Genomic DNA, 57,671 nt, shown 5'->3' with positions numbered 1-57,671 from the left:
ACACGTCGTTTGCATGATGTAGCACAAGATATGATCGTTATTGATCAAGATTGTGGAACATTGCGCGGTATTTACACAACTGCGTTGAAAGATAACGACGATGTAGTTGAGCCATTATTTGATCGTATCTTAGGACGTACACCATTGAATGATGTTGTTCATCCGGAAACGAATGAAGTAATCGTTGCTGCAAATGCAGATATTACCGAAGAAATTGCGGAGGAAATCGAAGCAGCTGGTATCGAAGGTGTTGAAATACGCTCTGTATTGACTTGTGAAGCTAAACGCGGAGTTTGTGCTAGCTGTTACGGTCGTAACTTGGCGTCTGGTAAACGTGTTCAGATGGGTGAAGCAGTTGGTGTAATCGCTGCACAATCTATCGGTGAGCCGGGTACACAGTTGACACTTCGTACATTCCACGTGGGTGGTACGGCATCGAACATTGCGGCAGAATCTTCTGTAATCGCGAAGTACGATGGTGTTGTTGAGTTTGAAAACTTACGTACTGTAGAAAAAGAAGGTGATGATGGTAAATTTGACGTAGTATTGGGTCGTTCCGGTGAGATTAAAATCTTGGGCGCCGATCGTCGTGTACTTTACCAACAAGTTATCCCTTACGGATCGAACCTATTCGTAAAAGAAGGAGCAACAGTTGAAAAAGGCCAGAAATTGGTTGACTGGGATCCATATAACGCGGTAATTATCTCTGAATTTGCCGGTAAAGTAGAATTTGATGCAATCATCGAAGGTGTAACCTTCCGTGAAGAATCAGATGAGCAAACTGGTCACAAAGAGAAAGTAATTATCGAAACACGTGATAAAACGAAAAACCCGACTATCAAGATTCTTGATGTAAAAGGTGAGGTAATTCGTTCATACAACATTCCTGTTGGAGCTCACGTTTCGGTATCTAACGGACAGAAGGTAAAAGACGGTGCGATCTTGGTGAAGATTCCTCGTTCTACAGGAAAAACCCGAGATATTACGGGTGGTCTTCCTCGTGTAACGGAACTTTTCGAAGCGCGTAACCCATCTAACCCAGCTGTTGTAACAGAAATCGACGGTGTAGTAACATTAGGTGGTGTGAAACGTGGTAACCGTGAGGTTTCTATCGAATCACGTGATGGCCAAGTGAAGAAATATTTAGTACCACTTTCGAAACACATTTTGGTACAGGATAATGACTTCATCAAAGCAGGTATGCCACTTTCTGATGGTCAGATTTCTCCTGGAGATATCTTATCTATCAAAGGTCCATCTGCTGTACAAGAATACATTGTGAATGGTATCCAAGAGGTTTACCGTCTGCAAGGTGTAAAAATCAACGATAAGCATTTCGAGACGATTGTACACCAAATGATGCAGAAAGTGAACATCGAAGATCCGGGAGATACACGTTTCTTAGAAAAAGAAGCAGTGAGCAAATGGGATTTCATGGAAGAAAACGATTCATTATACGACAAGAAAGTTGTAGTTGAAGCGGGAGATTCTAAAACCCTTCGTCCGGGTCAGATTGTAACTATGCGTAACTTGCGTGAGGAGAACTCAAGCTTGAAACGTCAAGATTTGAAATTGGTGGAAGTGCGCGACGCTATCCCAGCAACTTCTAGTCCATTGTTACAAGGTATCACACGTGCATCGTTAGGTACGAAATCGTTTATCTCAGCAGCTTCCTTCCAGGAAACTACTAAGGTGTTGAACGAGGCCGCAATCGCAGGTAAACGCGATGATTTGTTAGGATTGAAAGAAAACGTAATCGTTGGTCACTTGATTCCTTCAGGTACAGGATTGCGCCAATACAGCAACATCATCGTTGGCTCTCGCGAAGAATACGATCAGCTATTAGCATCTAAAGAAGAAGATTAATCTTCTTCTTTAGTATCGTAATTATAAATTATAAAGCCCGTGAAGTTATTTCACGGGCTTTTTTGATACCGCTATTTGTAAGTTGAAAATCAATATTTCTAAATGTTATTATATTGTTATAACTTTATTTTTAACTTCGTTATAATTTATTATGTTTAAGGAATCGCTATGATAACTAAAATTAGAAAAATAGGAAATTCGTCGGGGGTTGTGATCTCTAAGTCAATTTTGGAAGCTAATGATATGAAGGATGCTATGGAAGTGAAAATTACTTCAGATCGCGGAAAAATTGTCATCGAAAAAATCGCTAAACCTAGAGCAGACTGGAGTCAAAAATTTTTAGCATCCAATTCGGAGGAGCAGGCATTTTTTCCAGAAGATATGTCAAATAAATTTGATGAGGAGGAATGGACTTGGGAGTAAAACGTTTTGAAGTATATTATGTCGATTTGAACCCTACGGTCGGACGCGAAATCAATAAGAAAAGACCCTGCGTTATCATAAGTCCCGATGAAATAAACGACGCATTACAGACCACCATCATTGTTCCACTTACTACTACGATTCGAAACTATCCGTCAAGGATTACCTGTAAGGTTAAAGGTAAAATCGCACAAGTTTGCTTAGATCAGATTCGAGCGGTCGATCAAATTCGATTGCTTAATAGAATTGCTGTTTTAGATCCAGTTGTGCAAACCGAAGTTTGTGATTGTCTCATCGAGATGTTCGAATTGTAGTAGCATCACATTTCCTAATTTGATTCTAAGAGGAAGCTTCGAAATTTGTAACAAAATCGGCAATAGGAAATCCCAAAAAACGAAAATATCTATCTCCCCACCAAACTCATCAATAGCTTTACACGATCCGCTAACCAATCGTAATTCTCATTCGAGGCATCCTCCGGCTTGGCGAATAACTTTGATCCTAAACCAACGGAAAATACACCAGCATCGAACCAGTTCGCAATATTCGCTTCCTCAACCTCTACACCGCCTGTGGGCATAAACTTCAACGCAGGGAATAACGGCTTGATGCTTTTTACGAATTTTGGTCCTAAACTATCGCCGGGAAACAATTTCACCAACGAAGCACCTAATGTTTCTGCTAGCGCAATCTCTGTCGGCGTCATACATCCTGGAATCCAATCAATACCTTTCGCCAACGTTTCGTCTGCTATCGCAGGAACAACAATCGGACTCACGATAAACTCTGCTCCCAAACCCACAAATTGCTTCGCTTGTTCGGCTGTTTTGATCGTTCCGATACCTAATGCCAAATCAGGGTAGTGGGAGCGCTTGTGCGCTAATAGTGCTTCGAAATTTTCCACGGCTTTTGAGCCACGGGCTACGAACTCAAAAACACGAATTCCACCTTTGTAACAGGCATCTAAAACCTGTAAACAAGTTGCAGCATCATCGTGATAATACACCGGAATGGCCGGGTGTTGTTGTATAAGCGTTAATAAATTATTCATTGGTCATTCGACTTATTCTTCTGTTAAAATTTTCCGTTTCCAAAATCGCCTTCTACAAATAGCTTTTGAAAGCCTGCGCCTGTAGCGATATTGATAATTAATTGAGCGTCCATGTGCTGCTTTAGCGCATGGATATATCCAGCCATGAAGGCGTCGCCACTTCCAATCCGATCTACCACATCTTCGGTTTCGTAAATGGCAGATAGCGTATCGATATCTCGACGGTGGTAGGTGCCGTAAAATAGATTGTGCTTTGGGTTGTCCATGAACCGAAATGTGTAAGCAACGTGTTGCACGTTTGGAAAGGAAGCAAATACTGCTTTTGCCGATTCTTTCGCCTCGCTATAGTATCTTTCCGAGGACGTTTGACGATCCAAATCATTGCTGACTGGCGTACCCAGCATTTTATTAGCCGCCCAAATATTGCCCATTAGTACATCACAATAAGCCACCAACTTTGGCATCACGTCAATCGGCTCCTGCCCGTATTGCCACAGCTTGCTTCGGTAATTTAAATCTACGGAAATGGTGATATTTCTTTTCTTCGCTTCGGCCAAAATGGGCTCTATCAATTCCGCAATATGCTCGTTCAGCGCTGGTGACAATGCCGTCCAGTGAAACCAATCGATATCGGCGAAAAGTTCATCGAAATCAATATCTTCGATGGCGAACTGACTGAAGCTAGAATATTTACGATCGTAAATCACTTCGCCTTGGCTCAGCCCGTTTGCAGATAGCAAGAGATAGCTACCGATGCGATCGCCAAACGTCATGCTTTTCTCGGTATCGACACCTAAAAGAGCCATTTCGTTTTTGATCTCCGAACTCAAAGCATTATCGGGAAATGCGCTACAATAAGCCACCGGAGTGCCCATTTGCGCCAATCCTGCCGCCACGTTAGCTTCGGATCCGCCGGGATAAACTTTCAACTGATTATGGCCTTTTCCTAATAATTGGCCGCCTGAGGCAGATTGCAGGCGGAGTAGAATTTCTCCAAAGCAAAGCACTTTATTCATAATAACCTAATGTACATTTTCTTTTTCATAGCTATCGAATATCTCCCGATAATTTCTCGCAAACGTTAGCGTAAGTAATTCTTTTAGGTGCGGACTTATTTTGATATAATTGGAACATTATAAACGCTAAGTAAACCAAATGAGCATATTGAATAAGTTTTCCCTGCGGGGTAAAGTTATTGTTGTAACCGGAGCGACAGGCATTCTCGGTAAAAGTTTTGTGATCGCGTTGGCGGAAGCTGGTGCGAGAGTAGCCATCGTAGGTAGAAATGCGGAGCGCGCAGCGGAGCGATTGGCTTCGATCGAATCGTTAGGCGGTGAAGCGATGGTAGTTGTCGCAGATGTGCTTAATGAAGAATCGATGAAAGATGCGCGCGATCTTATTTTGTCTAAATGGGGGAGCATCGATGGTTTAATAAACGCTGCCGGAGGTAACATTCCGGGAGCGACCATCGGTCCAGACCAAGATATATTTGCTTCAAACGTACAAGATACATTGAAAGCGATTGAATTAAATTTGTTTGGTACGATCGTGCCAACACACGTTTTCGGGAAAGTGATGGCCGATCAAGGTTCGGGAAGCATTATTAACATTGCCTCGCTATCATCCAGCCAAGCTATTACCCGCGTATTGGGATACACCGTAGCAAAAAATGGTGTGGTTGGTTTTACCAAATGGATGGCGTCTGAGTTGGCATTGCGATATGGCGATAAGCTGCGGGTAAATGCCATTGCGCCTGGTGTTTTCCTGACGGAACAAAACAGAACCTTATTGACGAATCCCGACGGCTCCTACACGGAAAGAGCACAGAAATTTGTCTGTGGCACGCCGTTTTCCCGATTAGGCGATCCGGAGGAACTTTGTGGAACTTTAGTGTACCTACTTAGCGATGCTGCGGCGTTTGTGAACGGGGAAACGGTTTATGTGGATGGTGGATTTAATGCTTGGTCGGGAGTCTAAAAATAAATAATTATGCAAAAATTTGAACAAACATGGCGATGGTATGGGCCGCAGGATCCCGTCAGCCTACAAGATGTGAAGCAAGCTGGAGCATCTGGCATTGTGACCGCGTTACACCATATTCCACATGGAGAAGTTTGGCCGATTGAGGATATTCAGGATAGAAAAAATATTATTGAATCCGCAGGATTAGTTTGGTCGGTCGTGGAAAGTGTTCCTGTGCATGAGGCGATCAAAACGCGAGCCGAAGATGCGGCGAAATACATTGACAACTATAAGCAGAGCTTACGTAACTTGGCACAATGCGGCATTAAGATCATCACTTATAATTTTATGCCTGTGCTAGATTGGACACGTACCAAATTAGATTTGGAAATGCCAAATGGCGCAAAAGCTTTATACTTCAATTGGATTGATCTAGCTGCGTTTGATTTGTTCGTGCTAAAACGCGAAGGCGGCGAGCAAGATTATCCGAAGGAAGTGGTAGAAGAAGCAAAAGCACGATTTGCTACATTCGGCGAAGCAGATATTCAGGAATTGAACCGTGTGATCTTAATGGGCATTCCAAGTGAAAAGGACATCACATTGGAAGATTTGCAGCGAAGCTTAATTACATATAGCTCGATTGGCAAGGCTGGTTTGCTGGATAATTTGCTTTGGTTTCTTCGAGAAATACAACCAATTTGTGAGGAATACGACGTGAAAATGGCGATTCATCCAGATGATCCACCGTATCCAATTTTAGGCTTACCGCGTATTGCTTCGGGCTTGGAAGATTATAAAAATATTATCGAAGGTGTGGATGCGAACTTCAACGGGGTTTGTTTTTGTACCGGTTCGTTGGGCGCAGGGCAGAAGAATGATGTTCCCGCTATTGCAGAAGCGATCAAACACCGTGTACATTTTGCGCATTTCAGAAATGTAAAAAAGGATACGATCGGCAATTTTTTTGAAGCTGATCATTTAGACGGTGATGTGGAGATGGCGCGTGTGCTTGATATTTTTATTGAGGAAAACCAGAAGCGCGATCAACCCATCCCATACCGTCCCGATCACGGACATCAAATGCTTGATGATCTTCATAAGCAAACAAATCCCGGGTATTCAGCGATTGGCCGATTACGTGGATTGGCGGAATTGCGCGGTTTGGAGGTTGGATTGATCTATTCAAAAACTACTTAAATCGGCCAGCCCTAAAGCCAAAATAAACCCTAAAAGATGATCAATAAACCAAAAGGAAACTACAGATGGGTAATATGTGCGTTGCTCTTTTTTGCAACGACCATAAACTATTTGGATAGGCAGGTATTGTCGCTGACGTGGAAAGATTTCATTGCTCCGGAATTTCACTGGACAAACAATGATTACGGGAATATTACGGCATTATTCTCCATTTTCTATGCGATAAGCATGTTGGTAGCTGGCCGTTTCGTAGATCTGATGGGTACGAAAAAAGGTTTTCTTTGGGCAATTGGTATTTGGTCAGTAGGTGCGATTTTGCATGCATTCTGTGGTATCGCAACATCCGGAATCGTAGCAGGAGAATGGTTTGTAGGATTCGAAGGCGCGAAAGAAGCCATTGCGCGGGTGCACGATTTCTCGCGCGTAGTGAACGTCAGCGTAGTGCTTTTTATCTTTTCTAGATTTGTGCTGGCGGTCGGGGAAGCCGGGAATTTTCCAGCGGCGATCAAAACGACAGCAGAGTACTTTCCGAAGAAAGATCGTGCGCTATCGACAAGTATTTTCAATGCTGGAACAACAGTTGGCGCATTAGCGGCACCCTTGACTATTCCTTATATCGCGGAACTTCTCGGATGGGAAATGTCGTTTATTGTGATCGGTGCGCTAGGTTTTATTTGGATGGGATTTTGGACGTTCATGTACGATCGTCCGGAAGTACATCCTAAAGTGAGTGCTGAAGAATTAGCTTACATTCAGCAAGACAATGTGCTCACCATTGATCAGGAAGAATCATTGCCGTTGGTCGAAGATGAAGCCATTTTAGAACAGAAAGTGACGATTACCAAATGTTTGACTTATCGTCAAACGTGGGCATTTGCGTTAGGTAAATTTATGACCGACGGCGTTTGGTGGTTTCTGTTATTTTGGATGCCAGCATATTTGAGCGCTGTTTACGGCATTAAATCTTCTGATTTCATCGGACAAATTGCTTTGTTCGTGTTGTATAGCATTACGATGCTGTCCATTATTGGCGGTTGGTTGCCGACTTATTTCGTAGAGAAGAAAGGACTGAACCCCTACGCTGGGCGCATGCGTGCTATGCTGATTTTTGCGTTTTTTCCGTTGGTGGTATTGTTTGCGCAGCCCTTGGGACATATTACCTTTTGGATTCCAATCATTCTAATTGGTATCGCAGCAGCAGCTCATCAATCTTGGTCGGCCAATTTATATTCTGTAGTCGGCGATATGTTTCCGAAGAAGGCGATTGCTACCGTGATTGGTATTGGCGGTTTAGCGGGTGGAATTGGCGCTTTTTTGATTAATAAATTATCAGGCGTGCTGTTCGATTACGCGGAGCGAAATTGGAGTGAAGTTAATGGTCAATCTTTGCTAGTAGCTTACCCACAATTCCAAGATTTGGAAAGTGAAAAGATTTTATTGGAACAGAGCGGCGTGGCTAACGTCGAAGAATTTTTGAAGCAATTGTCGGCTACTGGGGACGTGGTAACTAATGGAATCAATACAGGCTATATCATAATTTTCTCCTTTTGCGGCGTGGCCTATTTGGCTGCTTGGGTGGTGATGAAATTGCTAGTTCCTAAGATGAAGCAGGTAGAACTTTAGTTGATTTTCGCAATGCCATAATTGGAGCCAACGTTGTGATAGTCGGGTTAAGTTGATTCCTGTTTTTGCACTTAATCAGTTCAATCAATTTTTCGATACCCAATCGTCCCATTTCAATCGCTGGCTGAACAACGGTTGACAAGGATGGGTTCATCGCTTCTGCAGCTTCTGTGTTGGAGAAGCCAATCACGGCCACTTGATTAGGCACCTCTATTCCAAGGTCAGCTAAAACGGCCAAAGCAGTTACGGTCAACACATCCGTATTGCCCAGTAAACCGATTTTATCTGGCATCATCTGCAGTTTTTCTTTTAGAATTTGGCGTAGCTCATCGGCCATTTCTTGTTTCGATTGTTGGTAGTCGATTTCGACGATGTATTCTGATCGAAAGGGAATGTAATTTGCCAACAATGCTTTTTGATAGCCGGAAGTTCGCTTCTGCGTAACGCCCAAACCTTTGCCATTCAATACCAGTATATCACGTCGGCCGGAAGCGATCAAGTGCTCCGTCGCATCAAAAGCACCGCGCTCATTGTCCACGCCAATTTTATGTGTTTCTACGTCAAAATCAATGCGATCAATTAAAACGATCGGAACTTCTTCATTGATAGCGCGTAGGAAAGTCGGATCGCTATTTGCCGAAGGCGAAATGATAATTCCGTCGATCCGTTGGTCAATCAGCGAATGCAATAAATCTCGTTCGATTTCTTGATCTTCTCGACTTTGAATGAAAATAAGTTTGTAATCGTTTGCGTAAGCTGCTTGATGAGCGCCTTCCAATATTTGAGATTGAAACGGATTAGCTAGGTAGGGAATAATGACAGCGACCGTATTTGTCCTTCCGGTTTTTAAGCTTTTGCCAAACATATTAGGTCGATAACCCTCTTGTTTAGCTAGTTTCCGTACTTTTATCTTGGTCTCTTCGCTGATCTCATGACTATCATTAAGCGCTTTGGAAACCGAAGAAACCGATATGCCGAGCATCTTCGCCAACTGCTTTAACGTTATATTTGCCATGAGATAGAGTCTTCAGGATTAAGTTTACTTAACGCAAATCAACCATTTCAAAACCTTTATATTGATTTCTTTGAAATGTAAATGTGCTTTTCGGAATGCTTTGATTAACGTAAAGCGCTGTCACTGTATAAGTAAATTTTGATCCTGCTTTGTCATATACGCTGATATCGTGAATGTGATTATTCTTGTTAATTCGGATCTTCACTTTCGCGTAGCTCGACGATTGTTCAGTCGGCATAAGCTCAATGGATTTCAAGGATTGAGCACCCACACGCTCATCTGCCAGCGCCTTATAGCTATAGCCTTTGCGATAAAAACTAAATAAATTTTCTGGGCCGAGCGTTTCTGCGCTGTTATCTACTTCCGAAATTTGCACTTCCTTGTCGTCAGGTAAAATCGACCATACCGATTTTCCATCGCTGATAATTTCCTGCGCATCTAATTTGATTCGATATTGATTTCCGCCTTTGTCCAACTTTAATGATCCTGCATCCGCATAAGATTGCCCGTCAGTTTGTGTAGCTTCAAACTTAAAATCGGCCATAATTGTACGATAGCTATCATATTTCTTCGATACCTGATCCAACGTTGCTTTCGCTGCCGCATCTTTATTTTGCGCCGTCGCAGTGTAATTTACTAGTACAAAAACGAGTACCCATCCCAAAATCTTTCCTACGTTCTTCATTAACCGTTTCTTAAAGTTTCTAAATACTGCTCCAGCGAATATTCATCCGGATAGAGCACCTCACGCGCCTTGCTGCCTTCGAATGCGCCAACAATGCCGGCCGCTTCCAATTGATCAATAATTCGCCCAGCACGGTTGTAACCTAGTTTTAGCTTTCGCTGAATTAGTGAGGTTGATCCTTGCTGATGCATCACGATCAAACGTGCCGCATCTTCAAACAATGCATCCCGATCGGATAAATCAAAATCCGCTAAGCTGCTGCCTTCTCCGTTTTCATCCACATATTCTGGCAGCAAATGCGCCGATGGATAACCACGTTGCTCGCCGATGAAATCGGAAACCTGATCTACCTCCGGTGTGTCCACAAAAGCACACTGTATACGAATCAAATCGCTTCCTGTTGCTAACAACATATCACCTCGACCGATCAACTGATCAGCACCTCCGGAGTCCAAAATCGTTCTGGAATCCACTTTCGAAAGCACCCGAAACGCTAAACGTGCCGGGAAGTTTGCCTTGATCGTACCGGTGATGATGTTCACGGAAGGACGTTGAGTAGCTATCACTAAGTGAATACCGACCGCTCTGGCTAATTGCGCCAAACGCGCAATCGGTGTTTCCACTTCCTTACCTGCCGTCATCATCAAATCTGCAAACTCATCGACAATAAGTACGATGAATGGTAAGAATCGATGTCCCTCCTCAGGGTTTAATCGGCGGTTGATAAATTTGTGGTTATATTCTTTTAGGTTACGAACGTGTGCATTTTTCAATAGATCATAACGTTGATCCATTTCAATACATAATGAATTCAGGGTGTTGATTACCTTTTTCGTGTCCGTGATGATCGCATCATCCTCGCCCGGAAGTTTCGCCAAGAAATGGCGCTCGATCTTTTTAAACAACGACAACTCGACTTTCTTCGGATCGACCAAAACGAATTTTAGTTCTGCGGGATGACGTTTGTATAATAACGAAGTTAAGATCGCGTTGATACCAACGGATTTACCCTGCCCGGTCGCTCCGGCTACCAACAAGTGCGGCATTTTCGCTAAATCGGCAATGTAAACCTCGTTGGAAATCGTTTTACCTAATGCAATCGGCAAATCCATGTCCGTTTTTTGGAACTTTTCGGTGGCAATTACCGAACGCATAGAAACCATTTCCGGATTGCTATTTGGCACCTCAATACCAATCGTTCCTTTACCCGGCATCGGCGCAATAATACGAATCCCCAATGCGGCCAAACTTAACGCAATATCATCTTCCAAATTCTTGATTCGAGAAATACGAACGCCAGGTTTTGGGATGATTTCGTACAAGGTTACCGTCGGACCGATGGTTGCCTTGATATGTTCGATTTCGATACTGTAGTTACGCAGCGTATCTACAATCTTGTTTTTATTTGCTTCGAGTTCCTGCTGATTGATCGTAATTTTTCCGGAACCGTAATCTTTTAGTAAATCCAACGGTGGATGCTGATAACCGGATAAATCCAATTTCGGATCGTATTCCCCAAATTGCGCCACTAAATCATTTGCGCTGACAGCCTTCTCCTCCTTAACGGCTTCCACTTTCAACGCTAACGCGTCATCCTCGGTTTCTTCTTCGACTACTTCCTTGGATTCAGCTGTGGGCTCAACCGTTAGTGCAATCGCATCGCTGGATGCTGTGGCGGCAGCAGCTGTCGTTGTTGGTTCTGGCTCCGTGGCATTCACTAAATCAAAAGAAATACTGTTTTCATCCGCTGTAGGACGCATCGTGTTTGCACGTGGTTCCTCGTTCGTGGAAGCCGGAACAAGTTCTTTCTTCTCGAAAGCTTCCTCGGGAAGTATTTCTTCATTGCGCGGTCTCACTTGTTGCAGGCGTTCGCGCGGCTCAATGCGATTGTTATTAAAACTATTGCTTCCAGCAGGACGCGTTTCCGAAGAATCTTGATCGTCGGTTTCCAAATCATCATCCTCATCATAAAGTTGTTCTGCGCGTTGGCTACGGAACGAAATTTTTAAATCAAAGTTGTAAATGAGGATTAAAGCGGCCAAAAGCACAAAAAGTAGTATACCGCCAACGCCTGCTGTTCCGATCTGGAGTTTTAAAATCTGGTTCGTCCAATAACCAAATTTACCTTCTAAAATATGTGGGCTATCGGTTATGAAATCCTGTAGAAAACCCAATGTTAAGGATACAAAAACAATAGCGATGGCTGAGTACAACGTCGTTCTCCAAACCGGCAAGATGGCACGCAAATACAGCATACGATAACCGATCGTAAAGAGTATTAGAATGAATAGGAAAGATGCGACACCAAACCATTCAAAAATGAATTGATTCGCTAATAGTGCGCCGAACTTGCCCAGTTTATTTTCAATGACAGGAATCTCTAGATTCTCATCCATCAATTCTTCCGAACTATTAAAAAGCGTATTCCACCCGCCGTTCGTTACGTAAATATAACTTTGGTCGGCTTTCCAAGTAAATAGATAGGAGACAAACGCTACCGCAAATAACCCAGAGGTAATTAATAGAAAAAGACCGATTACCTTCATGACCTTTTGTTGGCCTTCGGTGAAATCTATTTTCCGAAACGATTTTTTTGGAGTTTGGGTGGAAGTTGTCGCGCTTTTTGCTCGTCGCGTTCCCACCGTATTGTTATTGCCACTTTTAAATGTATTTCCTCTTGCCATGTAAACGACACTTTATGCCTTCTACAAACTTACTAAAAATAGACAAGACTACCGTTTGACGAAGGACTCGAAATTGTATATTGTAGCACGAACTGCATAGCTTTCGTTTGCTTGTTGACTCGGTATCAGATCGAGTAGCTTAATGAAATATGGTCATGAAAAATTGGTTGTCCTTTTTGGTACTATTTAGCGGAATACTTTTCTCTTGTTCTAATGATGATTTGTTGTCGAACAATCAGCAAGATTTTGATCCGAATGGCATGGCTGTATTGGCGGTTTTCAATGGCGTTTTGGGATCCGATCAGATGGATGTTTTGCTGAACGGCGAGCGACAAAATAGCGGAACGGAAAATTTCCGTTATGGAGAAGTGCTGCGCCATCGCACGGTGTATCCGGGCAAACGAAAATTGCAAGTAAGCTGGCGAACAGGAAATCAAACCATTAAGCCGCCTGCGCTTGATGTGGATTTGTTGGCAGGTAAAAATTATTCTTTATTTCTAACGGCTGGAAATCCGATTACGCTTTCTTTGGTGGAGGATGATTTGTTGTTGCCAAAAGATGGACAATTCAAGTTGCGGTTTGCGAATACAGCGCCAAATGGATCAGCCGTTTCTTTAGGAACTAACGATGATATCAGTCGATTTTTTTCTGCGGTGGAAATCGGGAAAATGTCGACTTTTTCAACTTTTGAGATGGGAGAATTTGCCTTGCAGTTTAGCGGTTCGGGAAAAAGCCGAGCAAGTAAAACTTTTGATTTTAAACCTGTCAACCGTGGTGTTTACACCATTTGGCTGACAGGAAATTTGAATGCGTCTGAACAATCAAACGCCATATTTTCGGTAATTAAACATCCTTAGTTAGTCGTTCACGACAATAAGGTAGTAATTCTTTTTACCGCGTTGTGCGATTAAATATTTGTTGTCAATCAGTTGAGCGGAAGAAACGGATAATTCAATATCTATCATCTTTTCGCGATTGATCGAAACGCCACCACCTTGTAGCATTTTACGCGCTTCTCCTTTTGAAGGGAAAACCTGCGTATTCACCGCTAGCAAATCCAAAATGTTGATGCCATTTTCTAAATCCTGACGATTTAAATCGTACTGCGGAAGTCCTTCGAAAACTTCACGAACTTCTGTTTCGCTCAGCGACGAAAGGAAATCCAACGAGCCATTGTTGAACAAGAAATCCGATGTTTTAATAGCTGTTTGGTACGCTTCTTCCGAGTGCGTTCTAATGGTAATATCTTGCGCCAATGCTTTTTGAACAACGCGTAAATGCGGCGCTTGCTCATGTTCCGCGATGATTGCGTCGATTTCTTCTTTCGTTTTCAACGTAAAGATTTTAATCCAGCTTTTTGCATCATCGTCGGTCGCATTCAACCAAAACTGGTAGAATTTGTAAGGCGACGTTTTCTTCGCATCCAACCAAACTGCTCCAGATTCGGTCTTGCCGAACTTTTGTCCGTCCGATTTTTTGATCAATTGCGTGGTAAGTGCATACGCCGTTCCTTGATCCTGACGTCTGATCATTTCGCTTCCCGTCACAATGTTTCCCCACTGATCCGAACCGCCCATTTGGATTTTGCAGTTATGGTGCTTCCACAAATAGTAGAAATCGTAACCTTGAATCAACTGGTAAGTGAATTCCGTAAAAGAAAGACCGCTTTCTCCGTCCAAACGCTTCTTTACGGAATCTTTGGACATCATGTAATTGACCGTGATCAATTTTCCAACATCACGAATGAATTCCAAAAAGCCGAAATCTTTAAACCAATCGTAGTTGTTGACCATTTTGGCATCGGTTTCGCCTTCGCCAAATGTCATGAACTTCGCTAATTGTGTTTTCAGGCTATTTAAGTTGTGCTGCAACGTCGCTTCGTCGAGCAGATTGCGTTCCGCCGATTTGAAAGAAGGATCACCAATCATGCCGGTAGCACCACCAACCAATGCAACAGGTTTGTGTCCCGCGCTTTGGAAATGGATTAATGTCATGATTTGTGTCAAATGCCCAACGTGCAACGAATCTCCTGTTGGATCGAAACCGATATATCCGGCAACTTTCTCTTTATTCAACAAATCCTCGGTGCCCGGCATTATATCTTGAAGCATGCCTCTCCAGCGCAATTCTTCTACAAAATTCATATGTATATCATTTGTCTTTTAAAGGTCCTATGGAATGTCCAGATATTCATGCGTGATTGTATTCGGCAATCATGGACATTGCATATTCGAAACGTTTATTAAGATTGCAAAGATAAAACTTAAAGCGTATCTTACCATTATTTAATTCGGTAACACAAATCATAAATCCGTGAACTTTCTTTCCCACTTTTATTTCGAGCGTTATGCATCTGAGTCGGCTCGGGTGGTGGGGTGTTTACTGCCGGATTTATTGAAGAATGCCGACAAAGAATATGTCTTTCATCCGAATCGTTTCGAAGAACAGATTTTTGTGCATCCGATGATGGTGGAAATATACCAAGGTTGGTATCGCCACGTGGAAGTCGATAAAGTTTTTCACAGCAGCCCATTTTTTTTGGAACACAACCACGAGTTGAGAAAGCAACTTGATCCCATTGTTTCGCATTTGCCAATTCGAGCATCCTTTCTCGGGCACATCTCGCTTGAGCTGTTGTTAGATCATTTATTGATCGAGTACAAAATGGTTAATGTGAATCGTTTTTACGAACATTTAGAACATGTCAATCGGTCGATTTTGAAACGGTTTTTAGAAATTATTGGTTTGCAAGATACGACCAAGTTCTTCCATTTCTACGATCAGTTTTTGAGTTGGAAATACGTGCATGAGTATGCCGATTTATCTCGGCTTTCAGTTCCGCTGTTCAATATCTGCAAGCGTGTTTGGCACTTTGATGTGGAAACTCCGGATCATTTAGCGTTGACGGAAGCATTACGAAGCTACACGGAGAATCATCTTCCGGATTTTCGAGACATATTCAAATTCGTCAATGATCGATTAACCATAGGTCAATAATTTGATCGCTCCAATTATCTGGCACGCAGTACCCAAGTTACCTCTTCGTAGTGACCAGAGTCAGTTATTGTCTGTGTTAAGCTCAGTTCTCGCTTGCGGAGAGCATATCGAAATCCACTAATATTTCCGTTGAAATCAAGATATAGAGAATCACCACTGGTTCTGAAAATGCCGGGCCCATTGTGGCTATCTACGGATTGATCGGCATGAAACTTATAAAATCGCTGATAATCGTCATCATCATAAGAATAGGAAGATCTTTTTGGAGAGCTATTCGGATCGCCCGGGTTTTCGTTATAAACACGATCTTGTCGTTGGAAGTCCCAACGTCGATATAATGCATCCACATCGGTGTCATTCTTTTCGCAGGCGAGAACGATTAGTGGGAGGAGGATGTAGAATGTACGAGGAAGTTTCATGAACCGTTTTATGTATTAAACTCCGTTTTTGTTAAGTTTGTTGTTTAAGTAAGCTAAACAACCTCGAAATCATTTTAAAAAAGAACGTTTTATGCCGATCAAATTTAAAAAACCGAACACCGTATTTCTTTGGCTTGCTGTAGGATATAATCTCGCCATGATCGTCGATGCAGCTATGGAAGAAAAATGGGCTAGAATGACCTTGTCGATAGTCGCTTCAATTGGATTCGGGTATCTGGTTTATCGCGCGGAACAAGAACGTCGGGCGAGGAATTCTTAGCCAGTAAAACTACATTAGCTAAGGCGTCTGTCATGCAATGTATCTTGCTGTATTTCGGACTTCGCTGAATTTTATTCCTGATTTAACCGATAATTTTTAGACATTTGTAGTCGATTGAAGATAATTAAAAGCAACTTCTTTAAGCTGACTAACACATTGTTCTATGAGTAAAAACAAGCTTTTCCGTAAGAAAAGTATTGATCAAATTCTGCTTGACTCCCAAAAAGGTGGTTCCGGTTTGGCTCGCGTGCTTGGCGTGCGCGATTTAGTTTCATTAGGAATCGCTGCGATCGTTGGTGCCGGAATATTTAGTACCATCGGTTTGGCGAGTTACAATGGTGGTCCTGCTATTTCTTTATTGTTTCTTTTCGTTGCATTCGCCTGCGTTTTTACCGCTTTATCCTACGCTCAATTTGCGAGTGCAGTTCCGGTTTCTGGAAGTGCTTATACGTATGCTTATGTGTCGTTCGGGGAGTTATTTGCATGGATCATTGGTTGGGCGCTCGTGCTGGAATATGCCGTTTCTAATATGGTGGTGGCTATTTCCTGGTCGCAATATTTTGTTTCCATGCTCGAAGGATTTGGACTCATAGTTCCCAAATGGCTGACGATGGCGCCGGCTTACGCGCTGGATGCTTATGAAAAAATGCAGTTAGTAGGAATCGATAATTTGGAAGGAATTGAGCGTGTTGCTTTGCAAGCTTACGAAACAGCTCCGCGAATCGGAGGGATTCCAATTATTTTCGACTTGCCTGCCGGATTGATAACCGCATTTGTTACTTGGTTGGTTTATATCGGGATCAAAGAATCACGACGTGCCAGCAATTTTATGGTGATGGTTAAGATCGGTGTGATTCTAGCTGTTATATTCGGAGGAATTTTCTTCGTGAAGCCTGAGAATTGGTCGCCATTCGCGCCTAACGGGATGGAAGGCGTGTTAAGCGGCGTCGCTGCCGTGTTCTTCGCATTTATTGGGTTTGATTCTATTTCTACAACAGCTGAAGAAAGTAAAAATCCGCAGCGCGATTTGCCCAGAGCGATGATTTATTGCCTACTAATTTGCGCTGTGTTGTACGTATGTATCACGTTGGTGCTTACGGGAATGGTAAATTATAGTGCATTGAATGTGAAAGATCCCTTGGCATACGTATTTTCCTATGTAGGTTTCGATCACATGGCAGGCATTGTGTCTGTTACTTCTGTAATCGCCATTACCAGCGCATTGTTGGTTTTCCAGTTGGCACAACCACGTATTTGGATGACGATGAGCCGCGATGGCTTATTGTGGAAGAAGTTTGCAACCATTCATCCGAAATACAAGACACCATCTTTTGCCACGATAGTCACTGGATTAGTGGTAGCCGTTCCGGCATTATTTTTCAAGATGGATTTCTTTGTAGACTTAACCAGCGTAGGCACATTCTTCGCATTTATCATGGTTTGTGGTGGCGTTTTGTATATGGATCATGCCGGATTGTCGTCTAAGGCGAAGTTCCGTGTGCCGTATATCAATGGTAAATACATCGTGGGAATAGGCTTTTTTGTCGGCTTATTTTTGGTATACAAATACGGTGCGCCGTTAGTTGCCCTTTCGAATGGAGAAGTTGGAAACGCACTATTGCACAATTCGCTTATTTTCATCTTTTGGGCAACATGGTTCGTTTTAAGTATTATGAGTTTTCGGTTTAATTTTTCTTTGTTGCCGGTGATCGGAATTCTGATTAATCTGTACCTGATGAGCGAACTAGGAGCAAGTAATTGGATCATATTCGTCATTTGGTTATTAATCGGTTTAGCGGTTTACTTCGCATACGGATATCGACACTCTAAATTAAATAATTCGCCAATTGAAGATCCGACGGAAGCGCCGTAAAAAGCTTATTCAAGTGCTTTAAACGCAGTTTTTGTCATTGCCAACGTAAAGTGTCGTTAAAAATTGTTAACGACCTTAAAAAAAGTCCAATCTACTGAACAAAATGTCACTTTAAAAGTTATCTTTGTATAGAAGTAGGTTGGATTTTCTACATGCTTCTAAAGGTAACCGAAGGTTTTATGAAATTTTATTCGAACAAGGCATAATGAAAATGAGGTTAAAGTACATGCGAACATGGCTTTACATGAGTGCTATTGCACTGATGACCTCCATTCATACGTCTTACGCGTCCGAAACCTTCTCCTTCCATTCTTCGTCTGATACATCACTAAGTTCGCTTTCTAATCATCAACTCGCATTTGTTGCAACACGTGCGCAAAAACCGCAAACTTCGGCGATTTTGGAGATAAACGATAAGGCGATTACTAATGTGAAGGTGTTTTTTAATCCCGTTGCGGAGCAAGTTGCGGTTTCTTTCAAACTTTCTAAACTGAGCCATGTTTCTATCCGAGTAATGGATGCATTAGGGAATGAAGTCATGGGTTTGATGAACGGTGAGTTGGACGGTGGTGTGCAAAGCTTAAGCTTTGATACGAACGGTAAACTTGCTGCAGGATTTTATTTCGTGCGCGTAACATGTGGTTCGGAAACAATCATCAAACGTATCTCCATACGATAACTCAAAATAACACATACAGCCCCTTTTTAACCTTCCAACAATCTGTACAGAAACTATTTTCTGTAAGAGCGCTGTGCAAAATTATACGCATAGCTCCGGAAAATTATGATATTTTTGTAATTGAAAAACAGCAGATATTGATATAATTGTTTTATGAAGAGACAATCTAAAAACAGCAAGCTTACCGCTGACGATATAAAAAGATACACCAGCCTTTTTTGGAAGGCAATTATCGGATTCGTTCTTTTTGCGATCTTATTTATGGTTAGCGTTCGTATCGGTGTCTTTGGTCGCCTTCCTTCTTTCGAAGATTTGGAGAATCCAAACAGTAACCTCGCGTCGGAAATTATTACCGAAGATAACAAGGTTTTAGGTACGTATTACGTGCACAATCGATCGAATGTCAAGTTTAGCGAGCTTTCGCCAGCTTTGGTACATGCGTTAGTGTCTACAGAAGATAAGCGATTCTACCAACATTCTGGGATTGATTATTCACGCACAATTAGCGTCATTTTCCACACATTAGCCGGAAGTAAACAGGGGGGAAGTACAATTACGCAGCAGTTGGCATTGAATCTTTTCTCAGAACGCAGGGAGAAAAACTTCCTGAAACGCGTAATGCAGAAATTTCAGGAATGGATTACCGCTGTTCGCCTCGAGCGTAACTACACGAAAGACGAAATCATCATGATGTATTTCAATACGGTAGATTTCGGTGCTTATAACACATTTGGTATTAAATCGGCAGCTCGCACATATTTCAATACTACACCCGATCAATTGACTGCACCTCAGGCCGCATTATTAGTTGGAATGCTGAAAGGTCCGGGTATTTATTCTCCGGTAAGATATCCGGAAAATGCTATCAACAGAAGAAACTTGGTAATGCATAATATGGTAGAGCAAGGTTTCTTAAGTCGAAATGATTACGAAGATTTCAAAAAGGAACCATTGGATTTGCAATTGCGTATTTCCAGCTATTCGGAAGGAATCGGGCCATATTTTAGGGCGGTATTGAAAGAACAAATTCGTCAAGAATTCAAACGCTTATCGATCACCAAGCCGGACGGTACGCCGTACGATTTGGATCGTGATGGTTTGCGCGTTTACACGCCAATTAACTATCAGATGCAGCAATATGCAGAAGAAGCACAGAAGGAGTGGATGAGCAAATTGCAAAGCGAGTTTAGCAAGGAATGGCGCCGCCGCGATGCATTTAAGGGGGAGAATGCCAAGATTTTGGCGCGTGGTATGAAGCGCTCCGATCGTTACCGTATGCTGAAGGACGAAGGCTTGTCGGAAAGCGACATTGCGAAAGAATTTGAAAAGCCAGTGCCTATGACTTTGTTTTCATGGAGTGGAAATTTGGATACGGTAATGACGCCTTTGGATTCCATTCGTTACACAAAGTTGATTTTGCGTAATGCGATGATGTCTATGGAACCGAAAACTGGACATATTAAAGCTTGGGTAGGAGGTATCAACTTCGAACATTTTAAGTATGACCAAGTAAAATTAGGTACACGTCAGGTTGGTTCGACGGCTAAACCATTTGTATATGCTTGCGCCATCGATAATGGATATACACCGTGCAATACCATTCCAAATCGTCAGCAGAATATTGGTGGTTGGAGCCCGCGCGGAGAGATCCGTGGAGGAGATCCGATAACATTGAAAAATGCGGTTAAGTTTTCGCAGAATCAGGCTTCCGCTTATTTGATTAACGAAATCGGTGCGGATAACGTAGCTTCGTTTACGCGCAAAATGGGAGTTACTTCGGATATACCAAATAATTTATCTATCGCATTAGGATCTTATGATGCGTCGATTTTCGACATGGTGGGTGCATACTCTGCCTTTGTGAACCATGGAACTTGGGTGGAGCCAACGATGATACTTCGTGTCGAGGATAAGAATGGTGCGCCAATTTATGAGAAAGCACCGAAAGTGGTGAAAGCAATTAACAGCGAAACCGCTTATGCGATGGTCGATATTTTGAAAGGCGTTGTCGATGGTGGTACCGGTAGTCGTTTACGTTGGGATCCGGATTTTGGAGGTTTGAAAAACCCAATTGGCGGTAAAACGGGTACAACGAATAATAACGCGGATGCTTGGTTTATGGGAATTACACCGGAATTGGTAACAGGTGTTTGGACAGGTGCGGAAGATCGTGGAATTAGTTTCAGTAGTACAGCGTTGGGACAAGGTGCACGTTCAGCGATGCCGGTCTTTGGAAAGTTTATGCGTAAGGTCTATGCCGATAAAGCACTTAATTATTCGCAAGAAGATTTTCCATTGCCGCCAGGCGGAATCACGCGGTTCGAAATCGATTGTGCTCGACATACAGAGTTCTTTGGAGTTCCCGAAGAAACACCATTGCAGGACGATCGATTAGGGTTTTAGGGAGGTGAAGTGTTTGATTATAAGCAGGAATTAACGCGTATACCGCATAAGCCGGGTGTTTATCAATATTTTGATAAAGAGGAACAGCTTATTTATGTGGGGAAAGCCAAAGATCTGCGCAATCGGGTTGGTTCGTACTTCAATAGTCCGCATCAGCTCAATGGCAAAACCCGCGTACTTGTCCGAAAAATAAATCGGATTGCATTTACTATCGTAGATACAGAAATTGATGCTTGGTTGTTGGAAAATAGCCTGATCAAGAAGCATCAGCCTCGCTATAATGTCATGCTCAAGGATGATAAAACATATCCTTGGATTGTCATTAAGCAAGAGCGTTTCCCGCGTATTTATTGGACCCGACGCTACATCAAAGATGGCTCACGCTACTACGGCCCGTATGCGTCGGTCGGCATGATGCATATTGTTCTGGACACAATTCGCGAATTATTTCCGTTACGGACATGCAATCTCAATCTTTCCAAAGAAAATGTCGAGAAAGGGAAGTTCAAAGTTTGCTTAGAATACCAAATAGGAAACTGTAAAGGTCCGTGCGAAGATTATCAATCCGAAGAATCCTACAATCAAAATTTAGCGAATATCAAAGATATTCTAAATGGAAAGATCGGGATTGTAAACAGTCGATTGAAAGAGCAGATGCAGGACGCTGTAGCCCAAATGGATTTTGAGTTGGCGCACAACCTAAAATTGAAGCTCGACAAACTAGGTAATTATCAAAGTAAATCAACGGTTGTGAGTTCATCCATCACGAATGTGGATGTGTTTAGCATAGCTTCGGAAGATAGTTATGCCTTCGTTAACTTTCTGAAAATCGTGAACGGGGTAATTATTCAGACCCAAACGCTGGAAATGAAAAAGCGATTGGATGAGTCGGATGAGGAACTTTTGGCATTGGCTATCCCAGAAATTCGTTCGAGATTTAAAAGCGTTTCTCGCGAAATTATTGTGCCGTTTGAGTTGGATATTCAGGAAGATGAACATTTTCATTTCTTAGTTCCGAAAGCCGGCGATAAGCGAAAGTTGCTGGATTTATCCCTAAAAAATGTCGCTTATTTCAAAAAGGAGCGATTGAATCAATATGAAAAGCTTAATCCGGAATTGAAAACCGAACGTATTCTTTCGCAGATGCAAAAGGATTTGCGTATGAATGTGCTGCCACAACATATTGAATGTTTCGATAACTCCAATATTCAGGGAAATTATCCCGTTTCGGCGATCGTGGTTTTCAAAGACGCGAAGCCTTCCAAGAAAGATTATCGACATTTCAACGTGAAAACGGTAGAAGGTCCGAATGATTTTGCCACCATGGAAGAGGCGGTGTTTCGTCGTTACCGACGGTTGTTGGACGAAGACCAGCCGCTGCCACAATTGATTATTATCGATGGCGGTAAAGGGCAATTAGGAGCTGCTTTGAGAAGCCTGCGTTTACTCGGGATTGATAAGCAATTAACCGTGATTGGTATTGCTAAGCGTTTGGAGGAATTGTATTATCCCGGTGATCAATATCCATTGTATCTAGATAAGAAATCTGAAACGTTGAAGATTATTCAGCATCTGCGAGATGAAGCGCACCGTTTCGGTATAACCTTTCACCGCAATCAACGCAGTCGGAAAACGTTTGTATCCGAATTGGAAAACATTCCGGGCATTGGAAAAACAACAGTTGAAAAGCTGTTGAAAACGTTTAAGTCCGCCAAGAAAACGCGCGAAGCAAGTGATGAAGAGCTTTCTCAATTGCTCAACAAAAAACAGTTGTTGGCTTTTCGAAATTACTTCGCGGAAGCAGAAAATTAGTGATGAAATTTTTGTCTTTGCGAGCCCGAGGAACGAGTGGTGAAGCAATCTCAAAGAAACTTCTTCACAAATCAACCGCTTAATCTACAAAAATCCCAGCTCAAGCTTAGCTTCTTCGGACATCATGTCCCTATTCCAAGGTGGATCGAAAGTTAATTCTACTACTGCGTTTTCCACGCCATCGACATCGGCTACTTTACGTTGCACTTCGTCCATAATATCGCCTGCAACCGGACATCCTGGAGCTGTTAGCGTCATTACAATCTTTGCCGTTTTATCTTCTTTGGTAATAATCTCATACACCAAACCCAAATCCACAATATTTGCGGGTTTCAATTCCGGATCATAGATCGTTTCCAAAACTTCGCGGATGCGAGGCGCTATGCCCAGAGCATCCATGATAATGATTTGATTCATATCTAAATGATGTGTTTTTTAATGGTCATCTGAAATATTTATATAATATCTCATAATCCAAATTTACGCATTTGTGGAAGAAACTTGATCATATACGTGTTGTAATATGGTCATGATATGCTGTTCGCTGTAATGCTCAAGCGCAAAAGTTTTCGCTTTTTTAGCTATTGCGGAGCGATGGGTCGATGAGTCATTTTCCATTTGATCGAGCGCTGCGACAATGGATGAAGCTTGAGTCGGATCAAATGTGTAGCCCGTTTCGTTATCGATGATCACATCTGCAATCGCGCCGAGTTTACTTGCGACGATCGGTGTCCTCACCATCATAGCTTCAATAACGGTCAACGGCGCTCCACCTTCGTAGCAAAGAGAAGGGACGATCAGCGCTTTGCATCCACGCATTTCTTGGTAAACCTCTTCTTTTGTCAAGGAACCCAAATAAGCAAAGTTTGTGTTTTGACTTACTAAACGATCAACATCCTGTTGCAATGGTCCGGCGCCCGCAATTTTCAAGGTATGTGAGGTATTTGCCAAAGCTTGCATCAGTTCCAAAATTCCTTTTTCGGCAGAAAGACGACCGACGTACAAAAAATCATCCGATCGTTCTGTAACAGGTTCATCAAACGCTTGAATCTTGACAAAATTTGGCTTTACAAGTATTTTATCGGGATTTATTTCCAAGGAACTGCTTTCAATCAGGTGTTTTGAGAAATCCGCTAAAACTAAATATCGACTCACATATTGCCACGTGCCCAGCTTCCGATGCAACCAATAACTGATTGCCGTCCAAGCAGTTTTAAATAAGGAATTATCCAACACTTTCTGTCGAATAGCATACCAAGGAAAGCTAGCTTTTATGCTTTTCGTGAAAAGTTGTCCGCGGTGAAATAAGGTTGCCGAAGGACAAAGTAAACGGAAATTATGAAGCGACATGACCACCGGAATACCTGCATTTTTTGCAATTCGGATCAATATTGGGCCGCAAGCATATTGCGTATTGTGGATATGAATAATATCCGGCCGGAAAGTACGAATATGCTTTTTTAGCTTGTTAGCTGCGAAAATATTCCAAGGCGACCAAAGAAATTGCCATGCTCCGCGCCAACCTTTTTTATTCCGGAACGTTAAAGTTTGCACATCATACCCGCGGATTTCGGACAAAGCAGTAGATTCCTGTTGGAAAACAACATCTTCTCCGCCAGCATCCTGGTAATAGTTATGAACGATGAGTATACGCATGGCGATAGTCAAAAGTACTTATTTTTGTATATTCGTCATATTTTCTTTCGCATGCTAACACAATCGACATACAGCAATCAAATTTCTGCCGCTATTGAGCAAGCTCAATTTCCGCTCAACCCTCCAAAACTATACGATCCGATTCGTTATATTCTTGGTTTATCCGGGAAACGTGTTCGTCCGCTACTGGTCATGTTAGGTGCAGATTTGTTTGCATGTGCTGATATGGAATCGACCATTCCGGCTGCCTTAGCTGTAGAATATTTCCATAACTTTTCACTAATTCACGACGATATTATGGATGAAGCACCGCTTCGTCGAGGTTCGATGACCGTTCATAAGAAATGGAGTGAAAACGTGGCGATTCTTTCCGGAGATGCTTTGCTAGTAAAAGCCTATGAGGAAATTGCTCGATGCGCGCCAACGAAAATTCCAGCTTTGCTCCGGGTATTTAACAAAATGGCTTTGGAAGTTTGCGAAGGTCAGCAGATCGATATGGATTTTGAAACGCAGGAGCAAGTGAATCAAGAAGCGTATATCGCCATGATCCGGGCAAAGACCTCGGTCTTGCTAGGTGGAGCATTGCAAATGGGAGCGATATTGGCGGATGCTACCTCGGAGGAGCAAAAGCTAATTTATGATTTTGGTGTTAATCTCGGTATTGCATTTCAGTTACAAGATGATATTTTGGATGTTTACGGGAATCCAGAAAATTTCGGTAAACAAGTCGGCGGAGACATTCTGTGCGATAAGAAGACCATTTTACGTTTGCATTTGCAACAATTGGCGAACAATGCCGACCGAGAATTATTATCAAGTTTGATCGAAGAGAAAAATGCTGATCGCAAAATTCAGATAACCAAAGAATTGTATGCGAAGTATGGCGTTCGCGAGATTGCTGATAACTTAAAAGTGCATTATTCGGACGAAGCTTATAAATCTTTGGAAGCCATTTCGGTGGCGGATACCCAAAAGGCAGCTTTGTTGAATTTGGCGAAAAATCTGATGGTTCGGACCTATTAATGTATTAGGATTAGTGTAAATAATTACCTAATTTGTCTACTTGACGGCCAGCGTGTCGATTGTTTTAATACTATGGAGCAAATTAAAGTTACCGTATTTCAGGCATACCTATTTTGGGAAAACGTAGAAAAGAATTTACAGAATTTGTCCTTACGTTTGTCGGCTTTACGGGAAAAGACGGATTTAATCATTCTGCCAGAAATGTTCAATACGGGATTTACGATGAACGTGGAACAATGCGCTGAGACGATGTCCGGACCGACGATGCATTGGATGTTTGATCTTTCCAAGAAGTTCGACTGTGTGGTCGCAGGTTCGTTGATTATTGAGGAGGAAGGGAAGTATTTCAATCGTTTCGTTTGGATGTCGCCTGATGGCACATTTGTGCATTACGACAAGCGCCATTTATTTGGCATGGCCAAAGAGGATGAATTATTCTCGCCAGGAACATCACGCGTTGTGCTAAACATTAAAGGATGGCGAATTTGTCCGATGGTTTGTTATGATTTGCGTTTCCCGGTTTGGTCACGTAACGAAAATAACGCTTACGATTTATTGGTTTACACCGCGAATTGGCCTGATAAGCGTTCTGCACATTGGCGAGCTTTGATTCCGGCACGCGCCATAGAAAATCAAGCTTTTGTTATTGGCGTGAACCGCGTTGGTCACGATGGTAATGAAGTGTATTACTCGGGCGGTTCAATGTGTATTTCTCCTGCTGGCGATGTGGTTTACTACAAGCCGGAAGATGAGGATCTTTACACGTTTACTTTGAACCCGAAGGATCTTATTGAAACGCGCGAAAAGTTACCTTTCTTAAAAGATCAGGATAAGTTTACGATCCTGTAGCATCTCAATCTTGCGATTGATTTGAGATAGAAAATAAATTGATTTCTAGTATTTGTAAGGGCGCTCTAGAATAGCCGCTTGGATAATTGCTTCGCGTAAATCAAATTTCGTTTGGTTTCCGGACGTTTCCAACTCATCTTCAACAGCCACGACCTCAATTTTTCTGTCCAACAAACGTTGTTCACGTTGCTTGCGTGCACGCGTAACCTCATTAGGTTCACGATTTGTAAGTGCATTTTCTTCTATAATCGTCGTCGCTGGCCGACGATCAGATAGTTTTGTTGGTTGCGGTCTGCCCAACTTTCTATCGTAAGAAGGTGCTGGTTTTGATACAGTTGGTTGAGCAACGCGGCGTTTCGCAGATTGTGCATCCGAACGATTCGGTTTTGGAATCACAACCGTGGCAGGAGAAGGCTTTCTATTGGGCATTCCGTGTTGCCTTTTACGTACTTTCTCCATTTCTTCTTGATAGTTCGTGTAGATCTTGTAGATCAAACCACCAACAACGAGTAATACAGGTATGATACTTTCCATGTTGTTCGTTTGCTTTTAAGTCAGCCGATTCATAAATGATAATTGATTTGCTGATAGCTTAAATATACGAAAAATCATCTGATTCCAAGATGCAAAAAATAACCCCCTGCATTCTTCCGAATACAAGGGGTCGCTTTGTTTGTGTTTGTTGTTTTCTTTATTCAAAAATCTCCGGCTCGAATCCGCTACGATTATTGACCAATTTGCCGGTATTGCGGAAATAGATTTCCTGAAAGCTTAATGTTGTTTGATTGTCGACCTTGCGAAAGAACTTATCGGCGCTAACGTCTTCCAATGTTTTGAAACCACAGGCTTCCATAATTTCAACAGTAGCGCGCAATGTGTTGCGATGAAACTGACCCACACGAACATATTTGTCTTCCACATCCAAACCTTTGTACAAGTGCGGACGTTGCGTGGCAACACCTACCGGACAAACATCCTCGTTACATTTCAATGCTTGGATGCATCCTAACGCAAACATCATTCCGCGAGCGCTGTAACAAGCATCCGCGCCTAAGGCAACCGCTTTAAGAATGTCGAATCCGGTGACAATACGACTGGAAACAATCAGTTTGATGTGTTTTTTCAATCCAAAACGGATTAATGTTGTCGTGATAAATGCGAGGGCATCGTATAATGGCATCCCCAAGTTGTCTGTGAACTCCAAAGGCGCAGCTCCCGTTCCACCTTCAGAACCGTCGATTGAAATGAAGTCGGGAAAAATCTGCGTTTGTTGCATCGCATGGCAGATGTCGATAAATTCTTGTTTATCACCCACACAAAGTTTGAAACCAACCGGCTTGCCATCCGAAAGATCGCGCAATTGCTGTACGAATTCCATCAAACCTTCTGCTGTAGAAAACGCGTTATGTGCTGGTGGCGACATTACATCTGTTCCCGGCACGACGTGACGAATTGCGGCTACTTCCGGCGTATTTTTAGCTGCCGGTAAAATACCACCATGCCCCGGTTTCGCACCTTGAGATAATTTAACCTCAATCATTTTGACATAAGGCTTGGTCGCTTTCTCACGGAAAAGATCTGCGCTGAATTTTCCTAGATCATCGCGACAGCCGAAATAACCTGTTCCAATTTGCCAAATCAAATCGCCACCATTAATGTGGTACTGACTGATTCCTCCTTCTCCTGTATTATGTGCAAAGTTTTGCAACGCAGCTCCTTTGTTCAACGCAGTGATCGCTGTTCGGCTCAACGCGCCATAACTCATCGCCGAGATGTTGTAAACGCTTAAGCTATAAGGTTGTTTGCATTGAAAATTCCCAACCATCGTGCGTAAATCGTGATCCTCAATATGAACCGGAAATACGGAATGCGCAGCCCATTCGTTGCCAATGGTTTGTGGATCGGTTTGCATACCAAAAGCAACCGTTTCACGTTCGTTTTTCGCCCTTTGATAAACAATTGAACGCTGTCTACGATTAAACGGGCGACCATCTGTATCGGATTCCCAAAAATATTGGCGAAGTTCCGGACGGATGGATTCGAATACATAGCGAAAATAACCCACTAGCGGATAGTTCCTTAATATAGCGTGGCTCGTTTGGAAACTATGATACAATGCTATAATTAATAATGGAACCGGAATAATTAACAACCAAAACCAACTGTGGGTGAAAATAAGACCGAACGAAAGAATGATCAAATTAATGATGATAATCGTTCCTAAGATTAAATTTCTGACACGCATAATTACGTATAAGTTTATGAAATTGTATTTATCTCTACTCGCATGGTGACGTTTTCTGCTTACTGCATCAAATCACCAATGCACATGCAAAATTAGAAAGTTCACATAGCATTTTGAAGAAAAATATGTTCCGCCGAAAGTTTTATTCGTTTGGTAACAAACGGGATTTAAATCTCGCTTTTAATAATAAAATCAGAGATTATTTGGTAAATCGATTGCCAATCAGGCAGTTGTTTAAGATAGTTCAAATGCTTTTCCATCGTTTCTGAATCATTTCTCTTCGCCGGACCGGTCTGAACGGATTTTGGATCGTGTTGCTGCACCTTTTTTGCCGTTTCGGCAATGATCGGACGGATCAAGTTAACAGGTAGATTTTGCTTGGCAAGTAGCTCGAAAGCAATGCGATACATAGCATTGGAAAAGTTGTTCGCGAAAACAGCGGACAAATGCAGAGCAAGCCTTTGCTCGCTATTTGCCTGAAAGGATTTCGGTGCTAAAGGTTGCATCAGTGCCAACAATTTTTGGTAGTTAGCTTCTTGGTTGGCTTCGATCGCGAAAGGAATTTCCGACAAATCGGCCTCAACATGTTTGGAAAGGCTTTGTGGCGGATAAATAACGCCATAATGCGCAAAGCGATCCAGCAAGGCCACCGATGTAGCGCCGGAAGTGTGAACAACAATGCCTGATAAGGATTTTGGCAATGCTTCCACCACCGCAGAAATCGCCTGATCGCTAACCGCCAATACATATAGATCAGCGTCCGTTTTTAAGGCAGAAAGATCATCAATCCGTTCCGATTCGACGTCCTTCGCCAATATTTCGGCGTTCTCGCGGTTTCGACTGTAAACTTGCGCGATGCGATGACCGGCTCCATAAAAAGCTTTACCCAAATGATGGGCGATATTTCCGCTTCCTATGATTGTGATTTGCATAGTTAAGCGGCGCGAAGCGAACGATTATCTTTCCAACGACGATAGATTGCCATTAAGAATCCGATCGTCATCACGATCGTTCCACACCAAAAGAAATTGATGTATGGGAATTTGATCGCTTTAAATACCACCCATTTTTTCTCCGGCAACGGTTTTTGATAAACCATAATCTCCAACTTATCCGCTTGCGGTTTAATATTTGAGAAACGGAAACGCAAACCTTGTTCATTCACATCTTTATGGAAATCGAATGCGTTTCCATCTTTGATCAAGAACAATGGTTCTGCTTTAAATCCTTTGCCGTCGGATGCGACTACGCGAATTTGCAATCCAAACACAATATCATTTTCACCTTTTGGAATATTCTCGATCTTCGCATCTCGATTGATATTCTCGATGATGAAAAATCCATTTCTATAACGCAGCGTATCACCCAGATTTACTTCGTAGGTAGCTGGTTCATCGTAATCTTCGAAGCCTGATTTTTCTTCACCTTGCTTTACCTCGTTATTGAAAGTTTCCGATGCAGCCGCGGTGATTAGCGTATAAATGTCGTGGGTTATATGATGTTTCGTGGACGGTGTTCCTACTAAACCGCCCATTTGCGGGTTGTTCTGGGCGAATGGCATAAACATAAATTCATCCTTTACTTTTCCGGTTTCTTCATCAATATTTTCATATTTGATCTTGTAGAAAACGTTTGGTGCCGAAATACTGTCTCCAATGTACGTCAAGCGATAATCGCCCATCTGCACTGGTTCATCTTGTGTCAGGAATAGATTTTCGCCCGGTTTTTCAATTTGGTCAAAACCTGCAACAGCAATATATCCGCTGTTGTTTAAGGAAATCACCTCGCTGGTAGCCGCGGCAACTAAGGCGCCAATCAGCAGTAATCCGAATCCGATATGAGAAACCGCTGAACCAGCCAAACGCCATTTACCTTTAAAACTATCCCACAATACTCTACCATTGGCAATGATACAGAAAACAGCGCCGAAAGTGATCAAAATGTACATCACGTTTGTGTACACTTTCGTGATATAAATGATTGCTGCTGATAATAGCAATGTAATTCCCAACATCAGCAAAGTGGTAAACCAAAATTTCTTGGAATCGCTGCGTTTGTATTTTAAGAATTGCGTAAATCCGGTAACCAACATAATGACTACCGCAAAAGCTCCTTGCCATTTGTTGTAATGTGGAATTGGATCGATCGGAGGAGCGACTTTGGTACCGAAAATAGCATTGAATACTGGAATGGAAGTCGTTGCAATAATCTGAATACAAGCTACAGTAAGCACCAATGCGCCAATGAATAACCAAAATTCACGCGAATAAATATCTTCTTCTTTTTGCGTGGTAGGTAGTTCTTTTCTTCTCCAGATAAGTAATCCAACCATCACAGCAAAGAATACCGCATTGAAAATGATCAACTGTCCGGACATGCCTAAACTCGTGAATGAGTGCACGGAAGTTTCTCCCAAAATACCGCTTCGCGTTAAATACGATGCATAAATCACCAGCACAAAGCTGATTAATGCCAAGAAGGTAGCAGTAAAGTAAGCGTGGCCAGAATTTTTAAACGCAATCATCACGTGCACCGCCGCGATCAAAGTAAACCAAGGGATAATCGAAACATTTTCCACAGGATCCCAAGCCCAGAATCCACCAAAATTTAATGCTTCATAAGCCCAAAATGAACCCATAATAATTCCGGCTCCCAAGATCATCACCGCAAAAAGTGCCCACGGTAATCCCGGAGCTATCCATGCTGCATATCGACGTTGCCATAATCCAGCGCCCGCGAATGCGAATGGAACGATCATGGAAGCAAAGCCTAAAAATAAGGTAGGAGGGTGGATTACCATCCAATAGTTTTGTAACAGCGGGTTCAATCCACGGCCATCCTGAATCATTGACAGGTAATTCGGATCGCTAAGGATTGGCCAATTCATCGCATCGCGCAATAGAATAAACGGCGAACTACCAATGCGTGTACCCAAAACTTCAACACCAATCAACATGGACGCAAGAAATGCCTGACAAAGCATAACAAAGGTCATGACCGGGCTTTCCCAAGATTTTGCCGTAGCTATTAAAACCACGCTAAGCACACATTGCCAAAACATCCAAAGCGAAAAACTGCCTTCTTGACCTTCCCAAAAAGAGGAGATGATGTAATGTGTCGGTAACGATTTCGATGAGTGCGCGTATGCGTAATGGTATTCGAAAAGGTGGTTGTAGATGACGTAAAATAAGATTGACCCGATGATAACAACGGAAATCATATTTACCCAAAAACCAATGCGAGCGATAGTTTTCCAAGAAGTTATTTCAGGCTGTTTGGCAGCGAAAAAGTAGGCAACACTCGAAAGTAAGGCCGCGCCGAAAGCTAAAATAACGAAGAATTGGCCGATCTGACCCGGCAGTAAGTTTTCACCAATATAATTGATATCCATATATGCAGATTGCGCGCGAGCGAATTATTGTATTTTGTTGTTGTATGCAGATTTTACTTCTGTAACTTCCATTTGATCCTGATTGTACTTTGAAGGACATTTCATCAGGATTTTCGATGCATGAAATACACCGCCTTGCATTTTTCCGGTCAAAACAATTTGTTCTGAACGCTCGATGTCTTGTGGCTTAGCACCATTGAAAATGACCTCGCACTCCGTACTATCGTTATCGTACATGAAGAAAGAGAAACGATTGGCATCCTTCACTGGATCATAATCCAAATCTTTTTGCTTGTTTAAAACGCCAACAACATACAGTTCCGTCTGTTTTTCCTTTGCTTCCGTAAAGGTAGAATAGGTGCTGGAATCTGTATAGATGACTAAGATCATGGCAATCGCTACCGCGATGATACCAATCAGTAAAATGGAACTCTTCTTCATGTGCTCTTCACTTTTCGAATTGCAAAATTACGAATAAAGCATGGAAGGAATGAATTTTACAAATCCGCTTAATTATTTAGAAATATTCTAAAGATGACTGAACTTGTTTTGTATCAATGATGTCTAGAGATTTACTCGGCAATATTCGTTGCGTCTGCCTTCAGTTTCGTAAATTTTGCCACCAACATGGCCGCAACGGTATCTCCTGTAGCATTCAAAACCGTTGCCAAAGGATCGACCAATGCGCCGATGATCAAAACGGCAGGAACTGCTTCGTTAGGAATGTTATACATGGAAATCATCAATAGCTCGCCGATAAAGCCTCCGTTAGGAATTCCTCCGGCAACCATACTGACGATCACCGTAATGCCGACAGCCAAAATGAGTGTTTCTAACTGGAAAAAATCCCAGCCCAAAATCGCAAATGCTACATAGATTTTTAGGATGGAAGAAATGGCCGAACCATTTTTGTAGAGCGTGTTTCCTAAGGGAATTACCACGTTGGCAATCATATCCGGAATTCCAATTTTGCGTGCTGCCGCCATGTTTGCGGGCATCGTGGCTAAACTGCTACACGAACCGATGGCGGTTAAGCTGGGCGTGATATTGTTTTTCCAAAATGCTTTTATGCCGCGAAATCCATCGGCAATGAATGCATATAGGCTGAAAAAAGTCAGAAAAAAGATAAACCCGAAAATGTAATAGAATCCTAAAGGTTTTGCATAAAAACCGAATAATTCCGGACCTAAAGTATGCACTTGATGAGCGAAATAAGCACCCAAGCCGATAGGACCGGCTTTCATAATCAACGCCAAGAACTGCTGCATGACGACGTTCCCGGCATTTAAAATATTCAAAAATGGTTTTCCGGCTTCGCCAGATTGACGAACGGCCATGCCAAACAACACGGAAAATAGCACGAACGCCAGAATATTTTGTCGCGATAGCAGTTCATTGAATTCTCCAACGCTTAAAAAATGAACAATCTTTTCTTCCCAAGATTCACCGGAATCATCCGTCAACATCGTCGATACAGCATTGCTTTCCGATACCGCCGAAACAGGGAAGAGCCAAAGTCCGGCGATCGTCGCAACCGCCGCGATGCAAATCGTTACGACAAAAACGACCACCATCGTTCCAACGATTTTTCCAAGATGGCCACTTTGCTGTATGGAACCGATCGAACTCGTAATAGCGAAAAGCAACAAAGGTATTACCGCGACGAAAAGTAAGTTGAGGAAAATCTCGCCGATTGGTTTTAAGTAAGAAACCATGTTTGGAGCAACAAGCGCGATCAAACTCCCGGTGGTGATACCAACCAAAAGCAGAATGATGTTGCTATAATTTTTTAATAGCTCGCGCATGCTCTAAGTTAGAAGTTTTTAGCAAAAAGCGGAGCATGCTAAAGATTTGCATCTTAATTGTAATTTTGGAGTTATGGAAAAAGCGCATTTTGTCGTTACCGGCGACGGATCAAAAACGTTGTATCAGCCTGCTGTGGGCGAGCATTATCATTCCAAACATGGCGCACGTCAGGAAAGTGAACATGTGTTTTTGGGACAAGGTTTGCAGCATTTTTTGTCGCAAAATCCGGCGAAAAAATCGGTTTCCATTTTGGAAGTAGGTTTTGGAACGGGATTAAACTTTCTGCTGACTGCTGATTTCGTTAGTAAGGAAACTTTGAGTTTGAAATATTGTGGTGTGGAAGCAAATCCGCTGCCGCTGGAGGTAATCCAGCAAATGGGATATGACCAATTTGTAGAGCCCGCGGTTTGGGATCCGTTTATCCAACAATATCCAACAGCCTTGAAAGAATCGGTGAATTTAAATGCGCAAGTTGAGTTAACGATCGCGCATGAGAAGATTTTAGACTTTTCATCAACGGACGGCTTTGACGTAGTTTACTTTGATGCGTTTGCGGCCATTCATCAACCAGAAATGTGGACAGACGATGTGCTTACACATGTTGCTAACCAAATGAACGTCGGCGGTGTGTTTGTGACTTACGCTATTACTGGAAACTTGAAACGCAGTATGAAAGCTTTGGGTTTTTCGATCGAAAAGGCTCCTGGAGCGCCAGGCAAGCGAGAAATGCTTCGAGCAACGAAGTTATAGCTGAATAACAAAAGCCATCCCGAAAGGAATGGCTTTTGATTTTCTTCTGCGTAGCAGAAATGTATTAGTGGCTTTCTGTGCCATCCGCTCCGTGCGCATGACCATGAGATAGCTCTTCTTCCGTAGCTGGACGAACGTTCAAAATTTCGATATCGAAGTTCAATTTCTTTCCAGCCATTGGGTGATTTAAATCCGCAACAACAGCTTCCGGAGTTACTTCCATAACAACCGCGCGGAATTGGTTTCCTTGATTATCTTGCAATGGTAATACTTCGCCAACTGGAGGTAAACCCATTTCGCCGAACATATCCGCAGGCAATTGTGCAATTGCTTTTTCATCGCGTTCGCCGTAAGCATCTACTGCTGTCAATTCGAAAGATGTTTTATCGCCTTCGTTCAAGCCTGTGATGTTTTCCTCAAATTTAGGAAGCATCATACCTACGCCATGTAAAAATGTTAACGGGTTTTCTGAGGTAGTTTGTTCTACAAACGTTTTTTCACCGTTTTCTTCTACGGTATGAAGGGTGTAGTTTAACGTGACAACGTTGTTGTTTTCTACTGCCATTTTTTTGTTTTTAGGAGATGTTTTTTGTAACGTCTCGTTATTGATTTATTAATTCTAGCAAAGATTCTATGGAATTTTGCGGAAGACTACAGGTCTTATTACGACAAAGGTAGGCTTTTGATTCCAAACCCTGTCTATTCGTTAACAAGGGAAGACTGCTTTTTGTTCCGCCGAGTGTAATTTTATTGGGAATGTAATGTTTATCCAGTTCTGAACGCCACGATTCTGCCTTTTCTCCAGTTAAAGCGATTTCATTTGTACCAAACACCAATTCTGAAAGCTGGATTGCCCAGTTGGAATAAGCCGATCCATACTTTTTGATATGTGGGAATACGTTGGAAAACAATTGCTCCGCCACGTCAATCCAGTTTTGTTGATCATACAATACACCTAAGCGGAAAAGCTGACGTACCATCGTGGAGGCCGACCCGGGAATAACGTTATCCATGATTTCGCTTTTTCGCGCAATCAATTCCTCGCTGTCGGAACTGGTATAATATAAGGTGTGTTGCTCATTGTCGTAGAAAAGCTCTAGCGCCCGCTTGGTCAGATTGGCCGCGTAGCTCAACCAGGATTCGTCAAATGTAGCTTCGTAAAGCGACGAGAATGCTTCGATAGTAAACGCATAATCATCTAAAAACCCTTTAATCTCGCGGTTGTTATCAGCAGGCTGATGCAATAACGAACCATTTGAGCTGGTAGCGTGACGCTGAATGAAGTGAGCAATATCGATCGCTTGTTCTAAATATGCTGCTTTCGCGAATGTTCGATAAGCATCGATCAGTCCTTTCATCAATAGCGCGTTCCACGTGACAATTTGTTTGTCGTCCAATCCTGGTCGTACACGATTCTCGCGATAATCGTATAGCTTTTCTTTGATTTCGCGGAGATATTGATCCCATTCGTCTTGGTCAAATCCCGCTTCGCGAATCAAAGATTCATCATCCTTGCTAACGAAGAGCACATTGGTTGATTCTTCCGTCCAATTGCCTTTTTCGGTGATATTAAAATAGGCTCGAAAAAGTTCAGCATCGTCTCCGAGCAGATCAAACTCTTCGTATTGGAAGGTATAATATTTGCCTTCCACACCTTCGCTGTCCGCATCTAGTGCGCTATAAAATCCACCGTTCGGGGCTTTCATTTCTCGGATCAGCCACGCGATTGTTTCTTCCACAACGCGTTTGTACAATGGATTAGGCTTCTGCTGATATGCTTCACTATATAAACTAATTAATTGCGCGTTGTCGTACAGCATTTTCTCGAAATGCGGCACGTGCCAACGATTATCGACCGAATAACGTGCGAATCCTCCGCCGACGTGATCATAAATGCCGCCATCGGCAATTTTTTCCAACGTAAAATGCACGTGATCAACCAAATCTTGGTTTTTCGATAATACGCCATAGCGTAGGAAGAACAACCAGTTGTTTGGCAAGGGAAACTTCGGTGCACGATTGTATCCGCCCAGCTCATCATCAAAAGTTTGTTGCCAAGGTTTCACGATTTCTTCTAAATCTGCTGCGGTATATTGTTCAGGAATAGGATTGATGGGCAATTGTTCCGCCTGACGAATGCCTGAAGTCAAGCGTTCCGCGTATTCAATAGCAACTTTTGGCGTATCTTCCCACATTTTTGCAATTTGCAACAATGTATTCTGCCAATCTTGTGGTTTGAAATAGGTTCCGCCGTAAATGGGTCGTCCATCCGGTAAGCAAACTACATTTAGTGGCCAACCGCCTGCGTTCGTCATCAATTGCACCGCGATCATGTAAATCTGATCAATGTCCGGACGTTCTTCTCGATCGACCTTAATTGATACATAGAATTTGTTCATGGTTTGCGCAATCGCATCGTTTTCAAAACTCTGCTTTTCCATCACGTGGCACCAATGACAAGCCGAATATCCAATGCTGACGATTAATAGCTTGTTTTCTGCCTTCGCTTTTTCTAATGCTTCCGGCGACCAAGGAAACCAGTCAACAGGATTATGCGCGTGCTGTTTAAGATAGGGCGAAGTTTCATGGAGCAATTGGTTGGACATAGCTAAAAAGTTTTATTCGAAGACGTGTTGAAGCGTTGCAGTTTGTTCGGAAAGTTCGGCGAAAGTGAATTTCTCATCCAGTATAAGATGGGCGGCGTTAGCCGTTTTTAAATCGACATGTTGATCGGTTAAGTAATTCACTAACATAGATAATCCGGGGTTGTGTCCGAAAATAAACACCGTTTCTACTTCATCGGGCACGCGATTGATGACCTTCAAAATATCTAAGTGATATGCCTCGTAAATTTCAATTTCTCGCTGGATACGATCGGAAGGGAATTCGAAAACCTTTGCAACAAGTTCCGCTGTTTGAATCGCTCTATTTGCGGTGGATGAAATTAATTTCACCCTGCTGTTCGCTTCGCGGATCGCTGCTTTTTCACGATCATCGAAGCTATTCCACAATGCTTTGCCAATTTGCTTGGCATCCTCCTGACCGCGATTGACCAAATTGCGATCGAAATCGCGCTTCGTAAAATCTGGATCTTCGGCTTTGCCGTGACGCATAATGTACAGTTGCCTCATAACGTTTTATTTTAGGGAAGAAATGAAGGTTTTTATGTTTTCTGTCTGCGAACCTTCTTGCCCTAAAACGCGAACAAAAGCCGTTCCGACAATTGCACCATTCGCATAATCGGTGGCTTTTTGATGTGTTTCCTTATTGGAAATACCGAAACCAATGACCAAAGGTGAGTTCAGGTTCATGTCTTTTATTCGTTTGAAATAGGCTTCAGACTGCTCTTGAACCTGTAATTGCTTTCCAGTTGTCGCGTTGGAGCTTAACAGGTAAATGAAGCTTGTGCTTAATGCATCAATTTTGCGAATTCTCTCCTCCGAAGTTTGCGGAGTAACTAAAAATACATTGCTGATACCGTATTTTTCGAATATCGGTTGATACATTTCTTCGTATTCGTATAACGGCAAGTCGGGAATAATTGTGCCATCTACGCCAACTTCTTGGCAAGCCGCACAGAATTTTTCTACGCCATATTGCAAAATTGTGTTGAAATAACCCATCAAAAAAACGGGAATTTTGACGCGCGCTCGCAAGCCTTTAAGTTGCTCAAATAATAGCGAAAGCGACATGCCATTTTTAAGCGCTTCTTCGGAGCTATGTTGAATTACTGGGCCATCGGCAACCGGATCCGAATAAGGAATGCCAATTTCTAAAAAATCTACACCGTTCTTTTCCAGCTGTTCTGCAATGTCCAACGTTGCATCCAATTTTGGATATCCGGCCGTGTAATAAATTGATAGCAGGCGATTGCCTCGAAGTACCGTTTGAGTTTGTTCTAATGTTCGCATCCTATTCTAAAAGCCAAAGTATTTCATGTAATTATCCAAATCCTTATCACCGCGCCCCGATAAACAAACGACGACCGTTTCGTCGCCTTTGAATTTCATTTTCTCCAAATGAGCTAGTGCATGGGCGCTTTCTATCGCCGGAATAATGCCTTCGAGTTTCGTTAAGCGCAAGCCGGCCTCCATTGCTTCGTCGTCAGTCGCACTTACAAAAGTTCCGCGTCCACTTTGAAAAAGCCAAGCATGTTGTGGTCCGATGCCCGGATAATCCAATCCTGCGGAAATCGAATAAGGTTCTATAACTTGTCCATCTTCCGTTTGCATCAAAATAGATCGGCTACCATGCAAAACGCCTTCACGGCCTAAGGCTGTTGTCGCCGCTGATTCGCCGGAATTTACACCGTGTCCTGCCGCTTCTACCGCGATAATATTTACCGCTTCATCATCCAAAAAATGATAAAACATGCCGGCAGCATTCGAACCACCACCAACGCAAGCGATCACATGATCCGCATGCGCACTACCAGTTTGCTCTAGCAATTGCTTCCGTGTTTCTTCGGAAATGATGGATTGAAATCGCGCTACCATATCGGGATATGGATGCGGACCAACCACCGAACCAATGATGTAATGTGTATCTACCGGATTGTTGATCCAGTCGCGCAGCGCTTCATTGGTCGCATCTTTTAAGGTTTTGCTGCCTGATTGAGCAGGAATGACAGTTGCACCCATCATTTTCATACGCGCCACATTTGGCGCTTGTCGCGCCATATCAATCTCGCCCATGTAAACAACGCATTCCATGCCTTTCAGCGCACAAACGGTTGCTGTCGCCACGCCATGTTGTCCGGCTCCGGTTTCCGCAATGATGCGCTTTTTACCCAATCGCTCCGCTAACAGGATTTGTCCGATCGTATTGTTGATTTTATGCGCTCCGGTATGATTAAGATCTTCGCGTTTGAGATAGATCTTTGCGCCGTAGCGTTCGGAAAGTCTGTTTGCTAGATATAATGGAGAAGGTCTACCTACGTAATCTTTCAGTAATTGTTCAAAATCCTTCTTGAAACTTGGATCTTGCATAATTTCCAAATATTGCTTTTGCAGTTCCTCTACATTTGGGTAAAGCATTTCCGGAATGTAGGCACCACCGAATGGCCCGTAATATCCGCGATGATCAACCTGATATTTACTCATGATGTATGATTTTGAGTGCTTCTTTTACTGAATTTATATTTTTTAAGCCAGGTTCGATTTCAAGTTTTGAGTTTAAATCTACGCCGACTAATCTATTGTCTTTTATTTTCAATACTTCCGATAAGTTGTGCAAGCCGATACCTCCACTTAATAGGTATGGCGTTGTCCCAAAGTAGTTATTGAGTAATGACCAGTCAAATCCTTTTCCGCTGCCGCCATGTTGTGGCGTTTTTGTGTCAAACAAAAAAACGTCAACTACATCCTCGTAAGCTTCCAGTTCTTTGAAATCAAATTTTTCATCCACGCCAAATGCTTTCCAAATGTTTACATTTTGTCCTTTGAGCGCTTTGCAAAATTCCGGTGTTTCTCGGCCATGTAATTGTATCACGTCTAAACCGAACTTCGTTTTTATTGATAAGATGTTCTCGATGGTTTCATCCACAAACACGCCAACTTTTTTAACCGAAGAATGCTGGATCGATGCAGGATTTAAGCGGCCAGTAAAACGCGGAGATTTATCGTAGAAAATAAATCCGATGTAATCAATCGGTAGCTCCGACAACGAATGTATGTTCGTTGTTTCTTTCATGCCACAGATTTTTACAGCTAATTTCGGCTTATTATCCATTTGTCAACGTTTTCAAACTTTTTAGTGCTTTTTTGCCTAACAAGGATGATTCCGCTTCGTAATAGCAGTCGCCAAAAGTTTTCTGCGGTTCCAGCGTTTTGATAGCAAAGGCTGCATTCGTCAATACGACCTGATTTTGTGCGTCAGTTCCGCCGCCTTCTATAATTTTCTGGAAAATAGATGCAGCTTCCTGCGGATTGCTGCCGCCCTGAATTTGCTCAGCTTTAATGATATCAAACCCTAAATCAGAAACCTGATAGTAGTGTTCGCCTGCGTTATCAACCATTTTGAAATCACCTGTTAAGGATATTTCATCATATCCATCCAGCGCGTGAATAATGCTGTATTTTTTATCTGTTCCCTGATAAAGGTAGGCGTACAATCGAGCCAATTCTAAATTGAAAACACCAACCGATTGATATTCGGGATTTGCTGGATTTGTCAATGGTCCCAACATATTGAAAAACGTTTTGACGCCCAAAGCACGACGAATCGGAGCGACGGTTTTCATAGCAGGGTGGAAGAGCGGCGCATGTAGAAAACAGATGTTCGCCTTCTCCAACTGATTTTGCAAAACCGCTTGATCATTTGTAAACGTGTAACCGAGCAATTCCATGACGTTTGACGACCCACAACCAGAAGATACTCCCACGTTTCCGTGTTTGGCAACATGATAGCCTGCACCGGCAACAACGAATGATGCCAAAGTGGAGATATTAAACGTGTCCTTTCCATCACCGCCGGTTCCACACATGTCGATCAAGCGATAGCCAGGAAAATCAACTTTCAAACACAGGTCGTACATCGCGTCGCGAAAGCCTTGCAATTCTTCCACGCGGATACTGCGCATGCCGTAAGTCGTCATGAAAGCCGCAATCTGGTGCGGATCATATTTTCCGGTGGCAATATTCGTTAGGATATCGTAAGCCTGCGTTCGGTCGAACGATTTGTATTCAAATAAATGCGATAGTATTTCTTTCATCGATATATCATAAAAAAGGCTTGCCTAAAAAGGCAAGCCCACTATTTCTTTCCGTGTAATGTTAAAGACATAGGATGTTGCCACAACGTTATTCGTTGTGCCACCACCAAGTTTTAATGTTACGGGTATTTGTCATAACTCTCTGAAACAAATATTGAAAATACTTTTTAATAATCCAAGTTTATCTACAATCAATACGTCACAAAATGTGCTTTGTTACCGCCCTTGGAAACCAAAGTGAAGGAAGCTACCTTTCCGTTTTCCATATATAACGCCGTCAGTTGACGCTTGCCATGTCGCAAAAAAAACATATCCGCGGTGTTCAATCCTTCCGTATCAATGTCCGAAACATCACGCCGCGACATTTCTTGAAAAGGAATAAACTGAATATCTTGAATTCGCTTGCTCATCATATTCAGCCTAATTTCAGCCAAACTCGCCAATAAATAATCGTACATCTCATCGTCTGCATCGTGCGTAATGACGTATTTACTCAAAATAATATCCAACGCAATATCCGTGTTCGCTAAATCCCGAATAAAGGACTTGGCAACATCCATGCTGCGCATTCTATTGACGCGTACGGAATCAATTTGACGTTCTGTTCTGATTTGCTGAGCGGTATCTTGCGCATTTTTTTCGCGTTTGATGCGCATCTGAGCAAAAACCGGAATGCTGGTGACAGAAATTAAAACGGCAAGAATGAGTTTCTTCATGTTAATAAGTTTTGTGCCTTTTTGACGGCTTTATAATAAAAAGGATTAACAGAAGATTATGTTTTGCCTGCTAAAAATAACAGAAACTATATTTCTTTTAAATTAATTTTTTTAGTATTTTTAACTAACTGATTATGGTCCTTGTAGGGCGACTTTTTTTAAAAACGTTAATTGTATTATAAGGTCGATTAAAACAGTTATAGCTGCTAAATCTGTTTTTAAACAATAAACTTGATGGCAAAATTTTATAGAGCTAGACAGGATTTCAAAACATTTTCGAAAGGAATTATTCTTTCGAAAATGCTTGTAACATTGTTATTCTTTATGTCGTGTGATAAAGAAGTCGTTCCTGAACCGGAGTTTCCATTCGATGATTCTTATTTAGAAGGTAATTTTGGTCATTTCGGCGGATACTTACTAAATTCGTTACATTTTCATCACAAAATTATCGAGACAAAAGCACTGAATCCTAAGTTTCATGTTTTCGTAAGAAGTCCTGATTCAGAGTTTTTTATGGGACAGGCGAAAAACTTTAAGGTGGATGTATTTGTGCCTGATCCTAAGTCCGGAAAGTCGTTTGTCGTTTCAAATAAACAAACGGACTCCGTAGCAAACATTGTTTATACAATGGAAACGATATGGAAATCGGGAGAACAATATAATACAGTTTATCTCCCCGATCGCGATAGAATTCCTTTACATATCCAAGTTTTAAATGTGGATCAAGGTCGTTTTGTTGATCTAGCGATAAAAGGATTTCTTTACAATCAAGAAAATAATGCCGATAGTACCTTTGTTGACGTTAAGCTGCGCGCTCAACATAGGAATGACAAATAGTTGTTTTAATGACAAAAAAAGCCGCTTGATGATTTTTTCAAGCGGCTTTCAAGGTCTTAGTATTCATCTTCGTTGAAGAAGAAATCATCCTTTGTTGGATAGTCTGGCCATATCTCTTCGATATTTTCGTATGGCTCACCATCGTCTTCTAGTGCCTGTAGGTTTTCGATCACCTCAACCGGTGCACCTGAGCGAATTCCGTAGTCAATTAACTCGTCTTTCGTAGCAGGCCACGGCGCATCTTCCAAATGTGAAGCTAATTCAAGTGTCCAATACATAGTCTTCTCTGTTTAAGCTTATTACTTTTCGCAAAAGTAGCAAAATATTTATCTTATGCAAGTTTCGACGTGCGCGCTTGTCTTCGAATGTGATAATAGTCTGTTTTTTAGCTAATTATTTTTTAGACAACCACGATTCATTCATGCGGCTATACACCAAATCTTCGATGGGAGGAACTGCGGTCGGAACTTCTGCATTCGGTAAGATCGGACGAAGTACGCTTACTTTTATCACACCGGGTTTCGTGCCGAAGCGCGCGCCATCATCCCAAAATAAATCCCATGCGTTATGAATAACGATTGGTAAAATAGCCACATTGTTCTCCTGCGCTAAGCGAAAAGGTCCGGATTTAAATGGATGCAACCGCGGAGGATATTCATCGTCGATTTTTCCTTCGGGAAAAACAACCAGCGATCTTCCTTTTTGCAAAGTTTCATGTCCGCTTTTAAAAGCGCGGAACGCCGACATGCGATTGTTGCGGTCGACCGGGATATCAATGCTTCTGAAGAAAATAGCCGTCACCGGATTTTTTAATAATTCTGCTTTTCCAATAAAAGAAAAAGGCTGCGGACAAAGGTGCGTTAATACAGAAATGTCTAAAATCGAGGTATGGTTTGGGCAAAGCACATAAGGGATGGACCAATCGATCGGTTCTTCGAAATGATATTCAAAACGTATTCCGGACAATGCAGCGCTTATTTTGCTGATCCATTTCCGAAAGAATACCAATTTGTTAAAGTGCTTTTCAGGCTTTTTGGCAAGAAGCCAAAGAATTGGAAAGCATAAAGCGAAACAGCAGATTACCATAGCGAGATAAAAGATGCGATGTGCTTTTCGAAAGAATAATTGCATAATCCGATATGAGGGCGTTATTTTCAAATATAGCGGATTAAAACGAAAATGGGTTTGGAACATTTGCGCCAAACCCATTTGTTATTATTTGCTCAATTCTGTGAAGTATTTGTGAAACAAAGGAATGGTTTCGATACCTTTCAGATAATTATCAATACCATATTTCTCGTTCGGCGAGTGCAAGTTATCGCTGTCTAAACCGAAACCGAGAAGCACCGTTTTGATGCCTAACTCCTTTTCGAATAGCGCAACGATTGGAATAGAACCTCCTCCGCGAGTAGGAATTGGCAATTTGCCAAAAGTTTCTTCCAATGCTTTTTCAGCAGCTTTGTATGCAATGCTATCCGTTGGTGTGACGACTGGTTCACCACCGTGATGTGGCGTAACTTTTACTTGTACGGAGCTTGGTGCGATACCTTCGAAATGCGATTTAAATAATTGCGTAATGCGCTCCGAATTTTGGTTAGGCACTAAACGCATGGATATTTTCGCAAACGCTTTTGACGGCAATACTGTTTTCGCACCTTCGCCGATGTATCCACCCCAAATGCCGTTTACTTCCAATGTTGGACGTGTACCCGCGCGTTCGATCGATGAATATCCGGCTTCGCCCCAAACATCACCAACGCCCAAATCTGATTTATATTCTTCCACATCAAACGGAGCTTCGTTTAATGCTTTCCGTTCTGCATCCGACAATTCAACTACGTCGTCATAGAATCCGGGAATAGCGATATGATTATTTTCATCGTGTAACGAAGCAATCATCTTGGATAAGATTGTCGCTGGATTCGCCACCGCGCCACCATAAACTCCAGAGTGCAAATCGCGATTCGGTCCGGTAACTTCCACTTCCACGTAAGAAAGTCCGCGCAATCCCGTTTCGATTGATGGTTGCTCCAAACTGATCATTGCCGTGTCCGAAATCACGATAACATCCGCACTTAAACGTTCTTTATTTTCTTTTACGAAGATGCCCAAGTTGGATGAACCCACTTCCTCTTCGCCTTCGATCATGAATTTAATGTTGCAAGGAAGCTCATTTTCCGCGATCATATATTCAAACGCTTTCACGTGCATGTAGAACTGTCCTTTGTCATCTGCCGCTCCGCGAGCATATATTTTTCCGTCGCGCACCGTTGGCTCAAATGGCGGCGTATCCCATAATTCTAATGGATCTGCCGGTTGCACATCATAATGTCCATAAACTAATACCGTAGGCAATGCTGGATCAATTAACTTTTCGCCATAAACGATTGGATATCCGGCTGTCGGACAAACTTCCACTTTATCTGCGCCAGCATCTTGCAACTTCTTAGCTACGTATTCTGCCGTTTTTACTACATCCTCCTTAAATTTCGGATCAGCACTGACTGATGGAAAACGCAGTAATTCGAACAATTCTTCTAGAAAGCGATCGGTGTTTGCCGATACATAATCTTTTATTTTTTGCATAACTTCTTAAGTTTCTACAAAAATAATCAAATATATTTTCAGAAAAGCTGTAACATTTTTCGTTTTCGTGCGACAAAGTAATAAAGAAGAGATCGCCATCTACCTAAAAGAGATTATTACGTTCGATGTGCTGTGTGAACCGATGCCGATCCAAACTAATGTAAGTCTATATTTTATACATGAAAAAAATTGCTATTCCTCTAGTACTTATTATGCTGGTGCTATATGTGTCGAGTTCGTTTGCGCAACTAAAAATATCTGGAAGGGTTGTTGACGAAGGGGATAAAACCGCTTTGCAAAACGCCACAGTGATGTTGTTGCAAGCAAAAGACTCCATTTTGGTCGACTTCGGCCGAGCAGATGAATCCGGAAAGTTTTCGTTGACTAAGCCGCAAACAGAAGATATGCTGTTGGTGGTTAGCTACCCGAAATATGGTGCTTTTTCCAAGTTTTTGGAAAAAGGTGGCCAGTTGCAGGATATGGGAACGGTGGAACTTACCGCAGTTGCCAATCTAATCGAGGAGGTTATGGTAACTGGACGAATTCCGGTTGTCATAAAAGGTGATACGATTGAATACGATGCGAATAGTTTTGCTACCGAAAAGAATGCGAAGGTAGAGGATTTGCTCAAGGTTCTTCCAGGTATTACGGTAGATTCCGATGGGAAAATTACCGCACAAGGTAAAGCTGTGGAGAAAGTGCTTGTTGATGGAGAAGAATTCTTTGGCGATGATCCGACCTTAGTAACGCGGAACTTGCGTTCGGATATGGTCGATAAAGTGCAAGTCTACGAGCGAAAATCGGATGCTGCCGAGCGTACTGGAGTGGACGACGGCGAGCGTGTGCAAACGATTAATGTGACTTTGAAAGAAGATGCGAAAAATGGTATGTTTGGAAAATTGGAAGGCGCGGTTGGTACAGATGATTTTTATTTGGGGAAAGCGGCTATCAATAAGTTTCAAGGATCACGTAAGATTGCGGCGTATGGTATTGCTTCCAACAACGGAACGGTAAGTTTAGGGTGGGAAGAGGAAGAGAAATTCGGTTTGGGCGACGATCAAATGCAGGTGTCTGAGGATGGAAGTATGTATTTCTTTGGGACCGGCGGCGATGAATTTAGCTACTGGAATGGCCGAGGTCGTCCGCAAGCGCTTAATACTGGTCTCAGCTACATGGATAAATTCGGTAAGAATGGAAATAAGATCAACTTAAATTACAAATTCGGCAGGATTGAGAACAATGAAATTACGGAAGGAATTAGCCAAACCAATTTGCCGAATGGTGTATTCAATCAAAGCTCGTTGAGTAATAATAATGTAGAAAATCAACGTCATCGTTTTAATGGGCGTTATGATTGGAATATTGATTCGCTGACTACCTTATTGGTGAAGGTTTCTGGAACTAGCGGTCGTCGAGAAGCAAATGACTACAGTGAAGCATTCAGTACGAATGGGGAAGGGGTGCCAATTAATGATAATAACAGGCAGCTTACTAGCGATGCTAAAAACTCGAACGTGACTTATGATGGTTTGTTTACGCGTAAATTCAAAAAAGTTGGTCGCTCATTATCGCTTCGATTAGCGGGAAATATTTCTGACGATAACGGGGAAGGTTTCTTGAATTCGGTGACGAATCAATATTTAGGAGACAGTACAAGCAGTGTTGTCATTGATCAGTTCAAAGAAATGTCGAGAAAATCGAACAATCTACAAACTTCAGCAACATACACGGAGCCACTTAGCGAGCGCTGGCGTACGTCGATTGGTTATTCATATAATAACTCCAGAACACATTCTATCAATAATTCATTTAATGCAAATGCGGATGGAGATTATAATGTGCTGGATGCAGAATTCAGTAACGATTTCGATTTTAACACGGTGCGTAATAGTGGGGATTTATCTGTTGGATATAAATCGGAGAAAATAGAATTTAATTTTAACAACAACTTGCGGAATGATGATTTGTTTCAGCGCAACAATTATCTTAATGAAGAATTGGATCGCGCGTTCTTGACATATAATCCAAGAGCTTTTATCCGATATAATATCACGAAGTCTAAGCGTATAAATTTAAACGTAAACCGTAATAACATTCTTCCTTCATTGATGCAAATTCAGCCATTGCGCCAAAATGAGAACCCATTAAATATCGTAGAAGGTAATCCAAACTTAACGCCCGCGCAACGCAACACGCTTAGTTTAAATTACAACTCTTGGGAAATGTTGAAAAATCGCTACATGTATCTTGGCGGAAGTGTTAGCCAAGAATATAATTCTATACAGCAAAATATTACGATCGATTCAACGGGTTTACGTACAATGCGTTACGATAATATGCGCGAACGTGTAAACAATTCAGGCTATCTTTGGGGTGGTATCGGTAGCAATTTGATTAAGAAATACAAAATTGAAGGTCGTTATGGACTAAATGCAAACTTTTCTGACGGCTACAATTATCAAAACGGTGCATTAAACCGAAATCAAAATTTAAGCTACGGGTTGAACTTATCTGCAGAAAAGAATACAACAAAGAATCTTGATTTTCGCTTAAGCTTCAATCCGGGATGGAGAAAGCTATCTTCATCGTTGCAGCCACAATTTAACAGTTCCGGTTTTACGATGTCGAGCGATTTATGGTTCAAAGCTTATCTACCTTGGAAAATTCAATTATATGGAACAGCAGAGCACACGTATGAAGCACCTACGGAAGCATTCAATGAAAGCTTTACCCGTTTGATCTTTACGCCGGGTGTGTCCAAACGCTTCTTAGAGAACGAAGCACTAACCGTAGAACTTTACGTGAATGATGTGTTTAATCAAAATATTGGATTTACTCGTTTTCAACAAGCTGGTATGATCTCGCAACAGCGTTACAACACGATTTCTAGGTATTTCATGTTTAAGGTAAGCTGGGATTTTACCAGAATGGGTGGAGTAAGTAATTAAGAAGCAGAAAAGATTTATAAAGATAAAAGCATGAAAAAGGTACTACAGTTATTGGTGTTTTTCGCCTGTTTGCCCATACATTTTGCGAGCGCGCAATATGCCTACTTTCCGCAGGAAGGTGTGGTCACATTCGATAAAACCATTCACATAAAAAATTTATTAAAACGCCATATAAATTCCTTAAAAGATGGAGATTTCCAACGTCGATACATCGAAGAGATGATTCCCAAAGTAAAAGAAACAGTAGTTTTGAAGAAAAAGCTTTCATTCAGCGGAAGTGAAGCTGGCTGGGAACCTGTTAAGGAAACGTACGATCCTATCGTAACTAACTTGATTAACATGGGTATCTTAGATTATCAAAATAATGGATACCAAAATCTTAAAACGAAGGAAGCACAGTCTGCATTTGCGATGGGCGGTTCGGAAATTGTGATAAAAGATTCTTTGTTGAACGTGAAATGGAAAATTACGGATGAATACCGGGAAATTGCTGGTTATTCCTGTCGCCGAGCAAACGGTGTGTTGTTGGATTCGGTTTACGTCGTAGCATTTTACACCGATCAAATTCCTTTATCCGTCGGTCCAAGCGCTACACATGGATTGCCCGGAATGATTTTGGGGTTGGTCGTTCCAGAACAGCACTATAATATTTACGCGACTAAGGTTGATTTCTCTTCGCCTGTTATAAAATCTAGTGTAGGTGCGAAAAGAGCAACTGCGATGAAGCGAAGAGAAATGGAAGCTAAAATCCGAGAAACTTTGGGCAGCTGGTTAGGGGAGAAGCAGATTAATCTCATTCTAGCCGCCATACAGATTTAGCTGCTGAAAACATGCTTATTAAACAAGAACGCTCATCTTTTTTGAAGATGAGCGTTCTTGTTTATATAATACGGTAATCGCTAAACAACGAAGTTCCAGCCGAAAGAATCTTCGATTCTGCCGTAACGTAGATCATTTAGATAATCCAATACTTTTAAAGAGAATTCTCGTGTTTCTACTGCTGGTAGCTCGTAATCTCTTCCGTTGAATCCAATACGAGAAATGTGTGTAATCGTTGCAGCGGTTCCGGCAGCAAATGCTTCGGAAACTTGTCCGGATTCGATGCCTTGAATTAATTCATCCACAGAAACTTTGCGTTGTTCCGTCTTCAAGCCCCACGCATCAGCCAATTCGATAATGGTGCGACGCGTTACACCGTGCAAAATCGTGTCACCATGCGGCGTAATGATGGTGTCGCCGATGCGGAAGATCAAATTGGCGGTACCCGCTTCTTCAATGTATTTGTGCTCGCGAGCGTCTGTCCACATCACTTGATCGTAACCTTGTTTATGTGCTAGCTCGGTTGGGTAAAGTGCTAATGCGTAATTTCCGGCATTTTTCGAGAAACCAACGCCGCCATCCGCAGCGCGCGTATATTCCGTTTCTACCTTCAGGCTGATTGGCTTGCTATAGTAGGCGCCTACTGGACCAGTGATGATAATAAATTTGTATGAAATGGATGGATGTACACCCAATGCAGCTTCTGTCGCAAACATAAATGGACGGATGTATAAAGATGATCCATTTTTATTTGGCACCCAATTCTGATCTATAGATAAAAGCTGTTTTAATCCGTCAATGAAAATTTCTTGCGGAACTTCCGGCATTTGTAGCCTTGTTGCGGATTTGTTGAAACGTTCCCAGTTTTTGTCCGGTCTAAAAATACTTACCGTTCCATCTTCAAATTTGTATGCTTTAATACCTTCGAAAATAGATTGCCCGTAGTGCAATGCAGACATCGACGGACTGATAGAAATATTACCATAAGGAACGATGCTTACGTCTCCCCACACGCCGTCGTGATAATCAGCGACGAGCATATGATCGGATAATACTTTTCCGAATACCAAATTGTCGAAATCAACGTCAGCTAATCTAGAATGTTGTGTTTGCTCTACACGAATATCGGTCCTAGTCATGGTTTAATAAATTATTATGAATGGGCGCAATTTAGTTAAAAAAAAGTAAACCTAGGTTATCAACTTTTTCGGCTACATACCTTAAAGTATAAAAAATTATTGCTTTGGGGATAAAAATAAATTATCTTTGTAGCGCTTTAGTTTTTTTGTCGTTTGATAGAGAAGAAACTACCGATAAGATATATGAACACTACTCAAGTTATTCAAAAAGAGGATGCTAGTCAGGCAAAAAAAATGAACATGATTCAATTTGTCGCTGGCTATTTCATTTACCTTTATAAGGTTGCGGTTCGTCCGAACTGATTTTTTACCCTAAAACTTTCTAAGATAGGTTCAATGTAGCTGCGATCATTCGCTAAGCGAGGGACTTTATTTTGTCCACCTAATTTGCCACGAGATTTCATCCATTCGTAGAATGTATTGGATGGTGCGTTGTGAACAATTGGCGATCTTAATGCCATGTCGTTAAACCTTTTGGCATCATAATCCGAATTTATTTCTCGTAATTTTTTGTCTAATATTTCACAAAACGATTCGAAAGAATGCGGTTGTTGCGTGAATTCAATAATCCATTCGTGCGCACCCGCTTTTCCCTCTTCGAAATAGACTGGAGCAGCCGTATAATCTTTCACGGAAGCTCCCGTTGCAACGCACGCTGTGTGAATGGCTTGATCAGCATTGTCAACAATTAATTCTTCACCGAATGTATTGATGTATGCGGTAGTTCTTCCGGAAATTTGGAAGCGGTAGGGCGAAAGCGAGGTGAATTTTACCGTATCACCAATCATATAGCGCCACAAACCTGCATTCGTGGAAATAATTAATGCGTAATTTTTACCTAGTTCAACTTGATCCAATGTGTAGGTTTTTGGATTCTCTTCCCCGAAGTGCTCCATCGGCAAGAATTCGTAGTAGATACCATAATCCAGCATCAGCAACAAATCATCCGAATCAGATTGATCTTGAATACCAAAATAACCTTCGGATGCATTATAATTCTCTAGATAATACATATTGCTCGAAGGGATCAATCGCTTGAATTCCTCACGATATGGGCGAAAACTCACACCGCCGTGTCCGTAAAATTCCAGATTTGGCCAAACTTCCAGCAAATTGCTTTTTCCGCTAATTTCTAAAATTCGCTGCGCCATCACGATATTCCAAGTAGGAACGCCCGCCAAGCTCGTTACATCTTCCTGCATCGTGATGCGAGCTATTTGGTCAATTTTATCTTCGAAATTCGGATTTAAGGTGACTTCTAAAGTAGGTGTTCGTTTAAATTCTGCCCAAAACGGCAAGTTGCGAATTAATATGGAAGATAAATCTCCCGAATAGGAATCGCTACTGAAGTTGTTGAACTGCGATGAACCTCCAATTACTACCGATTTTCCGGTAAAAACTTTATTCTCCGGGCGATTATGGCAGTAGATGGTCAACATATCTTTACCACCTTGGTAATGGCATTCGTCCAAAGCTTCCCGACTAACCGGAATAAATTTGCTGCGGTCAGAAGTTGTTCCCGAAGATTTTGCAAACCATTTGATGTCGGATGGCCAAAGGATGTTTTGTTCGCCTTGAATCATACGGTCCACATATCCCTTGATCGAATCGTAGTTTTGAATCGGAACACGATTTTTAAAATCGTCAACAGAGAAAATACTTTTATAATCGTATCGCTTTCCCCATTCGGTGGCTTCGGCGGTAGAAATTAAACTTTGGAACCATTCTTCCTGCACATCATGAGGATATTTCATGAAAAGCTCGATCTGGTGGATCCGCTTTTTCATAAACCACGTGAATAAGGAATTTAGAATGGCCATCAGTTTATAATAATCTCTTCAACTACTAAGTTAGAGTTTTTTTCGTCGCAACTCAAAATGTCGACCGAGATAAAACTTACGCGCCAGTTCATTATCGGCAATTTCTTCCGGAGTACCAGTCAGCATAATCTTACCTTCCGTTAACAAATAAGCACGATCGGTAATGGATAGCGTTTCTTGCACGTTGTGATCGGTAATCAAAATGCCGATATTTTTGGTTTTTAGTTTGGCAACAATAGTTTGAATTTCTTCTACCGCAATAGGATCGACACCAGCGAATGGTTCATCTAAAAGAATGAAGCTTGGATTGGCCGCAAGCGCACGCGCAATTTCCGTACGTCGACGTTCTCCACCGGACAACAAATCGCCACGATTTTTCCGCACGCGATGCAAGCTGAACTCGGTAAGCAATTCTTCCAGTTTTTCTTTGCGCTCTTGCTTGTTCGGATAATGTATTTCCAATACGGCGAGAATGTTGTTTTCTACGGAAATCTTCCTAAAAACGGAAGCTTCTTGCGCCAAATAGCCGATTCCTCGTTGCGCGCGTTGATACATCGCATCCTGCGTAATATCTTTGTCGTCCAAGTAAACATGTCCCTCGTTGGGTTTGATTAACCCCACGATCATATAGAACGACGTCGTCTTTCCGGCACCGTTTGGCCCCAAGAAACCGACAATCTCGCCTTGTTCTACTTGGAATGAAACGTCATTTACGACCGTTCGTTGACGATATTTTTTAATCAGGTGTTCCGCTTTTAGTATCATGTATCCAACTCCTTCACCTACAAATATATCGGTTAATATCGAATTGCTTTAATGTTCAATTGTAAATTCTTGCGCGTTTTCCATGTGTTTTCCTCAATGGTGTAGCAAATATCAAATCGCTTTCCGGCATTGATGTGATCCAAATGTTCGGCGAGGCCGAATGCAATTGTAGAAAATGGTGCACAACCTTCCTGCTTTAACATCATTTTCAAGTGATTTGCACCGACTACGTGTGCCAATCCGCTTACCGTAACACCTTTCGTGACGAAAATAGGTTGTTCATTTTGCGGGCCGAATGGTTCAAATTGTTTTAGCAAGCGAAACAGCTTCGCATCAATATCCTGAAAATGTATAGGAAGGTCGATGGAAATTTCTTGCGTCAACATTTCGGGTGTAATCGTCGCGGTGACCACTTCTTCGAAGCGTTGCTGAAATAGCGGTACGTTTTCTGTGGGCATAGTCAGTCCGGCAGCGTACTTATGTCCGCCAAATTGTTCGAGCAAATCGCTGCAAGATTCCAATGCTTGATAAAGATCAAATCCCAAAACAGATCGCGCCGATCCGGCAACATGCCCATTTGTTTGAGTTAATATGATGGTTGGTCGATAATATTTTTCCGTGAGTCTGGATGCTACGATGCCAATCACACCCTTGTGCCAATCATTCTTATAAAGAACGGTGGAATTACGGTTTTGTAAGGCTACATTATCGGCAATAATAGCCAACGCTTCTTCCGTGATTTTTAGATCAACGTCCTTGCGTTCGTTGTTCTGCACATCAACTTTGTCGGAAAACACCGAAGCATCCGCGGTCGATTTGGAAGTGAGCAGTTTTACAGCATCTTTCGCATGTTCGATTCGTCCGGCCGCGTTAATGCGTGGACCGATTTGAAAAACAATATCATTCACCGTGAAGAAATCCTTCCGATTATTGGAAAGCTCAATCAAAGCGCGGATGCCAAAGGATGGGTTGCTATTCAATTTTTGTAAGCCAAAATGGCAAAGCAATCTGTTTTCTCCAGTAATAGGTACAATATCGGAGGCAATGCTGACCGCTACCAAATCCAAATATTGATAGGCCATCGACATATCCATATCGTTGGACTGGATAAAGGCTTGAATGATCTTAAAGCCAATTCCGCAGCCGGATAATTCGGTATAGGGGTAATTGCAGTCATTCCGTTTCGGATCTAAAACAGCTAACGCATCCGGGATGGAATCGCCCGGTAAATGGTGATCACCGATGATAAAATCAATGCCTTTCTCCTTCGCATAAGCCACCTTATCAATCTCTTTAATGCCACAATCCAACGCAATAATCAATGAAAATCCGTTTTCGTGTGCATAATCGATGCCTTGATAGGAGATGCCATAGCCTTCTGCGTATCGATCAGGAATGTAATATTCTAAACCGCTATGAAATTGGTGGAAAAATGAAAAAACAATCGATACCGCGGTAGTTCCGTCCACATCATAATCGCCGTAAACTAGAATTTTTTCTTTATTACTGATGGCTTTGGTGATGCGCTCGATCGCGACATCCATATCCTTCATCAAAAAGGGATCGTGAAGGTAGGAGAGTGCCGGCCGGAAAAACTCCCGCGCCGCTTCAAAAGTTTCTACTTTTCGGTAAGCTAAAAGGTTGGCAACGACATCACTTACTCCAAGTCCCTCGCGGAGACTCTGTGTAATTGCTGCGTTATTTTTGGGTTTTAGTAACCACCTTTTTTGCATACCTTTGCCTTGTAAAATAGGGGTAAATATACGTTTTTTAACACGTAATCGCCTAATTTATACGACCTGTACCTTTATTGCAGGATGTAAAGCACATAGTTACAACTATATAAAATGATTCAAGCTCACTCCTTATACGAAGGCTCTTTTTCCGTTGATGCCAGCAAGGTGTTTGTTCCTTTCGATCCGAAAAAAGATGATCCAAAAGATCGACCAGCTTCGCTATTCGTTCATGTACGTCCTTTTTTGGTGGAAACGAAAGCCGGATTGGTAGTTATTGATACCGGGCTAGGAGAGCGTACAGCGGATGGCGAGTTGTTGATTCATCACAATATCAAATCGCTAGGTTTTGATCCGTCGGACGTGCGATATGTATTGATGTCGCATTTGCATAAAGATCACATGGGCGGCACGGTAGATATGCAGGACGGAAGTACGCGCATTGCTTTTCCGAACGCCGAGTATGTGGTGCAGGAAAAGGAATGGGAAAATGCGTATAGCACGGATTCCGCATCCTACAGAACGGAGTTGTTTCAAGCATTGCAGCGGAGCGGTAATTTGCTTTTGGTAGATGGCGATGGCGACTTGAACGACGAGATTTCGTACGAGGTAACTGGCGGACATACCGAGTTTCATCAAATATTTCACATTCGTACCGGAGATGAACATTATTTCTTTGGGGGAGATGTGCTTTCTGAGCCAGGCGAGATTTTTAGAAATTTCGTAGCGAAATACGATTTTGACGGGCGAACATCGAAAGAATATCGAACAAAGGTGTGGGAGAAGGGTGCTCCGGAAGGCTGGATTTTCTTGTTTTATCATTCCAAAACAACACAAATTGGAAAGCCGGTGAAGCAAGATGATGGTAGTTATAAATTAGAAGATTTAGCAGAATAAAGACATTTGTCGATCATAAAAATATTAAATTAAACAACGTAAATCATGTCGATAGTTAGAGAAAGCGATCTGATCGGTATCGGAAAAAAGTATGAAATTGATACGGAAGCTGGCGACCAAATGGTTGTCGTTATTCACGACGATGGGCGCCGCGAATTGTATCGCCACGAGAAAACCGAACACGAAACGCATTGTGTGATGACATTATCCGACGAAGAATCGCGTCAGGTAGCTGGAATTCTTGGCGGACTTTCCTACAAGCCGAAAGCATTGGAAACGATGGAAGTAGCTTTGGACGATCTGCGTATTGAATGGTACAAGGTAGGAACTTCCGATCAAGGTGTGGAAAATAAAAGCATTGGCGAACTTGGCGTTCGTCAGAAAACAGGTGCTTCTATCATCGCTGCGATTAAAGATGATGAAACGATCATCAATCCGGGGCCAGATTACGTCATTACATCGGGAACAACTTTAGTAATCGCAGGAAAAAGAAATAATATCAAATTGCTGAAAGAGATTTTGCTATAAGCCAAAAGATAATTACATGCTAACAAATACCCTAATATTAGAGATCGGAATTGCTGTACTACTTGTTGCAATAGTTGGTTTATTAGCCAACAAGTTGCGGTTTTCGGTCATTCCGTTTTTCATATTAATCGGTATGGTTCTAGGACAGCATGCACCGACCTTTGGCGCAATTGACCTGACTTTTACGGAAAGCAAGCCATTTATTGATTTTATGGGGCGCCTTGGCGTGCTATTTCTGCTTTTCTATTTAGGTTTAGAATTCTCCGTTGGCAGATTGATGAAATCCGGCAAATCTATTGTTTCCGGTGGCATATTTTATGTGCTGCTGAATTTTATTTCCGGCTTATTTATCGGCTGGATGATGGAACTGCCGTTTAAGGAAATGATGGTGCTTTGTGGTATTATGACCAGTTCATCTACTGCAATTGTTGCTAAAGTATTAACGGATTTGAAACGTACGGCAAACCCGGAAACAGAAGTCATCATGGGAATGATTATGTTCGACGATTTGTTTATAGCAATGCACATTTCTTTCTTGTCGGGATTGATTCTGACTGGTTCAACATCGTTCTTAGCTGTTGCCGGAACATCGGCTTTAGCGCTGACATTTATCTTGACTTTTCTAGTGCTCGGACGTAAGTTGGTGCCTGCAATTGATAGATTGTTGCACGACAAATCCTCCGAATTATTTGTGCTCATTATCTTCAGTTTATTGTTCGTGATTGCAGGTTTCTCAGAAACTATTCACGTTGCTGAAGCGATTGGAGCACTGATGGCAGGTTTGGTATTGGCTGACTCCAAATACATTAAGAAGATTGAAGGAATGGTTTTGCCTTACAAGGATTTCTTTGGGGCGATGTTCTTCTTTAGTTTCGGATTGTCGATTGACATGTACGCTTTAGGAGGAGCTTTGGGTTGGGGAACTTTGGCTGCGTTCATTACCGTGGTAGTCAATGTAGCTTCGGGCTATTTTGCAACGCGATTTTCTGGGTTGAAACCAAGAAATGCGGTGGATATTGGTTTTACCTTGTCGGCACGCGGTGAGTTTTCTATTATCATGGCTAACATTGGCAAAGCTGGTGGTTTGCTACCAGTTGTACAATCGTTTGTCGTGGTTTACGTGTTGCTTTTGTCGATTATTTCGCCTTTGCTTACTAAGGAATCTAAAAATATTTGGAATGCCTTAAACGGTTCGGGCAAAGACGTGAAACCTGTTAAAAAGAAGCTAAGCGATTTGGAGGCTCTTTCCGAGCAAAATAAAACCGCGCAATCATTACGTTAATTGTAGTTGTAATAATCGCGCGGTCCAATGAGGCGAATGCCTATTTATTTGTTAATCATCGTATCCGAATCTTTTCAAGTAATTTTTCTTGCTTCTCCAGTCGGGCAATACCTTCACGAATAGTTCCAAAAATACTTTTCCATCGATAAACTCTTCGATATCCTGACGCGCGTAGGTGCCGACTTTTTTAATCATTGCAC

The 57,671-nt window shown here is 42.1% G+C and carries 53 protein-coding genes (2 of these 53 only partly in view); 22 read left to right on the top strand and 31 right to left on the bottom strand.

From position 1 onward, the window contains the following. The 3 genes from rpoC to ACFSQ3_RS02705 all read left to right on the top strand — a co-directional run. Positions 1–1,866 carry the final stretch of a DNA-directed RNA polymerase subunit beta' gene (gene rpoC / locus ACFSQ3_RS02715; protein WP_380867265.1) on the top strand. It extends 2,412 nt beyond the left edge of the window, so the window shows 1,866 of its 4,278 coding nt (coding positions 2,413–4,278); the start codon falls outside the window, past its left edge; its stop codon occupies positions 1,864–1,866. A gap of 210 nt (positions 1,867–2,076) precedes the next feature. Beyond that, on the top strand, positions 2,077–2,289 hold the full coding sequence (locus tag ACFSQ3_RS02710; RefSeq protein WP_380867264.1) for an AbrB/MazE/SpoVT family DNA-binding domain-containing protein: 213 nt from the start codon (positions 2,077–2,079) through the stop codon (positions 2,287–2,289). Beyond that, positions 2,274–2,603, top strand: coding sequence for a type II toxin-antitoxin system PemK/MazF family toxin (locus ACFSQ3_RS02705; protein ID WP_380867263.1), 330 nt, complete (start codon positions 2,274–2,276; stop codon positions 2,601–2,603). The genes ACFSQ3_RS02710 and ACFSQ3_RS02705 overlap by 16 nt, the downstream gene beginning before the upstream one ends. Positions 2,604–2,692: 89 nt before the next feature. Here ACFSQ3_RS02705 and ACFSQ3_RS02700 read toward each other — a convergent pair whose 3' ends face one another. Beyond that, positions 2,693–3,340, bottom strand: a complete 648-nt coding sequence (locus ACFSQ3_RS02700) for a bifunctional 4-hydroxy-2-oxoglutarate aldolase/2-dehydro-3-deoxy-phosphogluconate aldolase (RefSeq protein WP_380867261.1) — start codon at positions 3,338–3,340, stop codon at positions 2,693–2,695. 23 nt (positions 3,341–3,363) lie between these two features. Next, a complete protein-coding gene (locus ACFSQ3_RS02695) occupies positions 3,364–4,356 on the bottom strand; it encodes a PfkB family carbohydrate kinase (RefSeq protein WP_380867259.1) in 993 nt (330 codons plus the stop codon). Between the two features lie 139 nt (positions 4,357–4,495). On the opposite strand from ACFSQ3_RS02695, the gene ACFSQ3_RS02690 reads away from it, so the two are divergent. From ACFSQ3_RS02690 to ACFSQ3_RS02680, 3 genes are read left to right on the top strand one after another with little or no spacing between them, the layout of a single operon-like run. After that, a complete protein-coding gene (locus tag ACFSQ3_RS02690; RefSeq protein ID WP_380867257.1) occupies positions 4,496–5,317 on the top strand; it encodes an SDR family oxidoreductase in 822 nt (273 codons plus the stop codon). Positions 5,318–5,329: 12 nt separating this feature from the next. Beyond that, on the top strand, positions 5,330–6,499 hold the full coding sequence (gene uxuA, locus ACFSQ3_RS02685) for a mannonate dehydratase (protein ID WP_380867256.1): 1,170 nt from the start codon (positions 5,330–5,332) through the stop codon (positions 6,497–6,499). Between the two features lie 36 nt (positions 6,500–6,535). Further along, entirely contained in the window at positions 6,536–8,122 is a 1,587-nt protein-coding gene (locus tag ACFSQ3_RS02680; protein ID WP_380867255.1) for an MFS transporter, read from the top strand. Here the strand turns inward: ACFSQ3_RS02680 and ACFSQ3_RS02675 are convergent. From ACFSQ3_RS02675 to ACFSQ3_RS02665, 3 genes are read right to left on the bottom strand one after another with little or no spacing between them, the layout of a single operon-like run. Continuing rightward, entirely contained in the window at positions 8,097–9,137 is a 1,041-nt protein-coding gene (locus ACFSQ3_RS02675; protein ID WP_380867253.1) for a LacI family DNA-binding transcriptional regulator, read from the bottom strand. The genes ACFSQ3_RS02680 and ACFSQ3_RS02675 overlap by 26 nt on opposite strands. 28 nt (positions 9,138–9,165) lie before the next feature. Next, positions 9,166–9,822 (bottom strand): LolA family protein, encoded by a 657-nt coding sequence (locus ACFSQ3_RS02670; RefSeq protein ID WP_380867252.1) that lies wholly within the window; start codon positions 9,820–9,822, stop codon positions 9,166–9,168. After that, positions 9,822–12,506, bottom strand: coding sequence for an FtsK/SpoIIIE family DNA translocase (locus ACFSQ3_RS02665; RefSeq protein ID WP_380867250.1), 2,685 nt, complete (start codon positions 12,504–12,506; stop codon positions 9,822–9,824). Before ACFSQ3_RS02665 ends, ACFSQ3_RS02670 begins: the two co-directional genes overlap by 1 nt. Before the next feature lie 155 nt (positions 12,507–12,661). Here ACFSQ3_RS02665 and ACFSQ3_RS02660 point away from each other — a divergent pair, with 155 nt between their 5' ends. Then, the gene (locus ACFSQ3_RS02660) at positions 12,662–13,363 is read left to right on the top strand and encodes a DUF4397 domain-containing protein (RefSeq protein WP_380867248.1); all 702 of its coding nucleotides are present in this window, start codon (positions 12,662–12,664) and stop codon (positions 13,361–13,363) included. Here ACFSQ3_RS02660 and tyrS read toward each other — a convergent pair whose 3' ends face one another. After that, positions 13,364–14,650, bottom strand: a complete 1,287-nt coding sequence (gene tyrS, locus ACFSQ3_RS02655; RefSeq protein ID WP_380867246.1) for a tyrosine--tRNA ligase — start codon at positions 14,648–14,650, stop codon at positions 13,364–13,366. Between the two features lie 169 nt (positions 14,651–14,819). Here tyrS and ACFSQ3_RS02650 point away from each other — a divergent pair, with 169 nt between their 5' ends. After that, complete coding sequence (locus ACFSQ3_RS02650) at positions 14,820–15,503, top strand: hypothetical protein (RefSeq protein WP_380867245.1); 684 nt, start codon at positions 14,820–14,822, stop codon at positions 15,501–15,503. Between the two features lie 14 nt (positions 15,504–15,517). Here the strand turns inward: ACFSQ3_RS02650 and ACFSQ3_RS02645 are convergent, their stop codons facing one another. Then, positions 15,518–15,922: a hypothetical protein gene (locus tag ACFSQ3_RS02645; protein WP_380867243.1), complete on the bottom strand. Its 405-nt coding sequence runs from the start codon at positions 15,920–15,922 to the stop codon at positions 15,518–15,520. Positions 15,923–16,013: 91 nt separating this feature from the next. Between ACFSQ3_RS02645 and ACFSQ3_RS02640 the strand changes: the two genes are divergently transcribed. The 5 genes from ACFSQ3_RS02640 (at position 16,014) to uvrC (ending at position 22,969) form a co-directional block, all read left to right on the top strand. Further along, entirely contained in the window at positions 16,014–16,202 is a 189-nt protein-coding gene (locus ACFSQ3_RS02640) for a hypothetical protein (RefSeq protein WP_380867241.1), read from the top strand. A 163-nt stretch (positions 16,203–16,365) separates the two neighbouring features. Further along, the gene (locus ACFSQ3_RS02635; protein ID WP_380867239.1) at positions 16,366–18,075 is read left to right on the top strand and encodes an amino acid permease; all 1,710 of its coding nucleotides are present in this window, start codon (positions 16,366–16,368) and stop codon (positions 18,073–18,075) included. Positions 18,076–18,319: 244 nt separating this feature from the next. After that, on the top strand, positions 18,320–18,754 hold the full coding sequence (locus ACFSQ3_RS02630) for a T9SS type A sorting domain-containing protein (RefSeq protein ID WP_380867237.1): 435 nt from the start codon (positions 18,320–18,322) through the stop codon (positions 18,752–18,754). A 153-nt stretch (positions 18,755–18,907) separates the two neighbouring features. Further along, positions 18,908–21,157 carry a penicillin-binding protein 1A gene (locus ACFSQ3_RS02625; RefSeq protein ID WP_380867235.1) on the top strand — a complete coding sequence of 750 codons (2,250 nt, stop codon included), beginning with the start codon at positions 18,908–18,910 and terminating at the stop codon, positions 21,155–21,157. Between the two features lie 9 nt (positions 21,158–21,166). Beyond that, positions 21,167–22,969: an excinuclease ABC subunit UvrC gene (uvrC, locus tag ACFSQ3_RS02620; RefSeq protein WP_380867233.1), complete on the top strand. Its 1,803-nt coding sequence runs from the start codon at positions 21,167–21,169 to the stop codon at positions 22,967–22,969. Between the two features lie 84 nt (positions 22,970–23,053). Here the strand turns inward: uvrC and ACFSQ3_RS02615 are convergent, their stop codons facing one another. Together ACFSQ3_RS02615 and ACFSQ3_RS02610 are read right to left on the bottom strand one after the other, a co-directional pair. Then, positions 23,054–23,386, bottom strand: a complete 333-nt coding sequence (locus tag ACFSQ3_RS02615; protein ID WP_449329213.1) for a metal-sulfur cluster assembly factor — start codon at positions 23,384–23,386, stop codon at positions 23,054–23,056. A 63-nt stretch (positions 23,387–23,449) separates the two neighbouring features. Next, complete coding sequence (locus ACFSQ3_RS02610; RefSeq protein WP_380867232.1) at positions 23,450–24,625, bottom strand: glycosyltransferase family 4 protein; 1,176 nt, start codon at positions 24,623–24,625, stop codon at positions 23,450–23,452. On the opposite strand from ACFSQ3_RS02610, the gene ACFSQ3_RS02605 reads away from it, so the two are divergent. Continuing rightward, positions 24,605–25,648: a polyprenyl synthetase family protein gene (locus ACFSQ3_RS02605; protein ID WP_380867231.1), complete on the top strand. Its 1,044-nt coding sequence runs from the start codon at positions 24,605–24,607 to the stop codon at positions 25,646–25,648. The two genes, ACFSQ3_RS02610 and ACFSQ3_RS02605, sit on opposite strands and share 21 nt — an antisense overlap. Before the next feature lie 72 nt (positions 25,649–25,720). Beyond that, positions 25,721–26,497 carry an amidohydrolase gene (locus ACFSQ3_RS02600; protein ID WP_380867230.1) on the top strand — a complete coding sequence of 259 codons (777 nt, stop codon included), beginning with the start codon at positions 25,721–25,723 and terminating at the stop codon, positions 26,495–26,497. Between the two features lie 45 nt (positions 26,498–26,542). Here the strand turns inward: ACFSQ3_RS02600 and ACFSQ3_RS02595 are convergent, their stop codons facing one another. The 6 genes from ACFSQ3_RS02595 to ACFSQ3_RS02570 form a co-directional block, all read right to left on the bottom strand. Then, positions 26,543–27,031 (bottom strand): hypothetical protein, encoded by a 489-nt coding sequence (locus ACFSQ3_RS02595; RefSeq protein WP_380867228.1) that lies wholly within the window; start codon positions 27,029–27,031, stop codon positions 26,543–26,545. Positions 27,032–27,188: 157 nt separating this feature from the next. Continuing rightward, positions 27,189–28,742: an FMN-binding glutamate synthase family protein gene (locus ACFSQ3_RS02590; RefSeq protein WP_380867226.1), complete on the bottom strand. Its 1,554-nt coding sequence runs from the start codon at positions 28,740–28,742 to the stop codon at positions 27,189–27,191. A gap of 167 nt (positions 28,743–28,909) precedes the next feature. Further along, complete coding sequence (locus ACFSQ3_RS02585) at positions 28,910–29,674, bottom strand: Rossmann-like and DUF2520 domain-containing protein (RefSeq protein ID WP_380867224.1); 765 nt, start codon at positions 29,672–29,674, stop codon at positions 28,910–28,912. A 2-nt stretch (positions 29,675–29,676) separates the two neighbouring features. Next, positions 29,677–32,133, bottom strand: a complete 2,457-nt coding sequence (gene ccsA, locus ACFSQ3_RS02580; protein WP_380867222.1) for a cytochrome c biogenesis protein CcsA — start codon at positions 32,131–32,133, stop codon at positions 29,677–29,679. Between the two features lie 24 nt (positions 32,134–32,157). After that, positions 32,158–32,574 carry a cytochrome c maturation protein CcmE domain-containing protein gene (locus tag ACFSQ3_RS02575; RefSeq protein ID WP_380867221.1) on the bottom strand — a complete coding sequence of 139 codons (417 nt, stop codon included), beginning with the start codon at positions 32,572–32,574 and terminating at the stop codon, positions 32,158–32,160. A gap of 131 nt (positions 32,575–32,705) precedes the next feature. Continuing rightward, positions 32,706–33,938, bottom strand: coding sequence for a dicarboxylate/amino acid:cation symporter (locus ACFSQ3_RS02570; protein WP_380867219.1), 1,233 nt, complete (start codon positions 33,936–33,938; stop codon positions 32,706–32,708). Between the two features lie 73 nt (positions 33,939–34,011). Between ACFSQ3_RS02570 and mnmD the strand changes: the two genes are divergently transcribed. Further along, on the top strand, positions 34,012–34,689 hold the full coding sequence (gene mnmD / locus ACFSQ3_RS02565; RefSeq protein WP_380867218.1) for a tRNA (5-methylaminomethyl-2-thiouridine)(34)-methyltransferase MnmD: 678 nt from the start codon (positions 34,012–34,014) through the stop codon (positions 34,687–34,689). 64 nt (positions 34,690–34,753) lie between these two features. Here the strand turns inward: mnmD and ACFSQ3_RS02560 are convergent, their stop codons facing one another. From ACFSQ3_RS02560 to ACFSQ3_RS02525, 8 genes are all read right to left on the bottom strand, one after another. After that, complete coding sequence (locus ACFSQ3_RS02560) at positions 34,754–35,254, bottom strand: FKBP-type peptidyl-prolyl cis-trans isomerase (RefSeq protein ID WP_380867216.1); 501 nt, start codon at positions 35,252–35,254, stop codon at positions 34,754–34,756. 37 nt (positions 35,255–35,291) lie between these two features. Beyond that, positions 35,292–37,295, bottom strand: coding sequence for a thioredoxin domain-containing protein (locus ACFSQ3_RS02555; protein ID WP_380867215.1), 2,004 nt, complete (start codon positions 37,293–37,295; stop codon positions 35,292–35,294). Positions 37,296–37,307: 12 nt separating this feature from the next. Continuing rightward, a complete protein-coding gene (locus ACFSQ3_RS02550) occupies positions 37,308–37,820 on the bottom strand; it encodes a SixA phosphatase family protein (protein WP_380867214.1) in 513 nt (170 codons plus the stop codon). Positions 37,821–37,826: 6 nt separating this feature from the next. After that, a complete protein-coding gene (gene trpA, locus ACFSQ3_RS02545; protein ID WP_380867212.1) occupies positions 37,827–38,600 on the bottom strand; it encodes a tryptophan synthase subunit alpha in 774 nt (257 codons plus the stop codon). Between the two features lie 6 nt (positions 38,601–38,606). Beyond that, positions 38,607–39,791 (bottom strand): tryptophan synthase subunit beta, encoded by a 1,185-nt coding sequence (gene trpB, locus ACFSQ3_RS02540; RefSeq protein WP_380867210.1) that lies wholly within the window; start codon positions 39,789–39,791, stop codon positions 38,607–38,609. Beyond that, positions 39,784–40,419 (bottom strand): phosphoribosylanthranilate isomerase, encoded by a 636-nt coding sequence (locus tag ACFSQ3_RS02535; protein WP_380867208.1) that lies wholly within the window; start codon positions 40,417–40,419, stop codon positions 39,784–39,786. Before ACFSQ3_RS02535 ends, trpB begins: the two co-directional genes overlap by 8 nt. Then, complete coding sequence (gene trpD, locus ACFSQ3_RS02530; RefSeq protein ID WP_380867206.1) at positions 40,412–41,401, bottom strand: anthranilate phosphoribosyltransferase; 990 nt, start codon at positions 41,399–41,401, stop codon at positions 40,412–40,414. Before trpD ends, ACFSQ3_RS02535 begins: the two co-directional genes overlap by 8 nt. Before the next feature lie 191 nt (positions 41,402–41,592). Then, positions 41,593–42,117 carry a hypothetical protein gene (locus ACFSQ3_RS02525; protein WP_380867204.1) on the bottom strand — a complete coding sequence of 175 codons (525 nt, stop codon included), beginning with the start codon at positions 42,115–42,117 and terminating at the stop codon, positions 41,593–41,595. Positions 42,118–42,351: 234 nt separating this feature from the next. Between ACFSQ3_RS02525 and ACFSQ3_RS02520 the strand changes: the two genes are divergently transcribed. Next, positions 42,352–42,954 (top strand): hypothetical protein, encoded by a 603-nt coding sequence (locus tag ACFSQ3_RS02520; RefSeq protein WP_380867202.1) that lies wholly within the window; start codon positions 42,352–42,354, stop codon positions 42,952–42,954. Positions 42,955–43,010: 56 nt separating this feature from the next. On the opposite strand, the gene ACFSQ3_RS02515 is transcribed toward ACFSQ3_RS02520, so the two are convergent. From ACFSQ3_RS02515 to ACFSQ3_RS02505, 3 genes are all read right to left on the bottom strand, one after another. Next, the gene (locus ACFSQ3_RS02515; RefSeq protein ID WP_017258669.1) at positions 43,011–43,232 is read right to left on the bottom strand and encodes a DUF2795 domain-containing protein; all 222 of its coding nucleotides are present in this window, start codon (positions 43,230–43,232) and stop codon (positions 43,011–43,013) included. A 115-nt stretch (positions 43,233–43,347) separates the two neighbouring features. Further along, the gene (locus ACFSQ3_RS02510) at positions 43,348–44,085 is read right to left on the bottom strand and encodes a lysophospholipid acyltransferase family protein (protein WP_380867201.1); all 738 of its coding nucleotides are present in this window, start codon (positions 44,083–44,085) and stop codon (positions 43,348–43,350) included. A gap of 84 nt (positions 44,086–44,169) precedes the next feature. Further along, positions 44,170–45,540, bottom strand: a complete 1,371-nt coding sequence (locus ACFSQ3_RS02505; protein WP_380867199.1) for a dipeptidase — start codon at positions 45,538–45,540, stop codon at positions 44,170–44,172. A 179-nt stretch (positions 45,541–45,719) separates the two neighbouring features. Here ACFSQ3_RS02505 and ACFSQ3_RS02500 point away from each other — a divergent pair, with 179 nt between their 5' ends. Beyond that, positions 45,720–48,488, top strand: a complete 2,769-nt coding sequence (locus ACFSQ3_RS02500) for an outer membrane beta-barrel protein (protein WP_380867198.1) — start codon at positions 45,720–45,722, stop codon at positions 48,486–48,488. Between the two features lie 30 nt (positions 48,489–48,518). Continuing rightward, positions 48,519–49,307 carry a GLPGLI family protein gene (locus ACFSQ3_RS02495; RefSeq protein WP_380867196.1) on the top strand — a complete coding sequence of 263 codons (789 nt, stop codon included), beginning with the start codon at positions 48,519–48,521 and terminating at the stop codon, positions 49,305–49,307. 80 nt (positions 49,308–49,387) lie between these two features. Here ACFSQ3_RS02495 and ACFSQ3_RS02490 read toward each other — a convergent pair whose 3' ends face one another. The 4 genes from ACFSQ3_RS02490 to recJ all read right to left on the bottom strand — a co-directional run bounded on the left by ACFSQ3_RS02490 (position 49,388) and on the right by recJ (position 54,764). Then, positions 49,388–50,446: a branched-chain amino acid aminotransferase gene (locus ACFSQ3_RS02490; RefSeq protein WP_380867194.1), complete on the bottom strand. Its 1,059-nt coding sequence runs from the start codon at positions 50,444–50,446 to the stop codon at positions 49,388–49,390. Positions 50,447–50,721: 275 nt separating this feature from the next. Further along, positions 50,722–52,266: a GH3 auxin-responsive promoter family protein gene (locus ACFSQ3_RS02485; protein ID WP_380867192.1), complete on the bottom strand. Its 1,545-nt coding sequence runs from the start codon at positions 52,264–52,266 to the stop codon at positions 50,722–50,724. A 30-nt stretch (positions 52,267–52,296) separates the two neighbouring features. Continuing rightward, the gene (gene lptB / locus ACFSQ3_RS02480) at positions 52,297–53,031 is read right to left on the bottom strand and encodes an LPS export ABC transporter ATP-binding protein (RefSeq protein ID WP_380867191.1); all 735 of its coding nucleotides are present in this window, start codon (positions 53,029–53,031) and stop codon (positions 52,297–52,299) included. A gap of 32 nt (positions 53,032–53,063) precedes the next feature. Then, positions 53,064–54,764: a single-stranded-DNA-specific exonuclease RecJ gene (gene recJ, locus ACFSQ3_RS02475; RefSeq protein ID WP_380867189.1), complete on the bottom strand. Its 1,701-nt coding sequence runs from the start codon at positions 54,762–54,764 to the stop codon at positions 53,064–53,066. A 114-nt stretch (positions 54,765–54,878) separates the two neighbouring features. On the opposite strand from recJ, the gene ACFSQ3_RS02470 reads away from it, so the two are divergent. Genes ACFSQ3_RS02470 through ACFSQ3_RS02460 form a run of 3 tightly spaced genes read left to right on the top strand, consistent with a single transcriptional unit; the run spans position 54,879 to position 57,471 of the window. Beyond that, entirely contained in the window at positions 54,879–55,661 is a 783-nt protein-coding gene (locus ACFSQ3_RS02470) for an MBL fold metallo-hydrolase (RefSeq protein WP_380867187.1), read from the top strand. A gap of 45 nt (positions 55,662–55,706) precedes the next feature. After that, complete coding sequence (locus ACFSQ3_RS02465; protein WP_380867186.1) at positions 55,707–56,189, top strand: cation:proton antiporter regulatory subunit; 483 nt, start codon at positions 55,707–55,709, stop codon at positions 56,187–56,189. 16 nt (positions 56,190–56,205) lie between these two features. Beyond that, a complete protein-coding gene (locus ACFSQ3_RS02460) occupies positions 56,206–57,471 on the top strand; it encodes a cation:proton antiporter (RefSeq protein ID WP_380867184.1) in 1,266 nt (421 codons plus the stop codon). A gap of 51 nt (positions 57,472–57,522) precedes the next feature. Here the strand turns inward: ACFSQ3_RS02460 and era are convergent, their stop codons facing one another. Next, positions 57,523–57,671, bottom strand: the 3' end of a protein-coding gene (gene era, locus ACFSQ3_RS02455; RefSeq protein WP_380867182.1) for a GTPase Era. It continues 730 nt past the right edge of the window; the window shows 149 of its 879 coding nt (coding positions 731–879); the start codon falls outside the window, past its right edge; its stop codon occupies positions 57,523–57,525.

It is taken from the genome of Sphingobacterium corticis (assembly GCF_042684745.1).
GTDB lineage: Bacteria > Bacteroidota > Bacteroidia > Sphingobacteriales > Sphingobacteriaceae > Sphingobacterium > Sphingobacterium corticis.
Note: the sequence above shows the minus strand (reverse complement) of the source record. Positions and strands in the feature narration are given on the sequence as shown.

Coding starts and splice junctions, on each gene's coding strand:
- ACFSQ3_RS02705 (WP_380867263.1), top strand. CDS start 2,274: ATGGACTTGGGAGTAAAACGTTTTGAAGTATATTATGTCGATTTGAAC.
- ACFSQ3_RS02700 (WP_380867261.1), bottom strand. CDS start 3,340: ATGAATAATTTATTAACGCTTATACAACAACACCCGGCCATTCCGGTG.
- ACFSQ3_RS02695 (WP_380867259.1), bottom strand. CDS start 4,356: ATGAATAAAGTGCTTTGCTTTGGAGAAATTCTACTCCGCCTGCAATCT.
- ACFSQ3_RS02690 (WP_380867257.1), top strand. CDS start 4,496: ATGAGCATATTGAATAAGTTTTCCCTGCGGGGTAAAGTTATTGTTGTA.
- uxuA (WP_380867256.1), top strand. CDS start 5,330: ATGCAAAAATTTGAACAAACATGGCGATGGTATGGGCCGCAGGATCCC.
- ACFSQ3_RS02680 (WP_380867255.1), top strand. CDS start 6,536: ATGATCAATAAACCAAAAGGAAACTACAGATGGGTAATATGTGCGTTG.
- ACFSQ3_RS02675 (WP_380867253.1), bottom strand. CDS start 9,137: ATGGCAAATATAACGTTAAAGCAGTTGGCGAAGATGCTCGGCATATCG.
- ACFSQ3_RS02670 (WP_380867252.1), bottom strand. CDS start 9,822: ATGAAGAACGTAGGAAAGATTTTGGGATGGGTACTCGTTTTTGTACTA.
- ACFSQ3_RS02665 (WP_380867250.1), bottom strand. CDS start 12,506: ATGGCAAGAGGAAATACATTTAAAAGTGGCAATAACAATACGGTGGGA.
- ACFSQ3_RS02660 (WP_380867248.1), top strand. CDS start 12,662: ATGAAAAATTGGTTGTCCTTTTTGGTACTATTTAGCGGAATACTTTTC.
- tyrS (WP_380867246.1), bottom strand. CDS start 14,650: ATGAATTTTGTAGAAGAATTGCGCTGGAGAGGCATGCTTCAAGATATA.
- ACFSQ3_RS02645 (WP_380867243.1), bottom strand. CDS start 15,922: ATGAAACTTCCTCGTACATTCTACATCCTCCTCCCACTAATCGTTCTC.
- ACFSQ3_RS02640 (WP_380867241.1), top strand. CDS start 16,014: ATGCCGATCAAATTTAAAAAACCGAACACCGTATTTCTTTGGCTTGCT.
- ACFSQ3_RS02635 (WP_380867239.1), top strand. CDS start 16,366: ATGAGTAAAAACAAGCTTTTCCGTAAGAAAAGTATTGATCAAATTCTG.
- ACFSQ3_RS02630 (WP_380867237.1), top strand. CDS start 18,320: ATGAGTGCTATTGCACTGATGACCTCCATTCATACGTCTTACGCGTCC.
- ACFSQ3_RS02625 (WP_380867235.1), top strand. CDS start 18,908: ATGAAGAGACAATCTAAAAACAGCAAGCTTACCGCTGACGATATAAAA.
- ACFSQ3_RS02615 (WP_449329213.1), bottom strand. CDS start 23,386: ATGAATCAAATCATTATCATGGATGCTCTGGGCATAGCGCCTCGCATC.
- ACFSQ3_RS02605 (WP_380867231.1), top strand. CDS start 24,605: ATGAACGATGAGTATACGCATGGCGATAGTCAAAAGTACTTATTTTTG.
- ACFSQ3_RS02610 (WP_380867232.1), bottom strand. CDS start 24,625: ATGCGTATACTCATCGTTCATAACTATTACCAGGATGCTGGCGGAGAA.
- ACFSQ3_RS02600 (WP_380867230.1), top strand. CDS start 25,721: ATGGAGCAAATTAAAGTTACCGTATTTCAGGCATACCTATTTTGGGAA.
- ACFSQ3_RS02595 (WP_380867228.1), bottom strand. CDS start 27,031: ATGGAAAGTATCATACCTGTATTACTCGTTGTTGGTGGTTTGATCTAC.
- ACFSQ3_RS02590 (WP_380867226.1), bottom strand. CDS start 28,742: ATGCGTGTCAGAAATTTAATCTTAGGAACGATTATCATCATTAATTTG.
- ACFSQ3_RS02585 (WP_380867224.1), bottom strand. CDS start 29,674: ATGCAAATCACAATCATAGGAAGCGGAAATATCGCCCATCATTTGGGT.
- ccsA (WP_380867222.1), bottom strand. CDS start 32,133: ATGGATATCAATTATATTGGTGAAAACTTACTGCCGGGTCAGATCGGC.
- ACFSQ3_RS02575 (WP_380867221.1), bottom strand. CDS start 32,574: ATGAAGAAGAGTTCCATTTTACTGATTGGTATCATCGCGGTAGCGATT.
- ACFSQ3_RS02570 (WP_380867219.1), bottom strand. CDS start 33,938: ATGCGCGAGCTATTAAAAAATTATAGCAACATCATTCTGCTTTTGGTT.
- mnmD (WP_380867218.1), top strand. CDS start 34,012: ATGGAAAAAGCGCATTTTGTCGTTACCGGCGACGGATCAAAAACGTTG.
- ACFSQ3_RS02560 (WP_380867216.1), bottom strand. CDS start 35,254: ATGGCAGTAGAAAACAACAACGTTGTCACGTTAAACTACACCCTTCAT.
- ACFSQ3_RS02555 (WP_380867215.1), bottom strand. CDS start 37,295: ATGTCCAACCAATTGCTCCATGAAACTTCGCCCTATCTTAAACAGCAC.
- ACFSQ3_RS02550 (WP_380867214.1), bottom strand. CDS start 37,820: ATGAGGCAACTGTACATTATGCGTCACGGCAAAGCCGAAGATCCAGAT.
- trpA (WP_380867212.1), bottom strand. CDS start 38,600: ATGCGAACATTAGAACAAACTCAAACGGTACTTCGAGGCAATCGCCTG.
- trpB (WP_380867210.1), bottom strand. CDS start 39,791: ATGAGTAAATATCAGGTTGATCATCGCGGATATTACGGGCCATTCGGT.
- ACFSQ3_RS02535 (WP_380867208.1), bottom strand. CDS start 40,419: ATGGATAATAAGCCGAAATTAGCTGTAAAAATCTGTGGCATGAAAGAA.
- trpD (WP_380867206.1), bottom strand. CDS start 41,401: ATGAAAGAAATACTATCGCATTTATTTGAATACAAATCGTTCGACCGA.
- ACFSQ3_RS02525 (WP_380867204.1), bottom strand. CDS start 42,117: ATGAAGAAACTCATTCTTGCCGTTTTAATTTCTGTCACCAGCATTCCG.
- ACFSQ3_RS02520 (WP_380867202.1), top strand. CDS start 42,352: ATGGCAAAATTTTATAGAGCTAGACAGGATTTCAAAACATTTTCGAAA.
- ACFSQ3_RS02515 (WP_017258669.1), bottom strand. CDS start 43,232: ATGTATTGGACACTTGAATTAGCTTCACATTTGGAAGATGCGCCGTGG.
- ACFSQ3_RS02510 (WP_380867201.1), bottom strand. CDS start 44,085: ATGCAATTATTCTTTCGAAAAGCACATCGCATCTTTTATCTCGCTATG.
- ACFSQ3_RS02505 (WP_380867199.1), bottom strand. CDS start 45,540: ATGCAAAAAATAAAAGATTATGTATCGGCAAACACCGATCGCTTTCTA.
- ACFSQ3_RS02500 (WP_380867198.1), top strand. CDS start 45,720: ATGAAAAAAATTGCTATTCCTCTAGTACTTATTATGCTGGTGCTATAT.
- ACFSQ3_RS02495 (WP_380867196.1), top strand. CDS start 48,519: ATGAAAAAGGTACTACAGTTATTGGTGTTTTTCGCCTGTTTGCCCATA.
- ACFSQ3_RS02490 (WP_380867194.1), bottom strand. CDS start 50,446: ATGACTAGGACCGATATTCGTGTAGAGCAAACACAACATTCTAGATTA.
- ACFSQ3_RS02485 (WP_380867192.1), bottom strand. CDS start 52,266: ATGGCCATTCTAAATTCCTTATTCACGTGGTTTATGAAAAAGCGGATC.
- lptB (WP_380867191.1), bottom strand. CDS start 53,031: ATGATACTAAAAGCGGAACACCTGATTAAAAAATATCGTCAACGAACG.
- recJ (WP_380867189.1), bottom strand. CDS start 54,764: ATGCAAAAAAGGTGGTTACTAAAACCCAAAAATAACGCAGCAATTACA.
- ACFSQ3_RS02470 (WP_380867187.1), top strand. CDS start 54,879: ATGATTCAAGCTCACTCCTTATACGAAGGCTCTTTTTCCGTTGATGCC.
- ACFSQ3_RS02465 (WP_380867186.1), top strand. CDS start 55,707: ATGTCGATAGTTAGAGAAAGCGATCTGATCGGTATCGGAAAAAAGTAT.
- ACFSQ3_RS02460 (WP_380867184.1), top strand. CDS start 56,206: ATGCTAACAAATACCCTAATATTAGAGATCGGAATTGCTGTACTACTT.